We start from the raw sequence: 54,960 nt of genomic DNA on the forward strand, positions 1-54,960 counted from the left end.
CCTGCTCTTAAAAGTCAGTGGAAACTGGTCAGAAAAGAGCACGAAAGTAGAGGCCGGAGCGACCGCTGCTGCTGAAAGGGCTATCCGCAGCGCTGAGGCGTGACGGCGGGCCAGAAGTCCACGCCGGGAAGCGTGGACAGTTCGGGGCCGGCCAGGGAGGGCCGATCCCCGAACGGTTCGTCGGCACGACGTCAAAGCCGAAGGTACCGCGTGAGCGGCGCGAGGACGGCCCGGCAGCAGCAGAGGTGCTCAGGCCCGCACTGTGGCTCGCTCGCCCAGAAAAAAAGCTGCCACGTTTGACCGTGACGGCCTTTGCGTCTTTCCGATCTGACCCAGTACCCTGAGCAGGCTCGATCCAGCAGCAATCCAAAGCCAGAATTTCCCAACCATAAAAAAACCCACCTTTCGGTGGGTTCTTTTTTTAACCTGAGAACAGCCGCGAATTAGTTAGTCGCTTTGTTTTTCAGATCTTCAGCACCCTGCTTGGTTTTATCCCAGCCTTTCTCAGTGCCTTCTTTGGTTTTGTGCCAGCCTTTCTGCGTACCTTCGGTGATTTTACTGCCGGTGGTATCGCTTTTGCCTTCAGCGGCGTGCTCAGACTTCAGCTTCAGCTCTTTGCCTTCGTTCTGGGTCTGATGCAGTTTTTCCTTCGCGGTATCGGCGCCTTTATGCGCTTCCGCAACGGTGTTATCTGTAGTGGTAGCAGCAAATACCGGCGAGGCCAGCAAAATAGCAGACAGTGCAATAATTGATTTCTTCATAATTCCCTCTGTATGAATCGTTGCCGTGTAGGTTTTAATCCTGGCATAGTGTTCCCAGGAAAGATTTAAGAATAAACCAGGAATGAAAAAGGGCCAGTTTTCACCAGAAAAAGCCGCCGGCTGTAGCTTTTTCGTCCATTACCAAAGTGCGAGTTGCGGATTTTCATCCGGTTTCGGCTGGCTTCGGCTGACGCGAGCAGGCGGTGCAGGCTGCTGCATCTGATGAGTGATCCACTGCAGCAACACCGTCACTATATAGGCCTGCTGCTCCGCGCTCAGCGGCTGGTGCTGTCCGATGTTGTGCCACTTACTCAGACAGCCACGACAGCAGGTTGCGGTGGCGTGCTGAGCGATAAACACCGGGTGGCCGCGCATCGGCGTCTGCTTGCCATCATTTTCTGGCTGCGCAGGCGCCAGCCGCTGTGCCACAAACTCAGCGGCGTGCTGGCGCAATACCGGCTCGCCTTTGCTGCTCGCATAATCATATTCCGCGCGTCCCAGACGAAAGCGCTGACGGAACGGCGAGCGTGACAGCCGGGTAAACAGGTCGTCAGAAACCTTCATGCTGATTGCCAGTCACTCATATTTACGTCCCGCCAGATAGCGTACGCCCTGCGACCCGAACGCCTCACGATGGAGTTCATTTGGCTGCAGATGAAATGTCTCACCGGGATGATAGGTGGTATCGCCTTGTTCGGTACTGATGGTGATGTCACCACTCAGAATCAGTGCCAGTGCTTCAAAGGGATGTACATGATTATCAAGCTGGGCGGCGGCTGCACGCTCAATCAACAGAGGCTCGTCAAAACCCTGTTCGGCTAACAATTTTCTGAATTCGTGTTCTGTCATCGCAACTCCTCAGTGTGGATCTGACCCTTAGCAGTGTAGACGATCTTTATCGCCGCTTATGGCACTCAACAGGTTACGTAAAGTAGCGCAAGCAGGGTTGTTCACCGGTCAGGCCAGTGCTGTACTTGCCGTCTCGTTACAGCCATTTTGACATCGGGATAACGCAAAAGTATGTCTCAACAGGAGAAAACTGCCCTGCTGCTGATTAATCAGCGCTCGCGCAAAGGACGCGCCGAGGCCAGCCGCGCACAGTCGCTGCTGGCTCAGGCCGGGTTCACCCTGCTGCAACCGGCCGGAGATGATACCCGCAGCTACAGCGAATTAATCGCGGCGTATGCCCATCGCGTTGATGCGGTGATCGTCGGCGGTGGCGACGGCACGCTTAATGCGGCCGCGCCGGGACTGATGCAGACCGGCCTGCCGCTGGGCATTTTACCACTGGGCACCGCCAACGATTTTGCCCGCACGCTGGGCATTCCTGCCAGCCTGGAGTCCGCGATAAAGATTATCGCTGACGGGCAGCTGCGCGCAGTGGACCTGGGTGAAGTGAATCAGCACCTGTTTCTGAACGTCTCCAGCATCGGCTTTTCGGTGGAACTGGCGCGCAACCTCACGGCGGAATCGAAAAAACGCTGGGGAGTGGGCGGTTATGCCCTGGCGGCTTTGCGGGTGCTGCGGCAGAGCCGTCCCTTCAGCGCTACGCTGGTGCATCAGGGCCATCGGACGCCGATCAAAACGGTTCAGGTGTCGGTGGGCAATGGACGCTTTTATGGGGGCGGCATGACGGTGGAACAGCGTGCCGCTCCGGACGATGGGTTACTGGATGTCTACAGTCTGGAGCTGCAGCATAGCTGGCAGCTCATTGCGCTGCTGCCCTTTCTGCGGCGCGGCACTCACGGTCGCTGGCGTAACGTGCGGGCATTCAGCGCCACGGAGCTGACGATTGAGACGCGCCGTCCCCATTACATCAATGCAGATGGTGAGATTATCGGTCAGACACCCGCGCATTTTCGCCTGATCGCCAGTGCACTGCGGGTTTATGCACCGGGCGACAGCGCAGCAAAATAGCCCGACGGTGGGCGTGGTAACCGATCGCGGTGATAAACTAGTGCTGGGTGCTCTTTTTTTCAGCGTAGTCGATGTGTTCGGAAAGATTGGCGACCAGCTTTTTCGCCATGTCGAGGGTCAGACCCAGAAACAGGGTCTCCTGCGGGCCCTTTTCACGCGGGGCATTGGGATCGATATAACCGAATTTCACTACCAGTGCCTGATGAGTGTTCAGGGGACCAATATGCCAGCCGGTAACCGGGTAGAAGGTAAATCGCGTAAATTCATTCATTTAATCCTGACTGTAAAAGCATAACGCTGATTGATAGTCAGGCCAGCTCTGATGATAAAGCATGAGTGGAATACTCAGTCTGAACGAAATCGACAGGATTACAAGGGAAGCGGCATAACAAGCGCAGCGTGACGCAATGAGGATCTGTAATGCATTCAGGGCCTGCTGCAGCAAGGGGATGAGGATATTTCAGGCGTGTGTAACCTGCGCGGCTCCGGCACGGGCGCTCTCCTGTCAGGCCAGGGCGAACGCCCCTCAGGACTGTTTATCGGCTCGGGGAATAATCGAGATATGGCCGTTAACCTCCAGCACCGCATATTTAATCTGATCAAATCGCTCCAGCCCCTGCCCGGAGCGCGCCGCTTCCAGCACATCATCAGGACTGATGCCGGTCATCTTCATGCGGTCAGTCAGCAGATTACCATTCTCGACCAGGATCACCGGGCCGCCATCGATCACCTGCTCCACCACCGGAAAGCGACTTTTCAGTTTGCCCAGCACAATATCAATCGCTACCAGCGTGATAATAGTCAGCGCCGCGCCGGTAACAGAAAAATCGTCGCCCAGCAGCGCCTGCTGAGTTGCTTCACTGATGATCAATAGCAGAATCAGATCGAAAGAGGTCATCTGCAACAGAGTGCGTCTGCCGGCAATTTTGAACACGACCATCAGCACCAGGTAGATCGCTGCGGCACGTAATACCGTTTCCATAAAGCGCCTCTGTCAGGGATAAATCCATTGGGTAAAACGGGCCGGAGCATGGCCGTCACCATGAATAGTGACGTGAATGCGCCCCGCATTGCGCGGCTGCAGGCCAAGCCAGATCGCGTGATCCGGTCCGGTGTTGCGGGCCGAAAAGGTCAGCCGCAGATCGCTGCCAATCGTCACCGCCTCCAGCGGTTGAGGCTGCAGCGTCTGGATTTGCAGGTTATCCAGGGCGCCACCGCCAATCGTAACGGTAAAGCGATCGGTTACCGGTGCGTTGTAGCGAATGCGCATATCCATATTGCTCTCAACCCGGCCAAACCGTTCATACTCCACCTGGATGGTCCCGTCCGGCGAGCGGGCGCTGCCATTACTCAGCACGCCTTTGGAAAAGAGTCCGCACGCACCCAGAATCACCAGCGCAATCAGGACGTATTCACCGATACGCTGAATCAGCCATTCACGGCGTACCCAGCGGAGGTTTTCCTGAATCGGTACTGCCTGGCCGCTGCTATCCTCTTTTTTCACCGTGACCTCACACACTGTTGGCTCAGGAACAAAAACTGCACGCTGCGTTAAGCATAGCCAGACAGTATCGGTTCACTATCTGGCGGGTCGTGACCTTTTCAGCGGGACAATCTGGCACCGCATCCTGCCGTTTACAGCCAGCCGGAGCGACGCAGTTTGGCCCACAACCCGCCGCAGGCCAGCAGCGTCAGCCCCACCGCCAGCGGATAGCCATACAGCGACTTCAGCTCCGGCATATGCTCGAAGTTCATGCCATACATACTGAAGACCACGGTCGGGATCACCAGGATCGCACCCCAGCCTGCCAGCTTTTTCACCACTTCATTCTGCTGCACCGTCACCAGAGCCAGATTGACCTGCATGGCGCTGGTCAGCATTTCGCGCATATCTTCCGCGTCGGTGACGACATGGCGGGCGTGATCCTGCACGTCGCGGATATAGGCGCGCAGCGGACGCGGGATCAGATCTTCATGCAGGTGGATCAGCTGATTGCAGATCTCCTCCACGGGCAGCGCCGCATTACGCAGTTTAAGCAAATGACGCCGCACGGTGTAGACCGACTGCACCGACTTGCGATCAAATTCACTGGTGAAGAGATCGTTCTCCATCTGTCCGACCCGTTCATTCAGCGAGGTAGAGAGCTCGGCATAGCGATCAACAATAAAATCGAGCAGGCAGTAGAGCGGATAAGCGGGACCAAACTTCAGCAGCGCCGGGTTTTCAGCCGCCCGCTGCCGCACCGGGGTGTAGCTTTCAGAGGCGCCGTGACGGATGCTGATCAGGAAGTTTTTTCCGACAAAAAGATGCGTTTCGCCCAGTTCGCAGCTGTCATCCTTAGCGCACACCGTTTTCACCACGATAAACAGCGATTCGCCATAATGTTCGATTTTAGGTCGCTGATGGGCATTGAGTGCATCCTCAACCGCCAGTTCATGAAGTCCGAACTCCTCTTTAATCTTCGCCATAAACTCAGCGTCTGGCTGCCACAACCCGAGCCAGATAAACGCCTCCGGCTCTTTGATCACTTCACTGATATCATCGACTTCAACCTCTTCGCCCGCGCATCCCGGACGATACACCCTGCTGCTTACGATCATCTTCTGCTTTCCCGTTGTGACAATACATGCAGCTTAGCCAATCCCGCGCCTGTAACCGGATAAAAACCGTAAGGATTTGCTGCGACGCTGTTCGATCAGCGGCTTACCACTTCAGCCCTAATCCGGTGGAGAAAATGCCTTCGTTCAGGGTATCGGGTATGCCGCTGACCAGATTACGGTGATAGCCAACGTGCAGTGTTGACCACGAAGTCAGGCTGTAGCGCAGGCCGACTTCGGCATCCAGCATAAATACGCCGTCATCATCCAGCGAATGGCCAACATCGCCATTGCTGTAAAGCGTGACCGATTTGCCCAGCAGATAGCGCTGATAGTTCCAGCGCAGCGAGCCGCCAAAGTGCCGCTCTTCCCGGTCATCGCTGTAGCCATACTCAAAGGCACCACCCAGCACCGAGAGTGAGAACGCGCTGAGTTCGGTATCCCACAACTGATAACCCGGACCGGTGCCGATTAGCGCCTGACGTGACAGATTTTCCACCCAGTCGCGCTTGTAGGTGGCGCGGGTCTGCCAGAAGAACTGCTCCCTGACCAGATAGTCAAAGGCGTAGCGCAGGCTGTAGTTATCGGTATTGATGCTCTCGTTTTCCTGCTCGCGATTGTAGGTCGCGCCGATATCATGACGCCATTTTCCCTGGTTCAGTTTGGTGTTGAGCGCGAAGCTGTAGTCGTCAGTTTTGGTCGAGGCTTTTTTGACTTTCACGCCCGCATCGATGTTGCCGGTCCAGGCAAGCTGATCGCTGCGGACTTTGGCTTTCATAAACTCATCAATGCGTCGCAGCGAAACCTGCTGCTCCTGCTCGTTGCGTTCCACCCAGACATAGCCGGGATCGGATGAGGAGAGCCGCACCTGATAATGTTCGCCGGTCTTTTTGTTTTCGAGATTTACCGGATTCTCGCTGGCGAGCGTACTGACCGCACTCCAGTCCAGCGTGACGGTACCGGCGTAGTGTGTCTCTATCCCCAGCTTGCCGTCGCTGAGATAACGAATCGTGCCGGTCAGCCGATCGCCATTATTCAGCCAGACGGTATCGGCAGTGGCCTGCTGTGCCCATCCGGCGCAGCAACTGATGACCAGCAGCGGGATAAACGAGGTGGCGCAACGCATAGCTTTCCCTGTAAAGGCGTCGTCTTGCACGGGCGACGCGTCACCGCAAATTCTGACCTGACAATTAAGCCGATTCTGCGACGATATGCAATGCGCCGCCTGGGTCAGGAGAGATCGTGCAGTGCTTTGCCGAGCGGTGGAGTAATAGCGAAGTCCGTAAAACTCATCGCCAGCCCTTCACGTTCAGGCGAGCAACCCATCACTCCGACAAACCGCCGTACCTGACCGGGCCACGGGCAGAGCCGTAACAACGGCCAGCTCACGCCGTCGGTAGAGTACTGAATTCTTAAGGCCGCGTTTTCCAGGGTGGCGCGCAGCCAGAACTGGCGCGCATCGCCGGGAAACACACCGGTAGACCAGTCGGAAAACTCGCGCGTCACCACGCTGCCAATTGCGGGCTGGTCATCGTTAAACTCAATGCCCGCTTTAACCCAGTGCGTTTCGTTATCCTGAATAAACAGCCCGGCCTGATCGTAGAGCTGACTGAAATCCGCCCTTACCTGCACCTGAACGGTAAAGTCGTGTTCCACCCAGAAGCCGAAAGCGTGGCCGCTGTGCCGTTCGAATCCGTACCAGGTACGCTGCCAGAAATCGCTGTTCAGCGCGGTTTCGAACCTCAGCGTATCGCCATCCAGACTGTGTACCGGCGGCTGATTAATCCAGACGCCACCTTCAGTGGTAATTGAACTGACTGCTGTCATAGGCACTCCTTTGGGTAAGTTAAACCGCCCGCGTGCTGGCCGATCTGCGGCGTGGCGATTGACCTGATTATCATAGCGTTGATTGGTGAACAGGCGGCAGACGATTGCGGCAAATCTGATGGTGTCGATGTGGCAGGCAGTGAGGTCAGCAGACCCGTGGCTGCAGATACTCCGACTCTGTTTGCGGTTTCGCTTATATGCCCTTTATTCTCCTGCCGGCAATAAATAACAGCGACCAGGTCCAGTTCACTGAACTATTTCATTTTGTTAATCCCCTGGCGAAAACAGCATTTAACAACCAGGCTTGTTTTGTCTGAGGGCAACTGAACTCATTAAATATAAGGATTAAGCCACCATGGTAGATAAATCAGAGATTTTAGATCACGCGCAGGTTGTTGATGTGAATGGCGAACATGTCGGGATTGTCGACCACTTCGAAGGCGACGACAAAATTAAGCTGGCGAAAAGCGATCCTGAAGCGGGCGGCAAACACCACATTATTCCATTCAGCTGGGTAAAAGAGGTTGATGATAATAAAGTCATCCTTTCTAAAGCCAAAGCGGATGTTGAGAGTGAGTGGCAGTCTGCATAAAACATTAGCCGTGGCGCCCGCCACGGCTTATTTCATTTATTCTGTTAAATAACTCTTGCGTCCTTCCCTGCCCATCCTTCATTTATTACTGCTTTATATTTCACACCGTCTGAAACGTCTTCAGCAATATCTGTCAGATTTTTACTTTCCATGACGCGGTGCTCCCTGTTTTTATGCCCGGTGGCGGGTGGTCGTAAGCGGAGGGTTTGGAGCGGTCATCATGGCATTGCGGCGGGAGGGGAAAAAACCACCAGAATGGCGCAGCACTTTGCCGGATCTCTGTCGGTATCCGGCGGGCATAAGAAACGGCGGGTGAAGTAAAACCTGAGATCCTCACCCGCTGCGGGTTATTCCTGTTTTGCTGCGCGATCCCGCAGCACTTCACCCACCACCGGAACCGCTGAAAAGGCATTTGGCCAGCCAGCATAGAACGCGGCCTGAGTGATAATCTCGCCCGCTTCTTCAGCCGTCAATCCGTTGTCCATCGCCCGGTTGAGATGGTAGCTAATTTGCGCACTTTGTCCTGAAGCAATCAGCGCGCTGACCGTCACCAGACTTCTGTCTCGAGGCTGTAGCGCTGGCCGCTGCCACAGATTGAGAAACAGCGGATCGGCGGTGAATCTGACCAGCCCGGGCGAGATCGGCCCCACATTTTTCTCTACCGTTGCAGAACGCTGCTGTTCGGCTGCCTGATTTAGTGGCAGCAGTGCCGGAGAGGCTTTGGCCAGTTGATCGGCACCAATGCCTCGCGCCTGAAACACATTTTTGGTCACCGCAATTGCGGACATCGCATTGGGCCAGCCGGAATAGAACGCCAGGTGAGTGATAATTTCGGAGACTTCGGCAGGCGTCACGCCACTATCGAGCGCCACACCGGCGTAATGTTGTAACTCAGCAGGCTGGTTGCGGGCGATGAGAATGGCAAGCGTGACGATACTGCGGTCACGGATCGAAAGTGCGTCGCGTTTCCAGAGATCATCGGTTATCGCTTCACGTCCGAAACGAGCCAGTGCGGGAGAGACGGACTCAATGTCGGCAACCGAAAGGCTGGATGGATTGACGTTCAACATAGTTTCACCTCTTTTGGGTTCAGCAGCGGCCAGGTCGGCCAGCATCATGGAGATCGCGGCGGCGGCAATCACTTTTTTCATCCTCTGATCAGCTCCCTGGTAAAGGTCAGTTAACAAAAGAGTTAAGAGCGCCACGGTTTTTCAGCAGAGCTGGCAACACGGGGATCGCCTCTTTGCGGTCGGTCATCTCAGCTGTCAGCCGGATATAGTCGCGAAAATGGGGCGTTTCGCGGTGCTGCTGATAGGCGGCGTCACTCGCGTAGATTTCATAGAAGAACCAGCGATATCTGTTTTTCGCATCGGTCGCGGCATACATCGCCAGTACGCCCGGTTCCACCTTCAGTGATTCCGCCATTTCAGGCAGCACAATATCGCGGAATGCCTGCTGATCGGCCGGTTTCACGTCAACAATCACCAGGTTATTAATGGTTTCTTTATTCTGTACGAAGGGTTTATCACCCAGAAACTGTGGCACCAGCATGGTGCTCTTTTTCTGGCTGATAAGATCAGGTGCGTGCTGAATAAAGGACCGGTACGGCTCTGAACTGAGATGTTGCTGGTATGCCTCTTCACTCGCATAAATTTCAATCATATAAGCCTGATGAGCATTTTCTTTATGTTTCAGTGAATACATCGCCAGCGTACCTGGTTGCTCTGCCAGCGAACGGGTAATATTATCTCTGGCAACTTCATCGTACTGTCCGTTTTTCCCGGCCTTAATTTCCATTTCATGCAGATTAATGACACGATTTGTGGGTTCTGTTAAAGCGGCTGCCGATGCCGGGCCGGCCATCAGCAGAGTCAGAGTCAGAGCGGTAATATTGTTCACGGTCTGCCTTAATTATCGGATGAGGTGATTTGCGATTCATTCGGTGTATTAACCGGCGCGATATCTGTTTCATCTGGCTATTAAGCCGTTGTGAGTTCCGTATTGAGCTGAGCAATGAGTCGCGACGCGTGTTGCTTTGCTGCAGCAATTTGCTGCGTGATAATAGTTTCATTACGACTGGCATAGCTTATCCCGCAGGTATAAACCGGTTTCTGCATCTCCAGATTGCAGAGCCGGGCGGTGGTTTCAAACTGAATCAGATAATCCTCCAGCTGATGACCAAAGACGCCATCTGCCGCGTATAACGCCTGCGGTGCGCCAGTGGTGAAGGAGAGGATCAGTTTTTTACCGCCGAGTCTGGCCGTCGATCCGTGCGCAAACCCATGAACAAATACGTCATCCAGCCATAACTTCATGAGCCCTGGCAGCGAATACCATGAGAAGGGAAATTGCCAGACGATAATATCTGCCTTCAGCAGTGCATCCTGTTCGGCGCTGACATTGATGTTGTTGTCCGGATAAAGTGCATCCAGACGACGGATTTCAGCATCAGGCAGCGCAGAAGCGACTTCATTAAGAATGGTAGCATTACCGACCGAATGGCTCAGGTCAGGATGACCGGAAATAATTAATATATTTTTCATTTTCAGTTTTTAATCATCTTTTTTTAACAGATGGCAAGGCGTTGGCGATGCCATCACGCGCTGGGTACTTTTTGCCGTCCGGCACCGTTTAATCAAATCCACTCGCTACGGCTTCCGCCTTTCCTGCAGCCAGCGCTTCACGCGGCGTTTTTACTGCGCCGCCTGCCTGACACCTGTCGGATGACTGGTGACAACACACGGTAGCGGTTTGCGACTGATCATTGGGTGGCGCCCTCTTGCTGAGGCTTATACTCTGCAGCGAACAGGCTTTCCCAGTTGGTGAATGCACCTAACGGGATGCAGTCAAAACTCAGCAGACCGGCTTTTGCCAGCGGAAAGTCAGCCAGCAGGCTTTGGGCCTGTTCCACCGAGTCGCATTCAAGGAAGATCGCAACGCCGGGTCGATCCTGTCGGTAGTAAATATCGCGTAGCGCACCGGATTTATACAGACTCCAGGCATGGAAAGCTTCGGCAGCCAGATGAGGGTGATACTTTTCCAGCGTGGCATCGGGGGCGGGTTTATCCAGACACAAAATTCGCATAGCAATCTCCTGAGATTCACGGCCAGGGGGAACTGATAAGGAGTATATGCTCGCGATTTAGTGAAGATTAGGCCACTATTGACTCAAAGATATTTAGCCTGCGGCTAATAATAAGCAGCCCGATTGTGTCAGGATTATCCCGTGAACAACGCCATCTATAACCAGATACGCATCTTCCAGAGCATCGCCCGCGAAGGGAATATTTCATCGGCAGCGCGCAAACTGGAGATTACACCCCCCTCTGTCAGTAAGGCGCTGAAGCTGCTTGAAGCGCACATCGGTCATCCGCTATTTGTACGAACCACGCGCCGGATTGAGCTGACCGATGCCGGACAGCAGCTGCTGGAACAAACCTCAGCAGCGGTAGCCTCGCTGGAAAAATCGCTGGAAAGCATCCGCGACCAGAATCAGGAACCGTCGGGACTGGTCAGAATCACCCTTTCGCGCTTTGCCTATCTGCTGGTGCTGAAACCTGCGATGGCCGCTTTCTGCCAGCAATATCCCGGTATTCAGCTGGAAATTTCGGTATACGATGGCACCGTGAACATCATTGATGAACGTTTTGATCTGGGGATCCGGTTTGGTGACATTCTGGAAGGTGGCGTGGTGGCGCGCCCGCTGATGAAGCCGTTTCGCGAAGGTTTGTATGCCTCTTCTGCCTACCTGGCAGCGTTCGGCATTCCAGAGTGTCCGTCTGACCTGCATCAGCACCGGCTTATCGGTTACCGGTTTATCACCAATAATCGTATTCTGCCGCTGATTCTGGATCATCATGGCGAACAGCTGACCGTTGAGATGCCGGGTCAGTTGATGAGTAATGATATTGAGGTGATGGCTGATGGCATTCGCAACGGGCTGGGTATCGGGCGACTGTTTGAACCGGTTCATAATTTACAGCCGGATAAAAAGGCATTTATTCCGGTGATGGAGCGTTACTGGAAAACTTATCCGCCGGTTTATCTCTATTATCCTAAAAGCGCGGGTAAAACGAAAAGAGTAAAAACGTTAATCGAGTTTCTGCTTAAGCACACTGCGGGTTAAGCGCATGTTACTAATTGCGGACTTAATGTATGCGGCTAATGAAAGATATTTATGACGAGATATCGCCTGTGACTTTTCTTGTATTCCGAACAATGAATGCTTTCAGTTAATTGCATTTTTTTGAGATCGTTATCGTAAAACTCGCTGTTTATCAGATGATTAAAGTCACTGATTTACATCGATTTTCAGCTGGACTTTTCCTGCAATAGTTGATTATATGTACAGGTATTTAGCGCGATACAGAGGTGTTGGAGCACTCCTGTATCGCTAATCACAATCACTATTGAAAAGGAATAGAGATCATGACTGAGTCAGAGTGTAATGCAGTTGGTTTAAATTCAGAAGCCCCTTCCGTTTCCCAACGCAAATTAACGGTGAGTTACGCCAGCCGGTATCCCAGTTACGCGCGTATTCCGTCGATTATCATGAAAGGCCAGTGGCTGGCTGCCGCCGGATTTACCACTGGCACCGAAGTAGAAGTAAAAGTCACGGCGGGCCGTATTGTGCTGACCGTGAAACCACCAGAGCCGGTCGATGAGCAGCTGGTTAACGCGTTAGCGCAGCTGAATAAGCTGCCTGCAAGAAAACAGAAGCAGGTTCTGGCTTTGTCGAGTGTGGTTGCGGGTTAGTGGCGTTGAGGTAAAAGGATGCCGCTTCTGATTGGGGAGCGGCAGATCAGTATTGCTGGCAATAATTATCCGCGTTTTTAAGTTTAAATTAACTTTTGCCAAGCCAGCGTAGCGCTCCCCTGTTTTAATCGCCTTTTATAATGAGAAGACAGATAATCTATAGATTGGAATGATTTCTGAAGAATTATTAAATTTTTATTATCAGATTGTTATCGCAAAATACAGATTATCGATGTACACACTATGCTTTTGTAAGAATCGCACTACTCTAAATGAGTAAAAAAAACAAAGCAGGCAATTAAAAATGGACAAAAAATTAACACTTACATTCTCTGGTAAGCATATCTTTTAGTTTTATGAGATCTTTAGCTGAGAAAATATTTGAAGAAAATTTTGCTCAAATTTGTTTATCAGATTCCTCCTGAAGGATGTTTCTATGCGTACGAAGATACCATCCTGACCAACCTTTTTATATAATCTAATCCGCCATCAGTGTTTATCTACCCTGGATGAACATTTTTTAAACTTGCTGAATATCCTACAGCGACAGAAATTAATCGGCGAATGCAAACATCAGAACTGTCAATAAACAGGTTTTGACTTTACGAACCTCCAGACAAAGCCATAAATAGGTGCCATATCCAAACCACCGCATAATCAAAGTACAGCTATTAAATACGTTCGTACGAACGAAAGCAAACTATTGAGGTATTATGACGTCAGTAAGAAAACAAAGAGTATGTGGATGCTAAACAGAAGATAGGATTGGGTGCCCTAAAGGATTTACTCCTGTTAGAAAGCATATTGATCTAAAAAATTCTTTATTTGAATTTGTTGCATGCTCCTGAGGCACCCCTTACTAAAATTGTCACCACTCCTTAAAATCTTCAATTTGTAATCTCTAAAAACTCCAGCTATTTTAGGATCTGATTAACCATGTCTGGTGAGAACGACGTTTATATAAAGGTATTGTTATGGACAACTATTGGGACACGAAAAGACTCTCAAACTACTTTCTAACGATGGCAAATTTGGAAGCTAATCAGTTAGTTAATGTAGCAACCTCTCTCTCTCACTTTCATCTTAAAGATGCTCTTTTAAGAGTGAAATTTCAGGATGAAGTGCGTGGATTCGCTCGACTACAGCTCCATACGATTCGCAATTCGACTTCGGATGATCAGTGTCAGGAGTGTATCCAGAATCTGAAGCAGGAAAGCCAGTATCTTAAGATTCAGGACCGAATGCTCAGAACCGGTGAAGCTGTCGTATCGTCTTCGGTGCAGTTTTACCATGACCATGAAAAGGTCATTGGATATGTAATCAATGGCATCGGCGTGGTGTTGAGTGGCTTACAAATCGTGGCTGGGGTCGGTCTGATTGTGGGTTCTGTCACCACGGGTAATATTTTAGGTGTTGTAGCGGGGTCCACCCTTGTGATGAATGGAGTGGGATCAGGGATTGAGAGCATAGGTAGACTTAGCGGTGTGGCTCATCCATCTAACCCAATAAGAGATAAATATGAAGATGTTGCAGATTTCTTTGGCTTTGATAAGCGACTGGGATTGCTAGCCTATCAGGTTGTTGATTTGACCACTTCATACTATGGCATTTTCAAGCTGACTTTGAAGCCAGAGGCCTGGAGGCTATACAAATATCTGCCAACTGACTATTACCGCAAAGTACAGGTTATGAGTAAACCAGCACTTGCTTTAAAAGGCGCTGGAGCAGCCTATAAGGGGAGTGGAATAGGTATCAACCTTTATCAAATGCAAAATAGCTCCTCTCAAAACTAACTTCTGGTTTTTCTGACAAATTTGTAGGATTTCCATGCCAGTCTCATAGGCGTAACAAAATAGACCACAAGGAATGCAAACGTCAGAACAACAATATATGGAATGGCATTTGAAGCATCTGCATTGAAAATGCCATCCAGTCCAATAAGCATCAAAACAATAAGAGCAATAACTCCGCCCCAGAAGCGTTTACTTAGATCAATCACGAGGCTCTGAAGTGTATCTTTTTTTGACTCGTCTTTTTTTATAATACTTTTGAGTTTACCGATCTCTTTAGCAGAGAAGCCATTATTAAAGAGTTCTTTCTCAAATTCGTTCATCTGATTCATCCTGAATGACGTTGCGATACGAGCGAAATATAGCACAGTGAACCCGGCCCATGCTAACCCACCTCTTTACGTAGCCGACACCGGTACCGCCCGATGAAATTGTCTAGGCTACTGTCATTGCTGTGGTGTAACCCGTTAATCCCGCGATGGCTGCCCTCCTTAAGTGCTCTATCAATGCGCCTGTTACAGCTGACGAATAAGCGGCCAGCAATGCAGCTGCTGAAAGCCGGTTGGTGTGGCCAACGCAGCTCTGGCTGTACCCTGATGAGATGCGATCCCAAAGGTAAGGGATAGAGGTGATGCACCTAATGAACACGATGTATGTATAAATCCACACTAACTGGCGGGATTAAGCCCAGGTTATGATCTGATTTCAATGGCTACCCAAGGTCACAATAGCCGGTTAATTAAACAGAAAAGCCAGCGCGAGATGAAGCAGCGTGGATATAACAATTAACCCTCCTCAATCTCTTCAGATAAGGTTAAAAATGAAAGCAATTACAATCGCAGCGACCACTTTATTACTCACAGCCTGTGTACCCCATAATGACAGACAACACGCTGTGGGCATGGCTAACCCAGCCTCTGTGCATTGTGAAAAGAGGGGCGGCAAGCTGGACATAGTTAAGGGCCCGGATGGTGAATCAGGTTACTGTACTCTGCCAGGCGGAGAGCGCATCGAGGAGTGGGCACTGTACAGAAGGGATAACCAATAGACTCGTTAGTCGGAAGGCATATCAGGGCAGCGATCAAGGAGCCGTAAAAATGGGACGTGGCTTTATGAAAGGAGGATTACCAGCATACGGCCGCATTGATGTTCCTGATTTCACAAAGTGTGTAGTGCGATGAAAATACTGATATTTATTATAATCTTCTCCGCAACCTGGTTTCTCATACCTGAAAGCATCATCAGATCCCTGGTAGAAGGCCACATTAGCGGTGATGGTGAAGGCGCTATGGATAGTTTCGAATTCACAATGATTGCGCTTAAGGCGGTGCTTTCTGCTCTGCTGGCCTTTATCGGTGTCTGGCTATATCGCAAAGCTAACCAACGATAACGAAGCGACATTCAAGAAGATGTTCATCGACGGCCAACAGAAGGACCTCAGGGGCTTAGCCTGAGCATTCATTCGCGCAAGGTTGGTGTAGTTGTCAGACAAAGCGGCTAAGCCGTTTTGAGAAATGGTAATTACTTTATCCATTTCTTCAGCTTTGATTCGTCGAAGTTAGTGCCTGTGTAGACGCGGCCGGAAAGCAATGTTGCAATAACCGCACCAAAAATCAGCTTCTTCATATCCCTATACCCAAAATAATAGACGGGATAAATCCTCGCATGGAGTAGTCGAAAAAAAGTGGAAAATGATCAATTTTGCTAAAAGTCATAGCGCGCCTGCCGATAAGCCAGAGAACGCAAATCACGGAGAAATCACAATGGAACACCCAAACCCACTCGCAGCGATGACGTTCATAATCTGGTTTTTTATGTTTATTCCATGCTTTCGTATGGCTCAAAAGGCGGGATTCGGATGGAAAATGGCTCTGTTACTATCATTCCCCGGCTTGCATTTCTTTACACTCTATATCTTCGCTTATAAGAAGTGGCCCAATCTGCCCAATGCTTGAGACCTGATAGCAAAAAAACCACCTGAGTGGGCTATGCCATTATGCACTTTATGAATTTATGGAAAGGCACTAGCGATTCTTTGTTGCAACAACTTCATTAGTCTTTTCATAAATTCTGGCTCTTCGAGCCCAATACTCCCTGAGTGCTCCCCCAGACTAACAAGAATCTCATCATCGCCACCTAAAAGGTGTGCAGCAAAAATGGTATAGCTACCTGAAGATTATAACCATCATGCGAAATATGGATTACCCATTCAAATTTTAATTCCTTTCAAACACTTCTCGCTGCTCAGCCCTAAATGTCTCCAATCAGAGGGTTGAGGTTCTACTGAGCCAGTTGAATGCCTTTTACTTGAATGCCCATAGCTTTCTACGGGCAATAAAAAAACCGCAAGTTAGAGGTTTAAGATTGGGTAAACGATGAGGTTGTTTTTCCTAAGCAAAGGTTGAACTGCGAACGAGACCTAAAACCAAAATGCTGGCATTGTGCGGATTTCATTGTACCAATGGTTAACTGCGGGGATTTCCTGTAAGAACCAGAAGCCGATCCCAATCATCATGATGCTAATTCCAAAATGAAGAATAGTGCTGATCCAATATTCAATAGGTTTGGCATCCTTGTAGATGAATTCCTTGCGACTCGTTCCCTTAAAGGTTTTGGTATAGATTCCCCGATGCATGTAAATGAAAGACTCAGCCAGCGTTATTAGACCAACTATAAAGGCGGCACATACTGTGAACCAATACTGAAATCCCATTATTTTTCATCCCAGCCAATTTTTTAGGTTCATTATTACACAGCTATATAAGATTCCAGTAAGGGTGGCGTAATATTTCGCCACTCACTCAAAAGTGTCTGCATAGTGAATGCCTGAATAACCTCATCCATGCAGCCCTTATGCAATCGCTGCTGCGTGCAGCAGCAAATGAATGGGGCTGGATAAAGACAGCGCCGGTTATCAAAACAAAGAAGCCTGTCAGCTAGCGCATCCGCTGTTAACGCGAGAGGAAGCGAACCGGCTGATTGATTGCATGCCGGAAAGCATAAAACCAGTGGTCATATTTGCGCTGGCTACCGGCCTTCGCCTTTCAAACATTCTGGATCTGGAATGGACGCAGGTTGATATGCAAAGGAAGGTCGCCTGGATTAATTCGGAGAACGCCAAAGCGGGCAAGGCTATTGGCGTGGCTCTGAATGATACGACATGCAAAGTGCTGAAGGGGCAGATAGATAAGCAGTCACGTTAGGTGTTCGTACAAACCAAGGCGAAGCATCGCAGCGATGGAACGCTGGCACCGGCAGGCAGGAAAATGCGCAGTGATGATAACACGGCGTGGAATATCGGTCTAAAAGCGCCAGGCATAGAAGACTTCCGCTTTCATGACTTACGGCATACGTGGGCGAGCTGGTTAATCCAGTCTGGTGTTCCGCTTTCCGCGCTGCAGGAAATGGGTGGATAGGAAAATATTGAAATGGTGCGTCGGTATGCTCACCTCGCACCTAACCACCTGACCGAACATGCGCGCAAAATTGACTCACTTTTGGGTGAGAGCGACACAAATACGACACAAGAAGATAATCAGGTAGGATTGAAGCTGGCGTAAACCGATGATTTTATTTGGTACGCCCTACAGGATTCGAACCTGTGACCTACGGCTTAGAAGGCCGGTGCTCTATCCAACTGAGCTAAGGGCGCATGGAGATGGCACGGATTATACGTCGGGAAGCGGGTACGTCAACGTTTTTGCCGTTTCTCCGCAGCGAAGTGCTGCGGTAATGACCAATTGGCGTCAGTGACGCCTGCGCCATTCGCTGAGCGACACGAGTTTACTGTTGTCGGTAAATTCTCCTTCCAGCTCAATCCCTTGTGTTGTGAAACGCGCATTGAATTGCTCACGAAGTGCATGCAGCGCCTGGATGTCCGGTTCCAGCTGGCGCAGAAAGCCCAGCGCGAGCAGCAGCTGCTGGCGGCTAATAAGCGGTGGAAAACCGGCTCGACTGAGAATCGCATGCCAGCGCTGGCTATTCTCCTCACTGCCGTCAACAATGAACACCTGCCAGATCAGCAGTACCGCTGCGCCATTATGCAGGTGCGTTTCATTATCCTTGCTGAGATAGTCGGTAAACTCTTTCGCCGCCTCTTTCCCCATCATAGAGATCATTGATTCCACCTGTACCGGTGGCAGCTGCAGCCGTTTGCTGAGCCGCTGAGCGGCGTGGCGTGAGCCAGCGGTGAGCAGCTGAAATCCAGCGACAAACACCACCGCCAGAGTAGCAAGCATTATCCAAATCATTACATCGTCCCCGGATTGTCCTGCAGATATCATACGCATGCAGGCTGGCACTCGTCGCGACGAAAAAGCCGGAAAGCACATACGCGGCTGAAACTGTAACTGACAGCGCGCCGCGCTTCTGACAAAATAGTCCCCTTCCCCGATTCAACACAACACAGTGGATTTCCTCTCTGATGGCAGCAAAAATTATTGACGGTAAAACGATTGCGCAGCAGGTGCGCGTTGAGGTTGCGGAAAAAGTGAAGCAGCGTCTGGCCGCCGGAAAACGCGCGCCGGGTCTGGCAGTGGTTCTGGTGGGTGAAAACCCGGCATCACAGATCTACGTGGCCAGCAAACGCCGTGCCTGTGAAGAGGTCGGTTTCCACTCCCGCTCTTACGATCTGCCTGCCACGACCCGCGAAGCTGAGCTGCTGGAGCTGATTGATGCGCTCAATCAGGACGACGAAATCGATGGCATCCTGGTGCAGCTGCCACTGCCAGCCGGCATTGATAATGTCAAAGTGCTGGAGCGCATCACGCCTGATAAAGATGTCGATGGATTCCACCCTTATAATGTCGGTCGCCTGTGTCAGCGTGCGCCAACCCTGCGTCCCTGCACGCCACGCGGTATCGTGACGCTGCTGGAGCGCTACAACATTGACACCTACGGCCTGAATGCCGTGGTGGTTGGCGCATCCAACATTGTTGGTCGTCCGATGAGCATGGAACTGCTGCTGGCGGGCTGCACCACGACCGTCACCCATCGCTTTACCAAAGATCTGCGCCATCACGTTGAGCATGCCGATCTGCTGGTCGTTGCAGTGGGTAAGCCCGGGTTTATTCCGGGTGACTGGATCAAACCGGGCGCCATCGTCATCGACGTGGGCATTAACCGGCTGGAGAGCGGCAAAGTGGTGGGCGATGTTGATTTTGACAGTGCATCCGAGCGCGCCTCCTACATTACCCCGGTGCCGGGCGGTGTGGGCCCAATGACAGTAGCAACACTGATTCAAAACACGCTGCAGGCGTGCGAAGAGTTTCATGATAAAGAGGTGGTTTAAATGACAAGTTTTTCACTGGGTAAATTCCCGCACGTCGATCTGTGTGACCTGCTGAAACTGGAAGGCTGGGTTCAGAGCGGCGCACAGGCGAAAGTCGTGATTGCCGAGGGTGAAGTGAAGGTCAACGGTGCGGTAGAAACCCGCAAGCGCTGCAAAATCGTAGCCGGTCAGACCGTGGAATTCGCGGGTTTCCGCATTACTGTGGTCGAGTAATTTCCGGGCGTCCCTGCGGGGACGCTGTTACACTCGCTCATCCCCCTTCACGCACGTCTCCCCTTCCCGCTGTTCCAGTGCAATATGATTCACCGCCGTATGCTGCGCTATCAACGTCGCGAGCCGGGGTGAATGGCTGGTGATCCAGAGCTGACTGAACTCGCTGGCTTCGGCGATTAAGCGCGCCAGCGCAGGCAACAGATCTTCATGCAGGCTGTTTTCCGGCTCATTCAGTGCCATAAAGGCGGGCGGACGCGGGCTGAGCAGTGCGACAACCAGACAGAGAAACCGCAGCGTGCCATCAGAAAACTCGGCGCTCTCCAGCGGACGCAGAATGCCCTGACGCGACATCAGCATCTGGAAACGGCCATTCTGCACATCGACATCAAACTGGCTGTCGGGAAACGCCTGTTCCATCACCTCAGACAGGAGTTCGGAATGACCGCGCTCCACAATGGTCGCCCAGGCCGCCGCCAGATTGCTGCCATCATGGCTCAGCACCGGCGCACGCACGCCAATCTGCGGTACCCGTATCGGTGAGCCAGGCCAGACCGCAAACTCATGGTAAAAGCGCCACTGCTGCAGACGTTCGCGCAACTGCGAAAGCTCCGGATAGCGATGCGGTTCGCCAAGCTGACCAAACAGCGACTCTTCGGGATGCAGCACCGCCGGATAGGCGACGCGCTCGCCCTCAACGTTGTGCAGAAAGGCGGTCTGATTTTCGCGCTGCATAATACAGGCGGAAGGACGGCGCTGCTGACCGCTCAGCCAGAGTCGCTCCTGCTTCACCAGCGGATCGAGATTAAACAGGCTGGTCACCAGCGGCTCGGGAAAGCCAATCTCCAGCTGGTAATCCATGTCATCCATCACCACGGCCAGCTCCAGCCGCTTTGGATCGTGTCGGCGATCGCCCCGGCGTAAGCCGCCCGCCCACATCGCTTTCTGAATGCCGCCTTCTTCAGCCAGCGCCAGTGCCAGGCGACCGCTGGCCGCCTCATGCAGCAGCCGCACCGCTTTGTAGAGGTTGGATTTACCGCAGCCGTTAGGACCGCTCACCACATTCAGCTGCTGCAGCGACAGCGTCAGGTTACGTATCGAGCGGAAGCCGCGGATCTGAATCTGTTCAATCGCCATAATAAAAAAGGGCGATTGCTCGCCCTCTCCGGTTTATTTTCGACGCCAGCTGGAGCCCTGCGGCCCATCCTCGACGATGACACCCAGCGCGTTAAGCTTGTCGCGCGCGATGTCCGCTTCCGCCCAGGCTTTGGCGGCGCGCGCATCGGCACGGGCTTTAACCCAGTGCTCAATCTCGGCAACCTCTTCGTCATTGACCTGCGCGCCGCTTTGCAGGAACAACTCAGGGTCCTGCTGCAGAATGCCCAGCACGTTGGCCATCTCGCGCAGCTTCGACGCCAGCCCGTGCGCTGAAGCGCCATCTTCACTTTTCAGGCGGTTCACTTCTCGCGCCATGTCGAACAGCACCGAATAGGCTTCCGGAGTGTTGAAATCATCATCCATCGCGCTGCGGAACCGCGCTTCGAACGCTTCGCCGCCGTGGGCAGGCACGCTGCTGTCGGTGTGACGCAGTGCCGTATAGAGACGCTCCAGCGCCGCACGCGCCTGATTCAGGTTATCTTCGCCGTAGTTAAGCTGGCTGCGATAGTGACCGGACATCAGGAAGTAACGCACCGTCTCCGCATCATAATGTTGCAGCACGTCACGCACGGTGAAGAAGTTACCGAGCGATTTGGACATCTTCTCGCGGTCAACCATCACCATGCCGGAGTGCATCCAGTAGTTGACGTAAGGACCGTCATGGGCGCAGCTCGACTGAGCGATTTCGTTTTCATGGTGCGGGAACATCAGATCGGAGCCGCCGCCGTGGATATCGAAATGGGTGCCCAGCTGTTTGCAGTTCATTGCCGAGCACTCGATGTGCCAGCCGGGACGACCGTTGCCCCACGGCGATGACCAGGCTGGCTCATCCGCTTTGGACATTTTCCACAGCACGAAGTCCATCGGGTTGCGCTTCACGTCGGCGACTTCAACACGCGCGCCCGCCTGCAACTGCTCCAGATCCTGACGCGACAGCGCGCCGTAATCGGTGTCGCTGAGCACATCGAACATCACGTCGCCATTGTCCGCCACATAAGCGTGACCGCGAGCGATCAGTGTTTCCACCAGCTCGATAATCTCAGCGATGTGACGGGTAGCGCGCGGCTCCTCATCGGGCGGCAGAATCCCCAGCGCGGCGAAGTCATTGTGCATCTCGCCAATCATGCGGTTAGTCAGAGTTTCGATGCTCTCGCCGTTTTCGTTGGCGCGCCTGATGATTTTGTCATCAATATCGGTGATGTTACGTACATAATTAAGCTGATAACCGAGGTAACGCAGGTAGCGCGCCACCACGTCAAACGCCACGAACGTCCGCCCATGACCAATGTGACAGAGGTCATACACCGTGATGCCGCAAACATACATCCCGATTTTACCGGCATGAATGGGTTTGAATTCCTCTTTCTGTCGACTCAGGGTGTTATAAATCTTAAGCATTGAACGGTTCCGTTTTCGCGTGTGGTTGGCACTTTTAAGTATCCAGACATTGTGCCGTATTTTTATCGCTCGCGCGACGCAAAGCAAGCCAACTGCGCCGCGCTGCTGACGCGTCATTGGAAATTATGATATAAGAACGGTCGACAAAAAGGGGGACGCCCATCGACAGAGCGACCTCAGCAACTGATGACAACCTTTACAGGACGACAAAAATGGTAACTTTCCAGACGAACCATGGCGATATCGTAATCAAAACTTTCGATGATAAAGCGCCGGCAACCGTAAAGAACTTCCTGGATTACTGCCGTGAAGGTTTTTACGACAACACCATTTTCCACCGCGTAATCAACGGCTTTATGATTCAGGGCGGCGGCTTCGAGCCGGGCATGAAGCAGAAAGAAACTAAAGACGAAATTCAGAACGAAGCCAGCAATGGCCTGAAAAACACCAAAGGTACGCTGGCAATGGCACGTACCTCTGCGCCGCACTCTGCGACCGCACAGTTTTTCATCAACGTAGCTGACAACGACTTCCTGAACTTCCGTGACGAAAGCGTTCAGGGCTGGGGCTACTGCGTGTTCGCTGAAGTGGTTGAAGGTATGGATGTGGTCGAGAAGATCAAAGCGGTCTCTACCGGCCGCAGCGGCATGCACCAGGATGTGCCAAAAGACGACGTCGTTATCCAGAAAGTGACCGTCAGCGAGTAATGTCGCGCACGCTGTTTATCGCAGATCTCCATCTGTGTCAGGAAGAACCGGCGATTACCGCCGGTTTTCTGCATTTTTTACAGCGCGAAGCGCCCCACTGCGACGCGCTCTATATTCTCGGCGATCTGTTTGAAGCCTGGATTGGCGACGACGATCCCAATCCGCTGCATCAGCAGGTTGCCCGCGCCCTGCGCGCCCTGCCGGTTCCGGTTTACTTTATCCATGGCAATCGCGACTTCCTGATTGGCCGACGCTTCGCGCAGGCTTGCGGCATGACGCTGCTGCCGGAAGAGCAGGTGCTGACGCTCTACGGCCATCGGTTGCTGATCATGCACGGCGATACGCTCTGTACCGACGATGCGGGTTACCTGCGTTTTCGGGCCAAAGTGCATAATCCCTGGATCCAGCGGCTGTTTCTCGCGTTGCCGTTGTGGATACGTAAACGTATTGCCGCCCGGATGCGCGCCGACAGTAAACAGGCCAACCAGCATAAATCCCAGACCATCATGGATGTGAATCAGGAAGCGGTCGTCGCCACTATGCTGCGCCAGCAGGTGCCGCTGTTAATTCACGGCCACACTCATCGCCCGGCGATTCATACGCTGAGCCTGCAGGGTGAAACGGCGCAACGCGCGGTGCTGGGTGCCTGGCACAGCCGGGGTTCCATGATCCAGCTCGACGCCAGTGGCATTCAGCTTATCCATTTCGACTTTTAATCTGCGGTTAAATCCACGACCTTAAGCCCGACGCAACCGTTTTCCTTGCGTGCTTCTCATGCTATTCTCGGTGCCCTTCAAAACCTGTCCGCCCGGCCAGGTCTGTTTGTTCATTCACAGGAGTTGACCCCATGTCATCCAACGCCCCGGCCCGCATCGCCATTGTTATGGGTTCCAGAAGTGACTGGGCCACCATGCAGTTCGCCGCTGAAATCCTCTCCAGCCTGGACGTCCCTTTTGATGTTGAAGTGGTCTCTGCGCACCGCACCCCGGATAAACTGTTCAGCTTCGCCGAAACGGCAGCCGACAAGGGTCTTCAGGTGATTATTGCTGGCGCAGGTGGCGCGGCACATCTGCCGGGTATGCTGGCGGCAAAAACGCTGGTGCCGGTGCTGGGTGTGCCGGTGCAGAGCGCAGCACTGAGCGGCGTCGATAGCCTCTATTCGATTGTGCAGATGCCGCGCGGTATTCCGGTTGGTACGCTGGCGATTGGCAAGGCGGGCGCAGCCAATGCCGCGCTGCTGGCGGCGCAGATTCTGGCGCTGCATGACAGTGCGCTGGCGTTACGCCTGACCACCTGGCGTCAGAGCCAGACCGATGAGGTGCTGAACCATCCCGATCCGCGGGTGGATGCATGAAGCCGGTTTGCGTACTGGGCAACGGCCAGTTAGGTCGTATGCTGCGTCAGGCGGGTGAACCCCTGGGCATCGCGGTGTATCCGGTGGGCTTAGACGCCGATCCCACCGCGCTCCCTATCGCCGACAGCGTGATCACCGCCGAAATCGAACGGTGGCCGGAGACGGCGCTGACGCGTGAACTGGCCAGCCATCCGGCCTTTGTTAACCGCGATATCTTTCCGCGTCTGGCGGATCGTCTGACGCAGAAACAGCTGCTGGATCAGCTGGGACTGGCCACCGCGCCGTGGCAGTTGCTGGCGGATAAAAGCGAATGGCCAGCGGTGTTCGACTCGCTGGGCGAATTAGCGATTGTGAAAAGCCGCACCGGCGGTTACGACGGCCGGGGTCAGTGGCGTCTGCGTGCCGATGAGACTCACACCCTGCCGGAGGCGTGCTACGGCGAATGCATCGTTGAGCAGGGCATCAACTTTTCCGGTGAAGTCTCACTGGTGGGGGCGCGCGGTCACGATGGCCAGGTGGTGTTCTATCCGCTGACGCATAACCTGCATCAGGATGGCATTCTGCGCACCAGCGTCGCGCTGCCGCAGGCGGATCAGGCACAGCAGCAGCAGGCTGAAGCGATGCTGAGCGCGATCATGCAGGAACTGAACTACGTCGGCGTAATGGCGATGGAGTGTTTCGTTACGCCAGACGGATTGCTGATCAATGAGCTGGCGCCGCGCGTCCATAACAGTGGGCACTGGACGCAGAACGGTGCGTCGATCAGCCAGTTTGAGCTGCATCTGCGCGCCATTCTTGGTCTGGCATTACCACAGCCGGTGGTGTTTGCGCCGTCGGCGATGGTCAATCTGATTGGCACTGACGTGAATCTCAGCTGGCTGCAGCAGCCGCTGGTGCATCTGCACTGGTATGACAAAGAAGTGCGTCCGGGTCGTAAAGTGGGCCATCTGAACCTGACCGACAGTGATACAGAGCGGCTCAGGGCTGCCCTTAATGCGCTGGTGACGCAGCTACCGGAAGCGTACGCCAGCGGCATCGCCTGGGCGGTTGAAAAACTGTAATCCCCGCACCGCCTGATAATGCCTTTATCAGGCGGCTCAGAAGGTTAATGTGATGGACGTATACGCCGGTGAGCCAGGGTCGACACCGGTTAGACAGATTCAGACGCCGGTAACGGGTGCGATCGGGATCAAGGTCAAAGGCGGCCTGGTGCCGCCTTATTCCAGCCCTGCCTTACGCCGCATCAAACTTCCTGAACAGCGCCTTCCCTTTCAGTAATCGGATCCCCAGCCAGCCACCGCACAGCGATAACAGCAGTGCGCCACACAACGGCAGCGCCAGCCACAGGGTCCAGTCAGGCTGCCACGGGAAGTCGAAAATCTTAGTCTGTAATCCCCACAGTGCCGCTTCTGCCCCCATCGCCGCCGCCACGCCGGAGACCACGCCGAGCAATGCAAACTCACACCACAGCGTCGTGCGCAGCAGGCGTTTACCGGCACCCAGCGTGCGATAGACCACCAGCTCCTGACGCCGCTGGCGCATACCGACCTGAATCTGCGCCAGCAGCAGCAACACGCCGCAGGCGGTCACCAGCACCACCATGATCTCCAGCGCCTGGCTGACCTGCGCCAGCACCTGGCCGATCTGCCGCATTATGCTGCCGATATCCAGCAGACTTAGCGCCGGAAAAGCACGGTTAAGCTGCGCCAGCAGAACAGGATTCGCCTCCATGCGGAAGCTGGTGAGCCAGGTCTGCGGCTGGCTGTCGAGCGCGCCCGGCGGGAAGATAAAGAAGAAGTTCGGCTTCAGGCTTTCCCAGTCCACTTTACGCAAACTGGTAATGCGCGCGCTGAAGGTCTGCGTATCGCCGTCGAACGTCAGGGTATCGCCGAGCTTCAGCCCCAGCCGATCGGCCAGCTCCACTTCCATCGACACTTCACCCGCTTTGGGTGGCCAGTTGCCTGCCACCAGCGGATTATGATCCGGGCGATCGGCCAGTTCCGTCAGGTTGAGCTCACGGTTCAGGGCATTATCCAGCTTCGGATCGGCCGGTTTGCCGTTGAGTTCACTGAGCCGCACCCGCGCAATCGGGTAAAAGGTCCCGGGCGTGATCTGATGCGACTGCAGGAAATCACGCACCTGCGGCACCTGATCTGCCGTCATGTTCAGCAGGAAGAAGTTCGGGCTATCCGCCGGTAACTGCTGCTGCCAGCGATCCAGCAGATCGCCACGCATTACCAGCAGCAGCGCCAGCAGCATGAACGACAGCGAAAAGGCCGCAAGCTGGCTCAGCGTCATGCCGGGCTGGCGCAGCAGCCGGTTGATCGCCAGTCGTAACGCCAGGTTGCGCACTACCAGCCGACGCAGCAGCAGCAGGGTTCCCCAGCCGAGTAGTGCCAGCAATCCCGCCAGCACCACCACACCCGCCAGCAGCGCCCAGAGCATTTTACTGCCGCCAACCAGCAGCGCTAACAGCGTCACCACAACAGCAATCATCACCGGAATATAGATCTTCAGCGGCCAGAGGTTCGCCACCGCATCGCGCCGCAACACCCGCAGCGGCTGCGTCGCCAGCAGCAGACGATAGGAACGCAGACCCACCAGCAGCGAAATCACAAACAGCGATCCCACCGCCCAGATCCATGGCCAGACGCTGGCCGCCGGTAAGCTGGCAGGCAGCACGGGTTTCAGCATCGCCATCAGGATCGCTTCAACGCCCTGCCCCACCAGGCCACCGGCAATCGCCGCCAGCAGCAGAACCGCCAGCCACTGACCGATGATCAGCCGCTGCAACGCGCCGTGCGTCGCACCCAGGGTTTTCAGCACCGCCACCAGATCGTAGCGGCTGCGGCAATAGTGGCTCATGGCGACCGCCACGGCCGCAATCGCCAGCATCAGCGTCAGCAAGGCCGAGAGCAGCAGGAACTGCTGCGCGCGCTGCATCGAACGGCCCAGTGCATCTTCCGAGTTCTCCACGCTGATCCAGCGCTGGTCCGCCTTCAGCTGCGGTTCAATCCAGCGGTCATAGCTGGCCAGCTGATCGGGATTACCGGTAAACTTATAGCGCCAGGTGATGCGACTGCCTGGCTGAATCGCACCGGTTTTGGCGGCATCCGCCAGATTGATCAGCAGACGCGGCGCCATCTCAAACGGGTTAAAGCCGCCATCCGGCTCCTGGATCACCTCGCCGCTGATGCGCAGCTGGGTGTCACCCACTTCCAGCGTGTCGCCCACTTTCAGGTTCAGCAGCGCCATCAGGCGCGGTGCGGCCAGCGCGGTACCCGCCTGCGGCCTCAGCCCCGGCGGCTGCGTCTGCAGCGTGCCAAACATCGGGTAGCGATCGTCCACCGCTTTTACTGAGGCAAGCTGCGGTGACTGATCGGCAAAGGTCATGGTCATAAAGGTCAGCTGACGGCTCACCGTCAGACCGGTTTCAGCCGCTTTTGCCAGCCAGGCTTCTGGCGCTGCATCACTGCTGCGCAGCGTACGGTCGCCGGCCATAAAATCACGGCTCTGCTGATTCAGCCCTTTTTCCATGCGATCGCTGATCGACCCCAGCGCCAGCACGCAGGCCACCGCCAGCGTCAGCGCAAGCCAGACAATCAGCAGCGAGGGCGAACGCCACTCGCGCCAGAACCAGCGCCAGATCATTGCTCCTCCCACAATTTACCGTCGCGCAGCCGCAGGCGACGATCGCAGCGCGCCGCCAGTTGCTCGTCATGCGTCACCAGAATCAGCGTGGTGGCGAAATCGCGGTTAAGGGAAAACAGCAGATCGGCAATGCGGTCACCGGTTTTACGATCGAGATTACCGGTAGGCTCATCGGCAAACAGCAGACCAGGACGGCCACTGAAGGCGCGGGCCAGCGCCACGCGCTGCTGCTCGCCGCCTGAAAGCTGGGCGGGCAGATGATGCAGACGTTCACCCAGTCCGAGCAGCGTCAGAAGCTCTCTCGCCTGTTCACGGCTCTGGCGATCGCTGTCGCCGCGCAGCAGCGATGGCAGCTGCACATTCTCCTGGGCATTCAGGGTTGGCACCAGCATAAATGACTGGAATACAAAGCCGACCTGCCGGGCACGCAGGGCCGCACGCTGCTCTTCGTTCATCTGGTGCAGCGGCTGCCCCAGCAGATGGACTTCGCCACTGCTGCCATCGTCCAGCCCGGCCAGAATTCCGAGCAGGGTTGACTTGCCGGAGCCGGACTCGCCAATCAGCGCAATGGTCTCAGCTGGTTTGACAACCAACTCAACTCCGGTAAGGATGGTTAACTGATGCTCTCCCTGACCGACGGACTTAGTAAGATGATGAACTTCAACAATGTTTTCCGCTGGCATTATCCCTTCCTGTTATTGATTCTTCTGCTGGTGTCGCGTCTTGCTGCTGCAGATACGCTGATGGTGCTGGGCGACAGCCTGAGTGCGGGCTATCGCATGTCTGCCACTGCGGCCTGGCCCAGCCTGCTTGATAAGCAGTGGCAGCAAAAACCTAAAGTAATCAACGCCAGTATCAGCGGTGATACGGCTGCACAGGGGCTGGCGCGCCTGCCCGCACTATTAAAACAGCATCAGCCGCAATGGGTGTTAATCGAATTGGGCGGTAACGATGGTTTGCGCGGTTTCCCGCCCGACGCTATCGCGCAGAATCTGAGTAAAGTTATCGACGATGTTAAAGCCGCCAATGCGAAGCCGCTGCTGATGCAGATTCGTCTGCCTGCCAACTATGGCCGCCGCTACACCGAAGCGTTCAGCGGCATCTATCCCGGATTAGCGCAGCAGCATAACATTCCTCTGGTGCCCTTTTTCATGGAACAGGTTTATCTGAAACCCGAGTGGATGCAGCAGGATGGCATTCATCCTAATCCTGATGCCCAGCCTTTTATCGCCCAGTTAATGGCAAAAGACCTGGCCCCCTTAGTTAAGCAGCCGTAGCGCGCAGGGATGCGCAAAAAGGGTAAAGAAATGCAAAAGCACTAAATAACGGCAAGGTGGCGACGGAGATTTTCGACCGCTTTGCCATCTCTAAGTGTCCAGGCTTACTCTCTAAACAATATCAATGCGAAAAGATAATTCCGCCGTTCCTTAAAATTCACTTTAATGCATCTTAAATTAGCATTTTAACAGTCGCATATAAGTTGGCGTTACCCTCTCCAACTGGTTAATATTTCTGCACGGAATTTTAGCTGCAAAGGAATGTATATGCCCTATCACCGCTATCACGACCCCCGCATATTTCGCCTGACTTCATCTGTCGGCGCTTGTGGAACCAACAATCCCAATGAAGTTAAATCAATTCAACGCATGATAAATGATGCTGGCTATCAGTTCGCAACGGGTCGCAGGCTCCCAACAAATGGACAATGCGATACTGCCACCACTGAAGCTATACGCTGGTATCAGCGGTTGCTGAATCTCTCGCCGAGTGGATTGGTTCAGCCAACCGACACATGGTTTATCAGGGCAATAAGTGAAGCAACCACACCTGGCTGGCGGCCTTCTAATACCTCTGGCCCCTTACGAGTCAGCCAGGGACAAATTACTTTTGACGCCGAAGGCACCGACTATATAACCGCCGTGGAGCCCTTCAAACAGCGCCGCTATCCCAATTTTTCACGCATTCTTCAATGGCCGCCCACGAGTTTTTCGGGGGTTACACTTGGTCGAGGCTATGATATGGGCAGTAGATCTGCTGGTGAAATCTACTCCACACTAAGGCAAGCTGGGATTGAAGAATATAAAGCCGTTTTGTGCTCTAAAGCAGCTGGCCTGAAAGGGCGGCACGCAGAACAGTTTGTTAAGGTTTATGGTCCGTTGGTCGGCGAGATAAACCACACTCAACAAATCCGACTTTTTGAAATTGCGTACAGGGTTAAACGGAACGAAGCCCTTAACCTTTATCGGCGAATAGCACAATCCATGCCTTCCGCCCCAGCATGGGAACAGTTAGACCCCAAAATTCGAGATGTCGTAACCGATATTTTCTATCAGGGTGTTCACAATGCCAGGGCACTGTTTCAGGCCGCAATTGAAGGTAAGCCCGCATTAATAGCCCATATTAAAAGTAGTCCTACATACATGACCTACGAAAACCACAGAAACAGAATAAGGTATCTACAGTGAAAAAAGTCTTAATTCTAATGGTTGCTCTTATTGCACCTGCTATGGCGCAGGCTGAATTATCATCAGGGCCAGAACGTAACGCCTGCTTCAAACAGAATGAAGACATACCAACTGCATATAACTGTCTGTCTGCCAAAAGAGACAACAGCAATAAAGCGCTGGATGCGCTAATAGCGGATACAGTTAAGAGAATCAAAGCCAACAATGTCGGCCCTTTTAATGGAAAAGAGTCCAGCAAAGAAACGTCCGGAGACGTTTACTCTCGGCGCTTTCTGGATGCGCAAAAAAAATGGAAGGATTACCGGACTCAACTTTGCCTGTCTGTAGCTACAGAGCTTAACGAGGACGCATACGACTACCAGTCATATATCGACCAGTGCCAAATTAATCTGAACAAAAACCATTCTGCTGAAATCACACAAATGGGACTGCCACCCGTCAATTAAGCACACTGGTCTCACTGCTCAGACGTAAAATCTGAAATCGGGCATTTTTTGCGGGGCTGTATAGCCCCGTTTACCGCCCGTTCTGTCAGCCGGTGCGGGCGACAAACTGTCAATCCACAACATAAAATCATTAACGAACATAACTTAACTTATTGATTATTAAATCTTATTCAAGGGCGTGAATTTGTGCAAAAAACCATTCTGATTACAGGTTGTTCGAGCGGTATTGGCCTGGTTGCCGCTCACGATTTACTGGCGCGGGGTTACCGGGTGATCGCCGCCTGCCGTAAAGCAGAGGATGTCGCCCGCATGGAAACACTGGGCTTTACCGGGCTGCAACTGGATCTCGACGATCCGCAAAGTGTGGATCAGGCCGCCGACACAGTGCTCGCGCTCTGCGATAACCGTCTGACGGCGCTGTTTAACAACGCCGGATTTGGTCTCTATGGCCCGCTGCACACCCTCTCCCGCCAGCAGCTGGAACAGCAGTTTTCCAGCAACTTTTTCGGCGTCCATCAGCTGACACTGCGTCTGTTACCGGCATTGCAGGCCAGCGGCGACGGCCGCATTATTAATACCAGCTCGGTGCTGGGGCTGATCTCCACACCAGGCCGGGGTGCCTATGCCGCCAGTAAATATGCGCTGGAAGCCTGGAGCGATGCATTGCGGCTTGAAGTGCGCAGCCGCGGCATCCGGGTCAGCCTGATTGAACCGGGTCCGATTCAGACCCGTTTTACCGACAATGTGACGCAGGGCGAACAGCATAACCCGGTGCGTAACCCCGGCATCGCGGCACGTTTTACTCTGCCACCAGAAGCCATTCTGCCTAAACTTCGTCATGCACTCGAGAGTAAACATCCGCGTTTACGCTATCCGGTGACACTGGTCGCACACATAATGAGCCTGCTGAAACGGTTACTGCCCGGCTGGATGCTGGATCGCATTTTGCGCAGCCATTAATCAGCCATGCGCAATAGCGCTTGAAGCCGGGCCAGTTGGCCCCATATTCTTAGAACACTTTTTGCAAAGAGACTTATCCATGTCACCACAAGCTTCTATCATCGACATCAACGAATCTAACCTGCAGCAGACCCTTGAGCAGTCGATGCAGCTGCCGGTGCTGTTCTACTTCTGGTCTGAGCGCAGCCAGCACTGTCAGGAGCTGACGCCCGTGCTGGAGCGCCTGGCGCAGGAGTACGCGGGTCAGTTTATTCTCGCAAAACTGGATTGCGACAAAGAGCAAAGGGTGGCGTCGCAGTTTGGTCTGCGTTCAATCCCGACCGTCTATCTGTTCCAGGATGGTCAGCCGGTTGATGGCTTCCAGGGACCGCAGCCGGAAGAAGCGATCCGCGCCCTGCTGGAAAAAGTCCTGCCGCGCGAAGAAGAGCTGAAAGCGCAGCAGGCGATGGCGCTGATGCAGGAAGGTAAACCGCTGGAGGCGCTGCCGTTGTTAAAAGATGCGTGGCAGCTGAGCAATCAGTCCAGCGAGATCGGTTTCCTGCTGGCTGACGTACTGATTACCCTGAACCGCAGCGATGAAGCGGAAGCGGTGCTGAAAGTGGTGCCATTGCAGGATCAGGATACCCGCTATCAGAGCCTGATGGCGCAGATCGATCTGCTGAAACAGGCAGCGGATACGCCGGAGATTCAGCAGCTGCAATCCCAGCTGGAGGCTGACCCGACTAACGCCGGGCTGGCTGCTAAACTCTCGTTACAGCTCCATCAGGTGGGTCGTAATGAAGAAGCACTGGAACTGCTGTTCAGCTTCCTGAAATCCGATCTCAATGCCGCTGATGGCCAGGCGCGTAAAATGCTGCAGGAGATTCTGGCGGCGCTGGGTACCGGCGATGCACTTGCCGCGCGTTATCGCCGTCAGCTCTATTCCCTGCTCTACTAAGCGGCAGCACCCCGGGCCGAAGCGACTCGGCCCGTTAATCTGACAACGCGGAGGTTGTATGATAACTGTAATTCCTGCCCTGATTATTCTGGCGCTGGTGGCGGTCTGGGCCACCGTCAAGATCGTGCCACAAGGTTTTCAATGGACGGTTGAGCGCTTTGGCCGTTATACCCGCACCCTGCAGCCAGGATTAAGCCTGGTGGTGCCGTTCATGGATCGTGTGGGTCGTAAGATCAACATGATGGAACAGGTACTCGATATTCCCTCGCAGGAGATCATCTCCAAAGACAATGCCAACGTCACCATCGATGCAGTCTGCTTTATTCAGGTCGTTGACCCGGCGCGTGCCGCGTATGAAGTCAGCAATCTTGAGCAGGCGATTCTTAACCTCACCATGACCAATATGCGTACCGTGCTTGGCAGCATGGAGCTGGACGAAATGCTGTCACAGCGCGACAGCATCAACACCCGCCTGCTGCATATCGTGGATGAAGCGACCAATCCGTGGGGCGTCAAGATCACCCGCATCGAGATCCGCGATGTGCGTCCGCCGCAGGAGCTGATTGGCGCGATGAATGCGCAGATGAAAGCGGAGCGAACTAAACGCGCCGATATTCTGACAGCCGAAGGGGTGCGACAGGCGGCGATCCTGCGCGCTGAAGGGGATAAGCAGTCGCAAATCCTCAAAGCAGAAGGTGAACGGACCTCGGCGTTCCTGCAGGCAGAAGCGCGCGAACGTCAGGCGGAAGCGGAAGCTAACGCCACTAAGATGGTCTCGGAAGCGATCGCATCAGGTGATATTCAGGCCATTAACTACTTTGTGGCGCAGAAATATACCGATGCGCTGCAAAAAATCGGTGAAGCTAATAACAGCAAAGTGGTGATGATGCCGCTGGAGGCAAGCAGTCTGCTGGGTTCGATTGCGGGCATCGGTGAACTGCTGAAGGAATCACGCACTGAGTCGAAACGCTGATGCTGGTCGATATTATCGCGCATCCGCACTGGTTCTGGCTGACGCTGGGTGGGTTACTGCTGGCGGCTGAGATGCTGGGCACCAGCGGTTACCTGCTCTGGAGCGGGCTGGCGGCGGTCATCGTCGGCCTCATTGAGTGGTTTGTGCCGGTAAGCTGGACGGCGCAGGGCTCTCTGTTTGCCGTGCTGACGCTGATCTGCGTCTTTTTATGGTATCGCTGGATGCGCCACCGTGAAGCGCGTCAGAAACCCAATGCCCTGAACCAGCGCGGCAGTCAGATGATCGGGTTGCAGCTGACGCTGGATACCGCGCTGCATAACCGCACCGGCCATGTGCGGATCGGGGACAGCAGCTGGCGGGTCGAGGCGGAGCAGGATCTGCCTGCGGGCACAGCAGTGGTCGTAACCGGCATTGAAGGGATTACGCTGCGTATTCAGCCACGCTGACCGCAGCACCCGGCCAGATTGTTGATAATCGGACATTCGGCGCCGTCATCGCCGGGACAGGCCTCTGCCAGCGCCAGCAGGCGAGCCCGCATGACGTGCAGCTCTTCAATATGCGCCGCAATTTCATCCGCTTTCTGCAGAGTACGGGCTTTTACATCGGCACTGTGGCGCGACGGATTGTTAAACAGCGCCACCAGCTCACGACACTCATCCAGCGTGAAGCCAACCTGTCGCGCCTGACGTAACAGGTTCAGCTCCTCAAGATGGTGTCCGTTGTAGCTGCGGTAGCCATTTTCACTGCGCAACGGCGGCGTCACCACCCCCTTCTCTTCGTAAAAACGTATCGCCTTGCTGGTCAGCCCGGTCTTTTTTGCCACATCGCTGATGTTCATTTTCGTCCCCTTGACCTTCCCCTTGATGGAAGGTTTATGCTTAAGCATGAATCGAAAATGACCAATCGGTCAAATGGGATTACAGAAGGAGTTGATTATGTCACACACTATCTCTCTGGCACTGGACGGCTTGTCCTGCGGCCACTGTGTCAAACGTGTCAAAGAGGCACTGGAACAACGCGATGATGTTGACCAGGCCGACGTGACCCAACAGGAAGCGCAGGTTTCCGGTCACGCAGATGCGGCCGCGCTGATCGCCACCGTGGAGCAGGCGGGTTATCACGCGACGCTGAAAACCGCGGACGCTTCCCCAAAGTCTGAACCGTTGACAGCATCAGAGCCGCCGCCGGAGGCGCTGACAACGGAGACTGCTTCCCGTCCGGCAGGAACAACCCTCCCCACCCATATGCTGCTGATTGAGGGCATGACCTGCGCCAGTTGCGTGAGCCGGGTGGAAAAAGCGCTGCAGCAGATCGCAGGCGTCAGCCAGGCGCGCGTTAATCTCGGCGAACGCAGTGCGCTGGTGCTGGGCGACGCTGATCCGCAGCAGCTGGTAGCGGCCGTCGATGCCGCGGGTTATGGCGCGCAGGTGGTGGATGACGAGCAGGAGCGACGTGAGAAGCAGCAGCTCAGCGCCCGCAGCGCGATGCGGCGTTTCAGCTGGCAGGCTGCTGTCGCCTTAGCATTTGGCGTGCCGCTGATGATCTGGGGCATGGTGGGCGACAACATGATGCTCACCGACCACAACCACGGCGTCTGGCTGACGCTGGGCATCGTGACTCTGCTGATCATGATCGTCACCGGCAGCCATTTTTATCGCAGTGCCTGGCGCAGTTTACGCAATGGCAGCGCCACCATGGATACGCTGGTGGCACTCGGCACAGGCGCCGCCTGGATTTACTCCTTTAGCGTGGTGTTGTGGCCCGACTTTTTCCCGCCGCAGGCGCGCCATCTCTATTTCGAAGCCAGCGTCATGATCCTGGGCCTGATCAATCTGGGGCATGCCCTGGAGCAGCGGGCGCGCCAGCGATCTTCTAAAGCGCTGGAAAGATTGCTGGATCTGACGCCAGCCCAGGCGCGGCAGGTTGATCAACAGGGCGACAGGCTGATTCCGGTCAGCGAAGTGCAGCCCGGCATGACGCTGCGCCTGGTCACCGGCGATCGGGTGCCGGTTGATGGCGAAATCACCACGGGTGAAGCCTGGTTTGATGAAGCGATGCTGACCGGCGAAGCGGTGCCGCAAAGCAAGACCCCGGGCGCAGCCATCTTTGCCGGCACCCTGGTGCAGGATGGCTCGGTAGAATTTATCGCCCGGGCGACGGGTAATCACACCACCCTGTCGCGCATTATCCGGCTGGTGCGTCAGGCGCAGAGCAGTAAACCGGATGTGGGCCGTCTGGCGGATCGCATCTCCGCCGTTTTTGTCCCGGTGGTGGTGTTGATCGCACTGCTCAGCGGCGCAGTATGGTATCTGTTCGGACCGCAGCCACAAATTGCCTATATGCTGGTGATCGCGACAACCGTGCTGATTATCGCCTGTCCTTGTGCGCTGGGCCTGGCGACGCCGATGTCGATTATTGCCGGTGTTGGCCGCGCCGCCGAGCTGGGGGTGCTGGTGCGCGACGCCGATGCCTTGCAGCGCGCCAGCCAAATCGACACGCTGGTGTTTGATAAAACCGGCACACTCACTGCCGGCAAGCCGCAGGTCAGTGACGTGCAGGTCTGGGGTGATGCCACCCGTGAATCAGTATTAGCGACCGCGGCTGCGCTGGAGTTCGCCTCGGGTCATCCACTGGCGAAAGCGATTGTCGCCGAAGCGAAACTGACCCAGCCGCCTCTGTTAGCGCAATTTCGTACAATACGCGGCAAAGGGGTCAGCGGTAGTCTGGATGGCAGAACGCTGCTGCTGGGTAATGCCGCGCTGATGCAGGATAACGGCGTCGATTACCAGGCGGCGGAAGCAGAGATTGCGCGGCTGACGCAACAGGGTGCAACGCCGGTGTTACTGGCTGAGCAGGGCCAGCTAACCGGGCTTATCGCGCTGCGCGATCAGCTTCGACCGGAAAGCGGCGCAGCTCTGAAGCGACTGCATCAGCAGGGTTATCGCCTGATTATGCTGACCGGCGATCATGAAAATACCGCGCGCGCCATTGCTGCCGAGGTCGGTATTGATGAAGTGATTGCGGGCGTGATGCCGGAAGGCAAAGCGGCTGCAATTGAACACTTACAGCAGCAGGGCCGTCGCGTCGCGATGGTAGGCGATGGCATCAATGACGCGCCCGCACTGGCGCAGGCCGATGTGGGCATTGCCATGGGTGGCGGCAGCGATGTGGCGGTGGAAACCGCGGGCATTACGTTGATGCGTGCCGACCTGAACAGCGTGGCAGACGCGTTAGCGCTCTCTTCCGCGACCCTGCGCAATATCCGGCAGAATCTGTTTGGGGCATTTATCTATAACAGCATCGGCATTCCGGTGGCAGCGGGTGTGCTCTATCCGCTGACCGGTACCCTGCTCAGCCCGATTGTGGCGGGTGCAGCGATGGCGCTCTCCTCCATTACCGTGGTCAGCAATGCTAACCGCCTGCTGCGTTACCGGCCACCACGCGAGTGATCGCCGTTTCAGCGCTGTTTTTCACGCGCTGAAGTCGCTAGCATGGGGTTTTGAATCGCAAAGGACCGGGAATGACAGGCAACATCTGGCGCTCACTGCGCGGCTTTATCAGCCAACTTTTTCCCGCCAGTTACCGCTGGCCTGCGATGGATGTCCGGCTTGGCGATCGTCAGCTGCATCTGGTCGGCAGCATCCACATGGGGACGCGCGACATGCAGCCGTTGCCCGCCCGTCTGCTGCGTCAGTTGCAGCAGGCGGATGCACTGATTGTGGAAGCGGATATTACGCAGGGTGGTTCACCCTTTGATCACCACGGCGATCGTTCTGCGCTTTCCACCCGGCTGGATAGTCACGCGATGCAAACGCTCACCGCACTCTGTCAGGAGATGAGCCTCAATCTGAGCCTGTTTGATAATCTGCCCGCCTGGCAGGTGGCGCTGATGTTACAGGCGCAGCAGGCACAAAGGCTGGGATTGCGACCTGACTACGGCATCGATTATCAGCTGTTGCAGGCCGCGAAAGGTCTGAACAAACCGGTGATTGAACTGGAAGGCGCAGAGGCGCAGATCGCCCTGCTGACTGCGCTGCCGGATGACGGCATGGCGTTGTTGCAGGATACGCTGCTGCACTGGCACACCAATGCGCGTCTGCTGCAGATGATGGTGAGCTGGTGGCTCGATACGCCGCCACGCCAGCCGGAAATCACCCTGCCCGCCACCTTCAGCCAGGCGCTGAATGATACGTTGATCGGTCAGCGAAATGCGCAGTGGTGTGACCGGCTTCAGGGATTATCAGCAGGAAACTATGTGGTAGCGGTCGGTGCTCTGCATCTCTACGGCGAAGATAACCTGCCTGAGATGCTGAAGAAGCCCTGAAAAAAAGAGAGCCGATAATATTATCGGCCCGTCAAAGAGGAATTTGTTTATGATTTTGGTTATCGCTCAGCAATCAGATTGCTGGCGCGCGGCTAATTTTCACTCAAAGAACAAAGTTTCGCCACCTTTTTCCACGATTCTGCGTAATAAGATTATTCTTAGTAAGGAACCTGTATGACGCCCGCGGTAAAATTGCTGGAAAAACAAAAAGTCAGCTTCACCCTGCATCCCTATGAGCATGACAGCAGCGAAACCCATTTTGGTGACGAAGCGGTACGTAAACTCAATCTGGATGCGCGCCAGGTCTATAAGACGCTGCTGGTGGCGCTGAATGGCGAGGCGAAACAGCTGGCAGTGGCGATTACGCCGGTTTCGACGCAACTGGATCTGAAGAAAGTGGCAAAAGCGCTGGGCGCGAAGAAAGCGGATATGGCCGACCCACAGCTGGCGCAGCGGGTCACTGGCTATCTGGTGGGCGGCATCAGTCCGCTGGGCCAGAAAAAACGGCTGCCTACGGTGATCGACCACTCAGCCAGCGCGTTTGACGCCATGTTTATCTCAGGCGGCAAGCGTGGACTGGATATCGAACTGGCTCCCCGGGATCTTTCACGACTGCTGGACGCTCCTTTTGCGGATATCGCCCGCCACGACTAAACCCGTGGCTGGGCGCAGAGCTGATCGATCATCCAGCGACCCGCCGGACCGGGTGGCGTACGGCGTGACCAGACCACCTCAATGGCGATATGCTGCGGCCAGCCCGGCATCGACAACTCTTTCAGAACGCCATGACCAAACTGTTTCACCAGCCAGCGCGGCAGAATCGTCCAGCCAAATCCCTGCTCCGCCATCTCCAGCAGTAACAGATAGGTCGGTGCCGACCAGATGCGGCCCATTGGCGCGGGTTCAGATGCTTCAACCCAGGTATTTAACCGCAGGTGACGAACCCCTTCCAGCTCGCTTTCGCTCAGGGTCTTAAGCTGGGCCAGCGGATGATCGCGATGTAAAAAGACCGCCATCTGCGCTTCAACCTGCAGTCGCGCCACGGCAATATCCACCGGCAGATTGGGCTGTGCCCGCACCACGCCCAGATGTACCCGTCCGGCCTGCAACAGATCCAGCACATCACCATCCTCGGCAATCATGACCTCCAGTTCAATCTCCGGATAACGGGCATCAAATTGCCTGAGCAGATGCTCGTGATGATCGGTTTGCCAGAAGTCTGACATGGCAAAACTGAGCCGGGGTTCAACGCCCTGCGACAACCGTATTGCCAGCGCATCCAGCCGCTCGCTGGCCGCCAGGATCTGCTGAACCTGAGGAATAACGCGGCGTCCCTGCTCGGTGAGAACCGGCTGACGCCCTGCCCGTTCAAACAGCGCAAAGCCAAGGTCGTCTTCAAGACTGGCTACCGCCGCGCTGATGGTGGACTGACTTTTACCCAGCGCGCGCGCAGCGGCAGAGAAAGAACCGCTCGCCACAGTCTGCATAAAAGCCTCAAGGGATTCCGGGGAGTAACGCATCTGAACCATCGCTTTTTTCGATAGGTGTTCATTTTATCTTAGCATTCCGACGTGTGAAAATGCGCCGCATTATTGAAGGAGAACTCACAATGCGTACCCGCTCACTTAAAGAACGTATTCTTCATGCTGTCTGCTTTGAAACACTGGCGATTCTCACCGTTTCGCCGCTGGCGGCATGGGCAATGAATAAACCGCTGTTTCAGATGGGATCGCTGGCGATTATGCTCTCTACGGTCGCGATGCTATGGAACATGATTTACAACAGCGGATTTGATCGCCTCTATGCGCCAGGCCAGAAACGTGGCCCGGGCGTGCGTGTATTACATGCGCTGGGGTTTGAAGGTGGATTTATCCTGATTGGTCTGCCCATTGCCGCCTGGATGCTGGATATATCTCTGGGTCAGGCTTTCCTGGTCGAAGTGGCCTTTTTCCTCTTCTTCCTGCCCTACACCATGGCCTACAACTGGGTGTGGGACAAACTGCGCGAGCGCTGGATCAGACGTCACGCCTGCCGGGCGTAAGAAAAACGGGAGGCGCAAGCGCCTCCCGGTCAGTTCAATGCGTGGCGGCTGTTTCGTTCCCCCACGGCCAGATCCACGCCAGGATCATTTTTGGATAGTTACGCTTCCGCGCTTTTTCCGCAGCTTCATCCCGCGCCCGGATCTGCTCATCGGTCAGATGCACAATCTGCCCTTTCGGCTGATAGTCGCTGGCTTTGACCGGCGAGTGCGTCTTGATCCAGTCACGCAACACCTGCGCATCGACTGCCCCGCTGTTGAGATAACCCGCATGACTATCCAGACGCGGATAACCGTCGCCCCCAGCCGCATTGAAGCTGTTGGTTGCCATGCGATAATGCTGCGCATCCTGCAGCGGTTTACCGTTAATGCTGACGTCGCTGACATGTTTACCGTCTGCGGTCAGGCTGATACCGGCAAACTGGGCGTAGCCGCCTGAGTCAGGCTGAATATTAGCGACCACATCCAGATATTTTTTGATCTCCGCCCCGGTCAGGCTGACCGAAACCACCTGATTGCCAAACGGCTGGACCTGCAGCAGGTCACGCCAGCTCAGCTTGCCCGATTTCAGCGAGGTGCGAATACCACCGCCGCTCATCACCGCAAAATCGGCTTTGGTGTGCGCCATCTGGGCGCGCAGAATCAGCTGGCCGAGATTCGTCTGCTCAAAGCGAACCTGCTCTTTTTCACCGCTGAAGCTGCCGTCGGCGCTGCCGACATTCACGGTTAACTTCGCCTCAGCCCGTTTCTGGAATGGCATCAGCAGTTTCATCATGGCGGTGTTTTTCGGGATCTCTTCCTGCCAGGTGAGCCAGGTTTCGCTGCCATCCGCGTTCTTTATCTGATGTTTAAGGTTGACCGGCACCAGCTGATAAGCCTCCAGCGTCACCTGCCCGTTACGGAAGGTGAAGTCACCACGTCCGACATATTTGCCCCATTTATCCGCCTGCATAATCCAGATCCCGTTCTGCTGATCGGGTTTGCAGGGCTGGCCCGGCTGATAATTTTTAACGCTGACGTTCTCTTTTTCCATGCAGACCGCATCATGCGAATGACCACCAACAATCAGATCGATGGTGCCGGCAGGCAGGCTGCGCGCCAGGGTGACGTCATCAATGCCATTGCTGCCATGCTTACCGTCGTCATAGTGACCAAGGTGGGTCAGCGCGACAATCACGTCCGGCTTCTCTGTGGCGCGCAGTTCGGCCACCGCCTTCTCCGCCTCCGCAATCGGATCGCGGAACTCGGTATCCGTCAGGCCCGCCGGATTGGCCAGTTTCGCCGTATCCGGGGTGATCAGCCCGACCACCGCAATTTTCAGCCCGAGACGATTGAATACCGCCCAGGGCTTAAACAGGCGCTGACCGGTACTTTTCTGATAAACGTTGGCGGCGAGCAGCGGGAATCGCGCCCACTTCTCCTGCTTGCGCAGGACCGCGATGGGCTTGTCGAACTCATGGTTGCCCAGCGCCATGGCATCATAGCCAATCAGGTTCATCGCGCGAAAATCGGGTTCAGCATCCAGCTCATCGGACTCCGGTACGCCCGTGTTCACATCACCGGCAGAGAGAATCAATGCGCCGCCGCCTCTGGACTGCACATCGTAGCGCATCGTATCCATTAAGGTTTTCTGCGCCGCCAGACCATATTCACCCTGCTCAGTAAACCAGAAATGACCATGCTCATCGTTGGTGTGCAGCAGGCTGAAACGATAGGTGCGATCGGCCTGGGCGGCCTGTGAAAACAGCGGCATCAGGGCCACCAGTAGTGCCACGCCCGCCCCTGTCCATTTAGATAACAACACTGTGATTCTCCTTAATTTGCCGTCTGGCCCGATTTTCTGCCGGTTTGCCCCACTGTGTCGCACATTCCCCCGGCGAACTCAAGGCCAACGCACATTCGCCTGTCTCTGTATGCCGCTCTTTTTATCTCCGGACCGCTTTTGCTGAGCATGACAATAGCCGTAAGGCCGTGCCAGCGTCAGGCTGGTTTCTTCCGGATAAGCCAGAACGGGTAGCCAGGCCTGATGTTAACCAGTTGTTTACCCCTGCAAAAGTGCCGCTGACGGGCTTTACCCTGTCTGTGCGCGCATTTAACCCTTATTTGTGTCATACCCACGGCATTTAGGGATGCTAATTTTTATTTACCCGGACCGCTTTAAACCGTCAAATCAGCCAATATTATGGATAATGAACAAAAACACCCTTTCGATTGTGCATTTGACTTTTTTTCCTGCTTTTTTAGGGTATTCCCGCAAATTGCTCAGCGAAAGAATAGATTTTGTTTTAAACTCATTTGTTACAAGCGGATACATTTGTATACAAGGAGACAGGCATGCATCACACCACACCGTTGATCACTACCATTGTCGGAGCACTGGTTCTGGCATTTCTCCTTGGGATGCTGGCAAACCGCCTGCGTATTTCGCCCCTGGTTGGCTACCTGATGGCAGGCGTGCTGGCTGGCCCTTTTACCCCCGGCTTTGTTGCCGATACCAATCTGGCTCCTGAACTGGCAGAACTCGGCGTTATCCTGCTGATGTTTGGTGTCGGCCTGCACTTCTCAATGAAAGATCTCATGTCGGTAAAGTCGATAGCCATTCCCGGTGCCATCGCACAGATCGCGGTCGCGACGTTACTGGGAATGGGCTTATCGTGGACAATGGGATGGTCGTGGATGACCGGCCTGGTGTTTGGTCTCTGCCTCTCTACCGCCAGTACCGTGGTGTTACTGCGCGCGCTTGAAGAGCGGCAACTGATCGATAGCCAGCGCGGGCAGATTGCGATTGGCTGGCTGATTGTTGAAGATCTGGTGATGGTGCTGACACTGGTGCTGCTGCCTGCGATTGCCGGCATGATGGAACAGGGCAACGCCAGTGCCGGACTGCTGGCCTGGGACCTGCTGTGGACCATCGGCAAAGTCGCCGCCTTTATGGTGCTGATGGTGGTGGTGGGACGGCGTGCCGTCCCCTGGATCCTCGCCCGCAGCGCCGCCACCGGCTCGCGTGAGCTGTTTACTCTGGCGGTATTAGCGCTGGCGCTGGGCATCGCCTTTGGTGCCGTTGAATTCTTTGATGTTTCGTTTGCGCTGGGCGCTTTCTTTGCCGGTATGGTGCTGAACGAGTCGGAACTGAGCCACCGCGCCGCGCGCGATACGCTGCCGCTGCGTGATGCCTTTGCCGTGCTGTTCTTTGTCTCGGTCGGCATGCTGTTTGACCCGTCGATTCTGGTGACGCAGCCGCTGGCAGTGCTGGGCGCGCTGGTGATTATTGTGGTGGGTAAATCGGTCGCCGCCTGGCTGCTGGTATCGCTGCTCGGCCATTCACGTCGTACGGCGTTGACCATTTCGGTCAGTCTGGCGCAGATTGGTGAATTCGCCTTTATTCTGGCCGGTCTGGGTATCTCGCTGGGCCTGCTGACTGACGAGGGCCGCAACCTGGTGCTGGCCGCCGCCATCCTGTCGATTATGCTTAATCCGATCCTGTTTACCCTGCTGGAGCGTTTCCTGGCGAAAACGGAGACGATGGAAGAGCAGACGCTGGAAGAGGCGATTGAAGAAGAGAAGCAGATCCCGGTGGATTTCTGCAATCACGCGGTGATTGTGGGTTACGGCCGGGTGGGCAGTCTGATTGGTCAGAAGCTGCTTGAGGCCAATGTTCCGCTGGTGGTGGTTGAAAACTCCCGCGCTCGTGTCGAGGCGCTGCGCGAGCGCGGCATCAAGGCGGTGCTGGGTAATGCTGCCCGCGCTGACACCATGGAACTGGCCCGACTCGACTGCGCCCGCTGGCTGTTACTGACTATTCCGAATGGCTATGAAGCGGGTGAAGTGGTCACCGCCGCGCGTGAAAAACATCAGAATATCGAGATTATCGCCCGCGCCCACTATGACGATGAAGTCGAGTACATCATGGAACGGGGTGCCACCCGTGTGGTGATGGGTGAACGTGAGATTGCCAGCAGTATGCTGCAAATACTGCAGGATGAGATGACCCAGGGCGAAGATTTACAGCCCTGCGATGTCGTGCGCTGATTCGTGTTAAGCAAAACCTGGCAGCCTACTGATCTATCAAAATCAGGGTGAATTTTACCGCAACGAATAAACTCAACACGCAGGGAACACGGACAGAAGAGCAAAGCGTCCCGCCGACCGGGACAAAAACGCCGGGAGCGTTTTTGAACAACGCAATGCGTTGGCCCGGCTACGGGCGCACCTCAGGGATGAGGTGCGTACTAAAAACGCCGGGAGCGTTTTTGAACAACGCAAAGCGTTGGCCCGGGATGGCTTAAGCGACTTTCCGATCTGACCGTATTCCCTTAGCAGGCTCGATCTCATCGCTAACCGAGCCAGACGTTGTCAGTCATCTAAGGCCCTTCTGTTCAGAAGGGCTTTTTTATGCGCGGCAGCTGCCAGCTTTACCGATCCCAGTAAGACTCTTCCAGACTGTCTTCCCGCTCCGGCAGACCGCGGGTCAGACGCGGCGAATGCTGATTCAGCACCTGGTAGCTGACGCGGTTAGCATATTTACATACCTGCGCCAGCGATGAGTAGGTCAGATAAGGACGCGCATGTTTGCTGGAGTTCGGCACATTCAGGCTGTGATAGTTGTTGGCGGTGATGTCATGCAGTAACGCCGCCAGCGCACCATCTCCGGCGCCGTTGGTGTTCATGATCTTTTCCGGTCCGCCCATATAAGGCGCGATGTGCGAGAAAATGCGCAGCGGCTGCTGGCAATCCTGCTGCCGCATCACCCGGCTGAACTCATACTGGTTGAATTCAGCAATCGCGCCAGGCAGCAGCGGATGGTTGGTTTTGCGTTTGAACTCTTCTTCGGTGTAACCCGCCATATAGAGCCCAATCGGGCCAGCAGTACACAGCACCAGATCGACCCAGTCCAGCGCCATATTGGCGGCGAGCAGCGGATCGCTTTCGCCGGTCAGCGCCAGCGCTTCCTCTTCATTCATCGCCACGATGCTGACATGCTCGCGCAGGAAATCGCGCCAGAACTGAGGGTTGTCGCCAATCACATGTTTGGTGCCCAGCGTCAGCACCACCGGCACGTTGTGGCGTTTGGCATACTCAATCGCCCGTAACGTTGCCTGTGGCATCGGTTCACCTTCGGCACAGCGCACCAGATAGGAGGTCAGTACCATCGCAGAGGCTCCGGCGATCACCTCTTCCGGTACGTTATCCGGATGCAGCTGGTTCATCTGGCCGGGGCTGATAGCAAAGGTTCGCTCGCCATGTTCGCCAATCAGCGTAAAGCAGCGTCCAATGGCGCCATCCACGCCCTGCAGATAGTTAAGATCGACCCGGCTTGAGGTGTTACAGAGATAGCGATAGGCGTAGCCGCCAATCTGGATGTTATTGCACATGACGCCCAGCAGCACGGAGCGGTCATCGGCCAGCACCGAGAAATTATGCAGCGTGTTACCGATGGTGCCACCAGCAAACTGATGGGTGATCAGCGCTTCCTGCATCAGCTCGTTGTACAACGCTTCCGCGACGGCATTATCGATAACCAGCGAGTGCCCGGCACTCAGGCCATAACGTGCAAGAAAAGCGTCATCGACTTTGGCTTCGATATCTACCAGCGTCTGGTCGATACCCACCACCCAGCTGCCTGCATCAACATCGTGTTGGGCGGGCTGTAACAGGGGATCGCGTGCGCTGACAGGAAAGTAGTGTTTGGATTTGCGTTTGCCGGGAAATTTCATCGGGAGGTGCCGTCTGGAAAAACAGGCGGAGAATGATATCACACTCTCCGCCTGCGCTTTAACGGCGTGCGTCGACCAGTTGCACCATCATGTCGATATGCGCCTCATCGGCGTTCAGCGCAGGGATATACTCAAACTTCTCACCCCCGGCATGCATAAAGATTTCGCAGTTTTCACCACTGATCTCTTCCAGCGTCTCCAGGCAGTCTGACGAGAAGCCCGGGCTCATCACCTGAACATGTTTGATCCCTTTAGCGGGCAGGCTTTCCATGGTTTTATCGGTGTAGGGCATCAGCCACGGCTCACGACCAAAACGCGACTGGAAGGTCATCATATACTGATCGTCACGCAGGCCCAGCGCTTTGACCAGGGCCGCCGTGGTATCCGCACAGCGCTGCGGGTAGTCATCGCCTTCGTTAGCAAAACGCTGCGGAATGCCGTGGAACGACAACACCAGCAGATCGGGCTGACCGTGCCGCTCAAAGGATCGCTCCACCGTCGCTTTCAGCGCGGCGATATAGGCCGGATGTTCGGCGTAGTCGCGGATAAACTGCACATCAGGCAGCGAGCGGTAATCTTTGAATACCGCGGTCAGGCCATCCCACACTGCCGCCACGGTGGAGCAGGAGAATTGCGGATAGAGCGGCAGCACAATCAGGCGGGTCACGCCCTGCGCCATTAGCTTATCAACCGCGCTTTTCAGGCTTGGATTACCGTAGCTCATGCCCACCTCGACGGGCATATCGACCCGTGCCGCCAGCGCATCGCGCTGACGCATGCTGTAAACCAGCAGCGGTGAACCGCCTTCCATCCAGACCGATGAGTAGAGCTTAGAGACGCGCGGCGAGCGAAACGGCAGAATAACGGCATTGAGAACCGGCCACCAGAGCCAGCGCGGCGCATCGACCACGCGCGGATCGCTTAAAAACTGTTTCAGATAGCGTTTAACTGCAGGTGTGGTGGGCGCGTCTGGCGTACCTAAATTAACCAATAACACGCCGGGCTTATCTTGCCTCATTTGAGTTCCTTGATAACAACGGGGATGCGTGAAAACGGGAAAATTGTAGCGGAATTAGTGGGAGGTAAAAGCGATTACTGCAAAAGGGGCCAGTAATACCGGCCCCTGTGAACTTAGCCCAGGATCTTAGCCAGCTCGGCACTGACTTCGGTCACCTTACGGGTGCCGTCGATTTTGTGATAGGCAGTGTTGCCCGCTTCCGCTTCTTTGCTGTAGTAAGCAATCAGCGGCGCGGTCATCTGATGATATTCCACCAGGCGCTTACGCACGGTCTCTTCCTGATCGTCTTTACGCATGGTCAGCTCTTCGCCGGTCACATCATCTTTGCCTTCCACTTTCGGTGGATTAAAAGTGACGTGATAAACGCGGCCTGATGGCGTGTGAACGCGACGGCCCACGATACGCTCAACGATCAGTTCATCCGGTACGGCGAACTCCAGCACGTGATCAACGGTGATCCCGGCCTCTTTCATTGCATCTGCCTGAGGAATGGTGCGCGGGAAACCGTCCAGCAGGAAACCGTTTTTGCAGTCTTCCTGGGTGATACGCTCTTTGACCAGCGCAATCACCAGCTCATCGGTCACCAGTTTGCCAGCATCCATGATGGCTTTCGCCTGGTTGCCCAGCTCGCTGCCTGCTTTTACTGCTGCACGCAACATGTCGCCGGTGGAGATTTGCGGAATGCCATACTTCTCCATGATGAATTGGGCCTGAGTCCCCTTACCTGCGCCCGGAGCTCCGAGCAGAATAATACGCATTGCGTAAATCCCCTTGCGAATCGCATTGATCTATCTTAGAAGCGAAAGAACATACCATTATGACCCGCTCATCACAAGGAAGGGCGCGGATCGCGCAGGGCGACCTGAGTCGCTTTTTGGCCCTGCCCCCTACCCGCCTGGCCTGCCGGACGCTTTTTCAGATTTACCGCCTGAGCCGAGCAGGAATTGCAGTCGTCGGCTCAGATGATGGGTCATATTCACGCTTTTTTTGCCGCTGCCGCGCACGTTAGCATTCAGCAGCAGCCGCGCCTGCTGCGGCCATTTCACCACATCTTCCGCATCTGACAGCGATGTGATCACGGAGGCCGGGACATTAAAGCTGGCAAACGGCAAACCGGGCTGATGGCAGGAGTTCAGCGGCAGCGGGTCTGACAGGGAGAGCGCATTGACGGTGGCGGCATTGTAAGGCCGCCAGTGCGGATCGTCGAAGCGGCGCAGTGCCTCATGCGTGGCGGTCAGGGTCAGCCCCTGTTCGAAAAGCCGCAGTTCGCTGCGCACCAGCGTACTGAAGTCATGTGTCCGCAACGCCACCAGCACCAGATCGCTGCAGATCTCGGCGTGGCGATCCAGTCGGGTGACAAACAGATGGGCTTCGTCGATCAGTTTCTGATGCAGTACGCTGGCAAAACTCTCGCTCGCCTCCGTCACGCCCTGGTTCTGGCAATCCCGCAGCGGACGCACGCGGCCATTGGGCAATTCGACATGCGGTACCAGCATGATGCTGCCCGCGATCAGCGGAACTGCTGGCAGGATGTTGAGTTCGGTTACCGGAAAGTGCGAGGCGTAACGGTGCTGATTGCGCGCCTGCTCCTGCCGCAGAAAGAGCTGAGAAAGAAGGACCTGCGCCACATGCAGCGAGGGCGCGAAGAAGAGATCGAACTGCTCCAGCCGGTAAAAACGTGAGAGCGCCAGGCGTAACCGATGGCGCGCCTCTGCTGAAGTTTCAGAGGATAAAGAGCGGTGTGCCATGGTTGTCTCGCTTCGGGGAGTGTGCGGCGTGAACGCAGGTTAAGCGAGGCGGAATACCCTGAAAAATCACAGATATAAGGCTGAGTCAACCCGCCATAATTTGCCCTACAGAGTAGGTCAATGCGGCTGGACTTTAAAATGATATAAATTGACAATCCCTGTTAGATTTTTGCACAGGGGAAGAGGATGAACAGACTGCCGCCACTGAGAGCGCTGCACTATTTTCACCAGGCAGCCTTACACAGCAGTTTTAGCGTGGCGGCTGAACATCTGCATGTTACGCACAGCGCCATCAGCCATCAGATTCGCCAGCTGGAGAGCTGGATGGGCAAACCACTTTTTATCCGCAGCCATGGCCGCGTGAAACTGACCTCACACGGTGAACGTCTGCTGCTGAGCTGTCAGCAGGCGTTCAGTGAGTTGCGCAGCAGCTGCGAAAGCATTCGTACCGGGCTGCTTCAGCAGATTCGGGTCTCCTGCGCCCCCAGCTTTTTGTCGCAATGGCTGATTCCCCGTATCGCCAGTTTTTATCAACGCTATCCGGAGATTGAGGTTCACTTCCAGCCGCTGACGCAGATCTCGCAACTGCGCAGCGAACATGTGGATGTGTTGATCCTCAGTCACGGCGAGCCCCCTGAATCTGACATAGACGCCACGCTGGTCAGCGAGGATGAGATTGGACCGCTCTGCGCACCTCACTTTGCCTCGCAACTGCGGGTCGGCGAGGATCTGGCCGCGATGCCCCTGCTGCATGCGGATACCCGGCTGCACGCCTGGTCAGAGTGGGCGGACAAAGCTGGGGTCAGCGGCCGCTTTAACGGCGGAAAGCATTTTGAGAGTCTGACACTGGGGATTCAGGCTGCACGAAGTGGTCTTGGCGTCCTGATGGCACCGCGTTTGCTGGTACGCAAAGAGCTGGAGGATGGCACGCTGCTTGCGCCGCTTGGCTTTGTACGCGTCGAGCGGGCCACATGGATGATGACAAAACAGAGCCGTCGGCACGATACGGAGATCAGCCTGTTTCGCGACTGGCTGCAGGATGCCGCAAAACCATAAAAAAAGCCGGTGAGGGTCACCGGCTTCAGACAGCTGACAAATTTACTGCTTTTTAACCCTGAAATCCCGCTCACAATCAGCGCTGACTGATTCAGACAGACGGCATCAGAGTCAATGCGATGGGAGCATACGCCTGGAGCAAAGCATCGCGGGCCATGGATGGCCCGCGCTGAGCCCGCCAGGGATGGCGGCTTTTTGCGTCTTTGCGGAAGGCGTATGCTCCCTGAGCCAGCATCGTAGCTGCAACTTCAGGCCGGTGAAAACCACCGGCCTGTTGCCATTATGCGGTCAGCAACTGGTTCATGCGGCGGATAAACTGGTTAGGATCGTCCAGCGTACCGCGCTCGGCCAGCAAGGCCTGATCCAGCAGCAGCTCAATCCACTCACCGAAGCGTGCTTCATCCTGCGTATCCGCAACACGTTTCACCAGCGGATGATCCGGGTTGATTTCGAACAGGTACTTCACTTCCGGCACTTCCTGTCCGGCCGCGGCAAACAGCTTCGCCATCTGCGTGGTCATCTCGTTTGCGTCGGTGGTGACAATCGCCGGAGTATCGGTCAGGCGATGCGTCAGACGCACCTCTTTCACACGTTCGCCCAGCAGAGTTTTCACCCGCTCAACAAAAGGCTCCAGCGCTTTTTCCGCCTCTTTCTGCTCTTCGGTCTCTTCATCCGCCAGCTTGCTCAGCGATTCATCCGCTTTGCTGACTGACTGGAAGGTTTTACCATCGAACTCAGTGAGATAGCTCATCATCCATTCGTCGATGCGATCGGAGAGCAGCAGCACCTCAATGCCTTTTTTGCGGAACAGTTCCAGATGCGGGCTGCTCTTCGCGGCGGCATAGCTGTCAGCGGTGATGTAGTAAATCTTCTCCTGACCTTCCACCATGCGGCTGACGTAATCTTCCAGCGAAATGGTCTGTGCCGAACCTTCGCTCTGGGTGGTGGCGAAACGCAGCAACTTAGCGATCGTCTCCTGGTTAGCGTGATCTTCCGCCGGGCCCTCTTTCAGCACCAGACCAAACTCATTCCAGAAGGTCTGATATTTCTCGTTGTCATCTTTCGCCAGTTTTTCCAGCATCTGCAGGGTCCGCTTCGTCAGCGCAGCGCGCAGGCTCTGGGTCACGCGGCTATCCTGCAGGATCTCACGGGAAACGTTCAGCGGCAGATCGTTGGAGTCAATCAGGCCACGCACAAAGCGCAGATAGTTCGGCATAAACTGCTCAGCGTCATCCATGATAAAGACGCGCTGTACGTAGAGTTTCAGGCCATGTTTCTGATCGCGGTTCCACATATCGAATGGCGCACGCGCCGGAATGTAGAGCAGGCTGGTATATTCCTGCTTACCTTCCACCCGATTGTGGCTCCAGGCGACCGGATCGCTGTAATCGTGGGCGATATGCTTGTAGAACTCGTTGTACTCTTCGTCGCTGATCTCAGATTTGTTGCGGGTCCACAGCGCCTGGGCTTTGTTAATCTTCTCCCAGTGTGTCCCTTCGCCTTCTTCATCTTTGCTTTCGATCTCAACCGGCAGCGCGATGTGATCGGAATATTTGCTGATGATGTTGCGCACGCGCCATGCATCCAGGAACTCATCCTCGCCTTCGCGCAGATGCAGGGTGATCTCGGTACCGCGATCGGCTTTCTCAATCTCAGCCAGGGTATATTCGCCCTCGCCTGCGGATTCCCAGAACACGCCTTCTTCGGCTGACGCGCCCGCGGCACGGGTGCGCACCGTGACTTTATCCGCCACGATGAATGCAGAATAGAAACCGACACCGAACTGACCGATCAACTGGCTATCTTTCGCCTGATCGGAGCCCAGGGATTCAAGGAAGGATTTGGTGCCTGACTTGGCGATAGTCCCGAGGTTCTCAATGACCTCATCGCGACGCATACCAATACCGTTGTCGCTGAGCGTAATGGTACGGTTGTCCTTATCAACAGAGAGACGAACATGCAGCTCGCCATCACCTTCATACAGGCTGGAATCTGACAGGGCACGGAAGCGCAGTTTGTCTGCCGCATCCGAGGCGTTGGAGATCAGCTCACGCAGGAAAATTTCTTTGTTTGAATAGAGAGAATGGATCATCAGGTGCAGAAGTTGTTTTACTTCCGACTGAAAGCCACGGGTCTCTTGTCCTTTCATGGTCATTGCTACCTCAACAAAACAGGTTGAACAAACGTTGAGGTTGATGTGGGGGTGACAAGGAGATTTTCAAGCCGGTGTCTGTCACAACACCGGCAAGTGATTAAAATTTAAACTTCTGGCGGCCCGCCAGTGAATGGGACAGCGTGGTGCCATCAACCATCTCCAGCTCACCGCCCACCGGCACGCCGTGCGCGATACGGCTGGCGTCGACGCCATACTGACCACAGAGTTCCGCGATGTAGTTCGCGGTCGCCTCGCCTTCCACCGTTGGGTTGGTGGCGAGGATCACTTCCTGCAGGGTTTCACTCTCCAGTCGCTGCTCCAGACGGTCCAGGCCAATATCAGCCGGACCGATGCCGTCGAGCGGCGAGAGATGTCCCATCAGCACAAAGTAGCGACCGCCAAACTGGCCGGTTTGCTCAATGGCGTGAATATCCGCCGGGCTTTCCACCACGCAGATTTGACCATTCTGCTGACGCCGTGGATTGGCGCAGATGGTGCAAATTTCCTGCTCGGTGAATGTCCGGCAATCGGCGCAGTGTCCGATCTCCGACATCGCCCGGGTCAGCGCCTGCGCCAGCCGCATGCCACCGCTGCGATCGCGCTGCAGCAGCTGAAACGCCATGCGCTGCGCCGACTTCGGCCCAACGCCGGGCAGACAGCGCAGCGACTCCATCAAAGATTCAAGCAGTGGACTGGTTTGCATCAGAACGGCATCTTAAAGCCTGGTGGCAGCTGCATGCCTGAAGAGACAGAAGCCATCTTCTCTTTCTGGGTTTCATCAATGCGACGTGCCGCATCGTTGAACGCGGCTGCAATCAGATCTTCCAGCATATCTTTGTCATCTTCCAGCAGGCTGGGATCGACTTCCACGCGACGGCAGTTGTGCGCGCCGTTAATGGTGACTTTTACCAGGCCAGCACCAGACTCACCGGTCACTTCAATCGCGGCAATCTCTTCCTGAACCTTGGCCATTTTGTCCTGCATCTGCTGGGCCTGTTTCATCAGGTTGCCCAATCCGCCTTTACCACCAAACATAGTTTTCTCTCTCAGCTGAGGCTACAACGCTATCGTTAAGATAGCAGCAGCGTGTTCAAACAGGTCGGATACTCTCCTCATCCAGATCGGCATCAAAAAAGCGCTGCAGCGTCTGGATGTGGGTATCACAGGTGATCGACTGACGCGCCTGCGCCAGTTTCTCTTCGTAAATGGCCTGACGCCATTCAAGTGGCGTCAACACCGATGAATTATCGTCTTCAACTACCGAGAGTTCAACTCTCTGCCCGGCATGCTGACTCAGCGCATCGCTTAATACCTGCTGCGCCGACGGTGAATTAAGGTGACGCTGGCTGCTACGCAAATGCAGGCAGACCCCAGTTTCGGTGGTCTCTTTCCAGGCATTTAACGCCAGCTGCTGCACCAGTTTCGGCAGCGGCAGGATCGCAATCTCTGCGGCCCAGGGATCGCGCTGCTGCGCTTCTTCGGCCAGACGCGCCGCCAGCTCAGGGGTTTTCTCATGCTCCAGCGCAGAACGCAAGGCCTTTGGCGTCGCCACCGGCTCCGCCACTTCCACCGGCTGATTAACCGCTTTCCAGCGGTACGCTTCCTCTTTTACCGGGGCGGCAGGCTCGCGATCGCGGATACGCTGCTGACTGCGCTCGGTGACCGAGGCCAGCCGCTCCAGCGCGGAGTTGGCCGGCCGCGCACCTGGCGCTGCCGGCTCACGCTTTTTTGGCTTGTTCGCTCCCTGACGCAACAACTGAGTGCGCGCCTGCAGGAGCTGACTGGTGGAACTGGAGAGTGCGGTATCAGGTGTGGCATCTGGCGACGGCGAATGCTGCGGTGCAGCATCGGGCGCGGCCATCTGCGGCTGAGCGGCAACCTGCTGCTGCGTCTGCTCCGGCATCTGCTGTTGAGTCTGCTGCGCGACGGGCGACGCGGTGTGCGACGGCGGCGCAGCGGCAGGTGACGGTGAGGCTGGCTGTGCTGCCGGTTGCCGTGCTAACGACGATGGGCCGGATGCTGCCGGTGACGTCTGCGCAGGGGCGACAGGCGCCGTCTGCTGAGTTAATGCGGGACGCGCAATGGGTTCAGCCACGGCAGCTTTAGGATGAAACGCCAGTGCACGCAGCAGCGTCATCTCCACACCCATGCGACGATCGGGCGCAATCGGCAGATCCTTGCGGCCCATCAACAGGGTCTGATAATAGAGTTGCAGATCGGCGGGCGGCACCACCCGCGCCAGTTCACGCAAGCGAAGTGCGTTACTCTCATCATCGTCATTAAGCGAGGTCGGCAGCAGTTGCACCATCGCAATCTGGTGCAGCAGGCGCAGCATTTCTACCAGCAGCGCTTCCCATTCCACACCCCGTGACGCGGCCTGGCTCAACAGGCTCATCACCTGCTGACCGTCACCGTCGACCAGCGCTTCCAGCAGCCCCAGCGGCTGTTCATCGTCCAGCGTGCCGAGCATGACGCTGACCGTACTGCTGGTCACCGCGCCCTGCCCCATGGCAATGGCCTGGTCGGTAAGGCTCAGCGCATCGCGCATACTGCCATCGGCAGCCCGCGCCAGCAGCTGCAGCGCCCGGGTTTCACTCTCAATCTGTTCCTGCTTCAGAACATGCTCAAGCTGCTGACGGATTTGATCCACATCCAGCGCTTTGAGGTGGAACTGCAGGCAGCGCGAGAGAATGGTCACCGGCAGTTTCTGCGGATCGGTGGTCGCCAGCAGGAATTTAACGTGTGAAGGGGGCTCTTCCAGCGTCTTTAACAGCGCATTGAAGCTGTGACGCGACAACATATGCACTTCATCGATCAGATAGACTTTGAAGCGGCCACGCGCCGGGGCGTACTGCACATTGTCGAGCAGATCGCGGGTATCTTCAACTTTGGTACGCGATGCGGCGTCAATCTCAATCAGATCGACAAAGCGGCCCTGCTCAATTTCACGGCAGTTATCACACTGACCACAGGGGGTGGCAGTGATACCGGTTTCGCAGTTAAGGCCTTTGGCCAACAGACGCGCAATAGTGGTTTTCCCTACTCCGCGGGTGCCGGAGAAGAGATAAGCATGATGGATGCGTCCCAGAGACAATCCATTCGCCAGCGCCGTCAGAAC

At 55.2% G+C, this 54,960-nt stretch carries 57 protein-coding genes, 1 tRNA gene, 1 pseudogene and 1 other annotated feature (1 of these 60 only partly in view); of the genes and pseudogenes, 27 read left to right on the plus strand and 32 right to left on the minus strand.

Going from position 1 to position 54,960, the window contains the following annotated elements:
• Positions 1-443 precede the first annotated feature (443 nt).
• From AFL22_RS20845 to AFL22_RS20855, 3 genes are all read right to left on the minus strand, one after another.
• The gene (locus AFL22_RS20845) at positions 444-761 is read right to left on the minus strand and encodes a hypothetical protein (RefSeq protein WP_010259015.1); all 318 of its coding nucleotides are present in this window, start codon (positions 759-761) and stop codon (positions 444-446) included.
• Between the two features lie 138 nt (positions 762-899).
• On the minus strand, positions 900-1,325 hold the full coding sequence (locus tag AFL22_RS20850; protein ID WP_022626067.1) for a DUF4186 domain-containing protein: 426 nt from the start codon (positions 1,323-1,325) through the stop codon (positions 900-902).
• Positions 1,326-1,337: 12 nt separating this feature from the next.
• Complete coding sequence (locus tag AFL22_RS20855) at positions 1,338-1,610, minus strand: AraC family ligand binding domain-containing protein (protein ID WP_010259018.1); 273 nt, start codon at positions 1,608-1,610, stop codon at positions 1,338-1,340.
• Positions 1,611-1,781: 171 nt separating this feature from the next.
• Between AFL22_RS20855 and AFL22_RS20860 the strand changes: the two genes are divergently transcribed.
• Entirely contained in the window at positions 1,782-2,678 is an 897-nt protein-coding gene (locus tag AFL22_RS20860) for a lipid kinase (RefSeq protein ID WP_010259020.1), read from the plus strand.
• A gap of 37 nt (positions 2,679-2,715) precedes the next feature.
• Here AFL22_RS20860 and AFL22_RS20865 read toward each other — a convergent pair whose 3' ends face one another.
• From AFL22_RS20865 to AFL22_RS20890, 6 genes are all read right to left on the minus strand, one after another.
• Positions 2,716-2,949, minus strand: a complete 234-nt coding sequence (locus AFL22_RS20865; protein WP_033785445.1) for a hypothetical protein — start codon at positions 2,947-2,949, stop codon at positions 2,716-2,718.
• 255 nt (positions 2,950-3,204) lie between these two features.
• Positions 3,205-3,660 (minus strand): YetF domain-containing protein, encoded by a 456-nt coding sequence (locus AFL22_RS20870; RefSeq protein ID WP_052272104.1) that lies wholly within the window; start codon positions 3,658-3,660, stop codon positions 3,205-3,207.
• A gap of 12 nt (positions 3,661-3,672) precedes the next feature.
• Positions 3,673-4,182 (minus strand): hypothetical protein, encoded by a 510-nt coding sequence (locus tag AFL22_RS20875; protein WP_223565618.1) that lies wholly within the window; start codon positions 4,180-4,182, stop codon positions 3,673-3,675.
• A 131-nt stretch (positions 4,183-4,313) separates the two neighbouring features.
• Positions 4,314-5,279: a magnesium and cobalt transport protein CorA gene (locus AFL22_RS20880; RefSeq protein WP_010259025.1), complete on the minus strand. Its 966-nt coding sequence runs from the start codon at positions 5,277-5,279 to the stop codon at positions 4,314-4,316.
• Positions 5,280-5,382: 103 nt separating this feature from the next.
• The gene (locus tag AFL22_RS20885; RefSeq protein WP_052272105.1) at positions 5,383-6,402 is read right to left on the minus strand and encodes a DUF481 domain-containing protein; all 1,020 of its coding nucleotides are present in this window, start codon (positions 6,400-6,402) and stop codon (positions 5,383-5,385) included.
• A 104-nt stretch (positions 6,403-6,506) separates the two neighbouring features.
• Complete coding sequence (locus AFL22_RS20890) at positions 6,507-7,103, minus strand: DUF1349 domain-containing protein (RefSeq protein ID WP_052272106.1); 597 nt, start codon at positions 7,101-7,103, stop codon at positions 6,507-6,509.
• Positions 7,104-7,458: 355 nt separating this feature from the next.
• Here AFL22_RS20890 and AFL22_RS20895 point away from each other — a divergent pair, with 355 nt between their 5' ends.
• Complete coding sequence (locus AFL22_RS20895) at positions 7,459-7,695, plus strand: DUF2171 domain-containing protein (protein WP_003854080.1); 237 nt, start codon at positions 7,459-7,461, stop codon at positions 7,693-7,695.
• A gap of 347 nt (positions 7,696-8,042) precedes the next feature.
• On the opposite strand, the gene AFL22_RS20900 is transcribed toward AFL22_RS20895, so the two are convergent.
• From AFL22_RS20900 to AFL22_RS20915, 4 genes are all read right to left on the minus strand, one after another.
• Complete coding sequence (locus AFL22_RS20900) at positions 8,043-8,846, minus strand: carboxymuconolactone decarboxylase family protein (RefSeq protein WP_052272107.1); 804 nt, start codon at positions 8,844-8,846, stop codon at positions 8,043-8,045.
• 25 nt (positions 8,847-8,871) lie between these two features.
• On the minus strand, positions 8,872-9,594 hold the full coding sequence (locus AFL22_RS20905; RefSeq protein ID WP_052272108.1) for an antibiotic biosynthesis monooxygenase: 723 nt from the start codon (positions 9,592-9,594) through the stop codon (positions 8,872-8,874).
• An 80-nt stretch (positions 9,595-9,674) separates the two neighbouring features.
• Entirely contained in the window at positions 9,675-10,238 is a 564-nt protein-coding gene (locus AFL22_RS20910; RefSeq protein WP_052272109.1) for an NAD(P)H-dependent oxidoreductase, read from the minus strand.
• 218 nt (positions 10,239-10,456) lie between these two features.
• On the minus strand, positions 10,457-10,780 hold the full coding sequence (locus AFL22_RS20915) for a hypothetical protein (RefSeq protein WP_022626074.1): 324 nt from the start codon (positions 10,778-10,780) through the stop codon (positions 10,457-10,459).
• A gap of 141 nt (positions 10,781-10,921) precedes the next feature.
• On the opposite strand from AFL22_RS20915, the gene AFL22_RS20920 reads away from it, so the two are divergent.
• The 3 genes from AFL22_RS20920 to AFL22_RS20930 all read left to right on the plus strand — a co-directional run bounded on the left by AFL22_RS20920 (position 10,922) and on the right by AFL22_RS20930 (position 14,243).
• On the plus strand, positions 10,922-11,821 hold the full coding sequence (locus AFL22_RS20920; protein WP_052272110.1) for a LysR family transcriptional regulator: 900 nt from the start codon (positions 10,922-10,924) through the stop codon (positions 11,819-11,821).
• A 302-nt stretch (positions 11,822-12,123) separates the two neighbouring features.
• The gene (locus tag AFL22_RS20925; protein ID WP_052272111.1) at positions 12,124-12,450 is read left to right on the plus strand and encodes a SymE family type I addiction module toxin; all 327 of its coding nucleotides are present in this window, start codon (positions 12,124-12,126) and stop codon (positions 12,448-12,450) included.
• A 974-nt stretch (positions 12,451-13,424) separates the two neighbouring features.
• Complete coding sequence (locus AFL22_RS20930; protein WP_052272112.1) at positions 13,425-14,243, plus strand: DUF4225 domain-containing protein; 819 nt, start codon at positions 13,425-13,427, stop codon at positions 14,241-14,243.
• Here the strand turns inward: AFL22_RS20930 and AFL22_RS20935 are convergent.
• Positions 14,240-14,563 (minus strand): hypothetical protein, encoded by a 324-nt coding sequence (locus AFL22_RS20935; RefSeq protein WP_052272113.1) that lies wholly within the window; start codon positions 14,561-14,563, stop codon positions 14,240-14,242. The two genes, AFL22_RS20930 and AFL22_RS20935, sit on opposite strands and share 4 nt — an antisense overlap.
• 497 nt (positions 14,564-15,060) lie before the next feature.
• Between AFL22_RS20935 and AFL22_RS23645 the strand changes: the two genes are divergently transcribed.
• Positions 15,061-15,288 carry a DUF333 domain-containing protein gene (locus AFL22_RS23645; protein ID WP_071997996.1) on the plus strand — a complete coding sequence of 76 codons (228 nt, stop codon included), beginning with the start codon at positions 15,061-15,063 and terminating at the stop codon, positions 15,286-15,288.
• A gap of 129 nt (positions 15,289-15,417) precedes the next feature.
• Positions 15,418-15,630, plus strand: a complete 213-nt coding sequence (locus AFL22_RS20940; RefSeq protein WP_052272114.1) for a hypothetical protein — start codon at positions 15,418-15,420, stop codon at positions 15,628-15,630.
• Between the two features lie 1,029 nt (positions 15,631-16,659).
• Here the strand turns inward: AFL22_RS20940 and AFL22_RS20950 are convergent.
• Positions 16,660-16,953: a DUF2542 family protein gene (locus AFL22_RS20950; protein ID WP_033766659.1), complete on the minus strand. Its 294-nt coding sequence runs from the start codon at positions 16,951-16,953 to the stop codon at positions 16,660-16,662.
• A 140-nt stretch (positions 16,954-17,093) separates the two neighbouring features.
• Between AFL22_RS20950 and AFL22_RS24320 the strand changes: the two are divergent.
• A pseudogene (locus AFL22_RS24320) lies at positions 17,094-17,800 on the plus strand (site-specific integrase); the annotation flags it as partial.
• Between the two features lie 15 nt (positions 17,801-17,815).
• Here AFL22_RS24320 and AFL22_RS20960 read toward each other — a convergent pair.
• Both AFL22_RS20960 and AFL22_RS20965 read right to left on the minus strand, forming a co-directional pair.
• Positions 17,816-17,892, minus strand: a tRNA-Arg gene (locus AFL22_RS20960).
• 94 nt (positions 17,893-17,986) lie between these two features.
• Positions 17,987-18,490 carry a DUF1198 family protein gene (locus AFL22_RS20965; RefSeq protein WP_052272115.1) on the minus strand — a complete coding sequence of 168 codons (504 nt, stop codon included), beginning with the start codon at positions 18,488-18,490 and terminating at the stop codon, positions 17,987-17,989.
• Between the two features lie 173 nt (positions 18,491-18,663).
• Here AFL22_RS20965 and folD point away from each other — a divergent pair, with 173 nt between their 5' ends.
• Positions 18,664-19,530, plus strand: a complete 867-nt coding sequence (folD, locus tag AFL22_RS20970; protein WP_010671240.1) for a bifunctional methylenetetrahydrofolate dehydrogenase/methenyltetrahydrofolate cyclohydrolase FolD — start codon at positions 18,664-18,666, stop codon at positions 19,528-19,530.
• The gene (gene ybcJ / locus AFL22_RS20975; protein ID WP_003849455.1) at positions 19,531-19,743 is read left to right on the plus strand and encodes a ribosome-associated protein YbcJ; all 213 of its coding nucleotides are present in this window, start codon (positions 19,531-19,533) and stop codon (positions 19,741-19,743) included.
• Between the two features lie 27 nt (positions 19,744-19,770).
• On the opposite strand, the gene AFL22_RS20980 is transcribed toward ybcJ, so the two are convergent.
• Entirely contained in the window at positions 19,771-20,877 is a 1,107-nt protein-coding gene (locus AFL22_RS20980) for an AAA family ATPase (protein ID WP_052272116.1), read from the minus strand.
• Positions 20,878-20,910: 33 nt separating this feature from the next.
• Positions 20,911-22,296 carry a cysteine--tRNA ligase gene (cysS, locus tag AFL22_RS20985; protein WP_010259051.1) on the minus strand — a complete coding sequence of 462 codons (1,386 nt, stop codon included), beginning with the start codon at positions 22,294-22,296 and terminating at the stop codon, positions 20,911-20,913.
• A gap of 212 nt (positions 22,297-22,508) precedes the next feature.
• On the opposite strand from cysS, the gene ppiB reads away from it, so the two are divergent.
• The 4 genes from ppiB to purK all read left to right on the plus strand — a co-directional run bounded on the left by ppiB (position 22,509) and on the right by purK (position 25,418).
• Positions 22,509-23,003 carry a peptidylprolyl isomerase B gene (ppiB, locus tag AFL22_RS20990; protein WP_033756818.1) on the plus strand — a complete coding sequence of 165 codons (495 nt, stop codon included), beginning with the start codon at positions 22,509-22,511 and terminating at the stop codon, positions 23,001-23,003.
• A complete protein-coding gene (gene lpxH / locus AFL22_RS20995) occupies positions 23,003-23,719 on the plus strand; it encodes a UDP-2,3-diacylglucosamine diphosphatase (protein ID WP_033766656.1) in 717 nt (238 codons plus the stop codon). The genes ppiB and lpxH overlap by 1 nt, the downstream gene beginning before the upstream one ends.
• Positions 23,720-23,850: 131 nt before the next feature.
• Positions 23,851-24,357, plus strand: a complete 507-nt coding sequence (gene purE, locus AFL22_RS21000; protein WP_010259054.1) for a 5-(carboxyamino)imidazole ribonucleotide mutase — start codon at positions 23,851-23,853, stop codon at positions 24,355-24,357.
• Complete coding sequence (gene purK / locus AFL22_RS21005) at positions 24,354-25,418, plus strand: 5-(carboxyamino)imidazole ribonucleotide synthase (RefSeq protein WP_052272117.1); 1,065 nt, start codon at positions 24,354-24,356, stop codon at positions 25,416-25,418. Before purE ends, purK begins: the two co-directional genes overlap by 4 nt.
• Before the next feature lie 172 nt (positions 25,419-25,590).
• Here purK and ybbP read toward each other — a convergent pair whose 3' ends face one another.
• Both ybbP and ybbA read right to left on the minus strand, forming a co-directional pair.
• Positions 25,591-28,008 carry a putative ABC transporter permease subunit YbbP gene (ybbP, locus tag AFL22_RS21010; RefSeq protein ID WP_052272118.1) on the minus strand — a complete coding sequence of 806 codons (2,418 nt, stop codon included), beginning with the start codon at positions 28,006-28,008 and terminating at the stop codon, positions 25,591-25,593.
• Positions 28,005-28,691 carry a putative ABC transporter ATP-binding protein YbbA gene (gene ybbA / locus AFL22_RS21015; protein WP_010259059.1) on the minus strand — a complete coding sequence of 229 codons (687 nt, stop codon included), beginning with the start codon at positions 28,689-28,691 and terminating at the stop codon, positions 28,005-28,007. The genes ybbP and ybbA overlap by 4 nt, the downstream gene beginning before the upstream one ends.
• Here ybbA and tesA point away from each other — a divergent pair.
• From tesA to AFL22_RS21050, 7 genes are all read left to right on the plus strand, one after another.
• Positions 28,659-29,285, plus strand: a complete 627-nt coding sequence (gene tesA / locus AFL22_RS21020) for a multifunctional acyl-CoA thioesterase I/protease I/lysophospholipase L1 (protein ID WP_010671236.1) — start codon at positions 28,659-28,661, stop codon at positions 29,283-29,285. The two genes, ybbA and tesA, sit on opposite strands and share 33 nt — an antisense overlap.
• Positions 29,286-29,552: 267 nt before the next feature.
• Entirely contained in the window at positions 29,553-30,473 is a 921-nt protein-coding gene (locus AFL22_RS21025; RefSeq protein WP_052272119.1) for a peptidoglycan-binding protein, read from the plus strand.
• Complete coding sequence (locus AFL22_RS21030; protein ID WP_022626094.1) at positions 30,470-30,919, plus strand: lysozyme inhibitor LprI family protein; 450 nt, start codon at positions 30,470-30,472, stop codon at positions 30,917-30,919. Before AFL22_RS21025 ends, AFL22_RS21030 begins: the two co-directional genes overlap by 4 nt.
• A 186-nt stretch (positions 30,920-31,105) precedes the next feature.
• Entirely contained in the window at positions 31,106-31,879 is a 774-nt protein-coding gene (locus AFL22_RS21035; RefSeq protein ID WP_022626095.1) for an SDR family oxidoreductase, read from the plus strand.
• A 79-nt stretch (positions 31,880-31,958) separates the two neighbouring features.
• Entirely contained in the window at positions 31,959-32,816 is an 858-nt protein-coding gene (locus AFL22_RS21040) for a co-chaperone YbbN (RefSeq protein ID WP_022626096.1), read from the plus strand.
• Between the two features lie 58 nt (positions 32,817-32,874).
• Positions 32,875-33,789 carry an SPFH domain-containing protein gene (locus AFL22_RS21045; RefSeq protein WP_010259065.1) on the plus strand — a complete coding sequence of 305 codons (915 nt, stop codon included), beginning with the start codon at positions 32,875-32,877 and terminating at the stop codon, positions 33,787-33,789.
• The gene (locus AFL22_RS21050) at positions 33,789-34,235 is read left to right on the plus strand and encodes an NfeD family protein (RefSeq protein ID WP_010671234.1); all 447 of its coding nucleotides are present in this window, start codon (positions 33,789-33,791) and stop codon (positions 34,233-34,235) included. Before AFL22_RS21045 ends, AFL22_RS21050 begins: the two co-directional genes overlap by 1 nt.
• Here AFL22_RS21050 and cueR read toward each other — a convergent pair.
• Positions 34,223-34,627 (minus strand): Cu(I)-responsive transcriptional regulator, encoded by a 405-nt coding sequence (gene cueR, locus AFL22_RS21055; RefSeq protein ID WP_010259067.1) that lies wholly within the window; start codon positions 34,625-34,627, stop codon positions 34,223-34,225. The two genes, AFL22_RS21050 and cueR, sit on opposite strands and share 13 nt — an antisense overlap.
• Before the next feature lie 97 nt (positions 34,628-34,724).
• Here cueR and copA point away from each other — a divergent pair, with 97 nt between their 5' ends.
• The 3 genes from copA (at position 34,725) to ybaK (ending at position 38,767) form a co-directional block, all read left to right on the plus strand.
• Positions 34,725-37,238 (plus strand): copper-exporting P-type ATPase CopA, encoded by a 2,514-nt coding sequence (gene copA / locus AFL22_RS21060; RefSeq protein ID WP_052272120.1) that lies wholly within the window; start codon positions 34,725-34,727, stop codon positions 37,236-37,238.
• Positions 37,239-37,309: 71 nt separating this feature from the next.
• Positions 37,310-38,113: a TraB/GumN family protein gene (locus AFL22_RS21065; protein WP_052272121.1), complete on the plus strand. Its 804-nt coding sequence runs from the start codon at positions 37,310-37,312 to the stop codon at positions 38,111-38,113.
• Positions 38,114-38,287: 174 nt separating this feature from the next.
• The gene (gene ybaK, locus AFL22_RS21070; protein WP_010259070.1) at positions 38,288-38,767 is read left to right on the plus strand and encodes a Cys-tRNA(Pro)/Cys-tRNA(Cys) deacylase YbaK; all 480 of its coding nucleotides are present in this window, start codon (positions 38,288-38,290) and stop codon (positions 38,765-38,767) included.
• Here ybaK and AFL22_RS21075 read toward each other — a convergent pair.
• Positions 38,764-39,633, minus strand: coding sequence for a LysR family transcriptional regulator (locus tag AFL22_RS21075; RefSeq protein ID WP_010671230.1), 870 nt, complete (start codon positions 39,631-39,633; stop codon positions 38,764-38,766). The genes ybaK and AFL22_RS21075 overlap by 4 nt on opposite strands.
• A gap of 89 nt (positions 39,634-39,722) precedes the next feature.
• Here AFL22_RS21075 and AFL22_RS21080 point away from each other — a divergent pair, with 89 nt between their 5' ends.
• Positions 39,723-40,154 carry a multidrug/biocide efflux PACE transporter gene (locus AFL22_RS21080; RefSeq protein ID WP_010671229.1) on the plus strand — a complete coding sequence of 144 codons (432 nt, stop codon included), beginning with the start codon at positions 39,723-39,725 and terminating at the stop codon, positions 40,152-40,154.
• Positions 40,155-40,188: 34 nt separating this feature from the next.
• Here AFL22_RS21080 and ushA read toward each other — a convergent pair whose 3' ends face one another.
• Entirely contained in the window at positions 40,189-41,955 is a 1,767-nt protein-coding gene (gene ushA, locus AFL22_RS21085) for a bifunctional UDP-sugar hydrolase/5'-nucleotidase UshA (protein WP_052272122.1), read from the minus strand.
• A 530-nt stretch (positions 41,956-42,485) separates the two neighbouring features.
• Between ushA and ybaL the strand changes: the two genes are divergently transcribed.
• On the plus strand, positions 42,486-44,180 hold the full coding sequence (ybaL, locus tag AFL22_RS21090) for a YbaL family putative K(+) efflux transporter (RefSeq protein WP_052272123.1): 1,695 nt from the start codon (positions 42,486-42,488) through the stop codon (positions 44,178-44,180).
• A gap of 383 nt (positions 44,181-44,563) precedes the next feature.
• Here ybaL and AFL22_RS21095 read toward each other — a convergent pair whose 3' ends face one another.
• The 4 genes from AFL22_RS21095 to AFL22_RS21110 form a co-directional block, all read right to left on the minus strand.
• Positions 44,564-45,865, minus strand: a complete 1,302-nt coding sequence (locus AFL22_RS21095) for an inosine/guanosine kinase (RefSeq protein ID WP_052272124.1) — start codon at positions 45,863-45,865, stop codon at positions 44,564-44,566.
• Positions 45,866-45,923: 58 nt separating this feature from the next.
• On the minus strand, positions 45,924-46,883 hold the full coding sequence (gene hemH / locus AFL22_RS21100) for a ferrochelatase (protein ID WP_010671226.1): 960 nt from the start codon (positions 46,881-46,883) through the stop codon (positions 45,924-45,926).
• A gap of 113 nt (positions 46,884-46,996) precedes the next feature.
• Positions 46,997-47,641: an adenylate kinase gene (gene adk, locus AFL22_RS21105; protein ID WP_010671225.1), complete on the minus strand. Its 645-nt coding sequence runs from the start codon at positions 47,639-47,641 to the stop codon at positions 46,997-46,999.
• A 129-nt stretch (positions 47,642-47,770) separates the two neighbouring features.
• The gene (locus AFL22_RS21110) at positions 47,771-48,631 is read right to left on the minus strand and encodes a DUF6024 family protein (RefSeq protein WP_052272125.1); all 861 of its coding nucleotides are present in this window, start codon (positions 48,629-48,631) and stop codon (positions 47,771-47,773) included.
• A gap of 186 nt (positions 48,632-48,817) precedes the next feature.
• Here AFL22_RS21110 and AFL22_RS21115 point away from each other — a divergent pair, with 186 nt between their 5' ends.
• On the plus strand, positions 48,818-49,687 hold the full coding sequence (locus tag AFL22_RS21115) for a LysR substrate-binding domain-containing protein (RefSeq protein ID WP_010255931.1): 870 nt from the start codon (positions 48,818-48,820) through the stop codon (positions 49,685-49,687).
• A 280-nt stretch (positions 49,688-49,967) separates the two neighbouring features.
• Here AFL22_RS21115 and htpG read toward each other — a convergent pair whose 3' ends face one another.
• The 4 genes from htpG to dnaX form a co-directional block, all read right to left on the minus strand.
• A complete protein-coding gene (gene htpG, locus AFL22_RS21120) occupies positions 49,968-51,842 on the minus strand; it encodes a molecular chaperone HtpG (RefSeq protein WP_029519428.1) in 1,875 nt (624 codons plus the stop codon).
• Positions 51,843-51,939: 97 nt separating this feature from the next.
• Positions 51,940-52,545, minus strand: coding sequence for a recombination mediator RecR (gene recR / locus AFL22_RS21125; protein WP_003850420.1), 606 nt, complete (start codon positions 52,543-52,545; stop codon positions 51,940-51,942).
• The gene (locus AFL22_RS21130) at positions 52,545-52,877 is read right to left on the minus strand and encodes a YbaB/EbfC family nucleoid-associated protein (RefSeq protein ID WP_003850423.1); all 333 of its coding nucleotides are present in this window, start codon (positions 52,875-52,877) and stop codon (positions 52,545-52,547) included. Before AFL22_RS21130 ends, recR begins: the two co-directional genes overlap by 1 nt.
• Positions 52,878-52,932: 55 nt before the next feature.
• Positions 52,933-54,960: the 3' portion of a DNA polymerase III subunit gamma/tau gene (gene dnaX, locus AFL22_RS21135; RefSeq protein WP_052272126.1), read on the minus strand. It continues 69 nt past the right edge of the window; only the last 2,028 of its 2,097 coding nucleotides appear in the window; the start codon falls outside the window, past its right edge; it ends in the stop codon at positions 52,933-52,935.
• Positions 53,530-53,591, minus strand: a sequence feature (DnaX frameshifting element). Its footprint overlaps the gene before it by 62 nt.

Origin of the sequence: Pantoea sp. CFSAN033090 (assembly GCF_001264395.1) — a bacterium.
Taxonomy (GTDB): domain Bacteria; phylum Pseudomonadota; class Gammaproteobacteria; order Enterobacterales; family Enterobacteriaceae; genus Pantoea; species Pantoea agglomerans.

What these genes read in the sequence shown, in the direction of transcription:
- AFL22_RS20845 (WP_010259015.1), bottom strand. Translation starts at nt 761, where the DNA reads ATGAAGAAATCAATTATTGCACTGTCTGCTATTTTGCTGGCCTCGCCG.
- AFL22_RS20850 (WP_022626067.1), bottom strand. Translation starts at nt 1,325, where the DNA reads ATGAAGGTTTCTGACGACCTGTTTACCCGGCTGTCACGCTCGCCGTTC.
- AFL22_RS20855 (WP_010259018.1), bottom strand. Translation starts at nt 1,610, where the DNA reads ATGACAGAACACGAATTCAGAAAATTGTTAGCCGAACAGGGTTTTGAC.
- AFL22_RS20860 (WP_010259020.1), top strand. Translation starts at nt 1,782, where the DNA reads ATGTCTCAACAGGAGAAAACTGCCCTGCTGCTGATTAATCAGCGCTCG.
- AFL22_RS20865 (WP_033785445.1), bottom strand. Translation starts at nt 2,949, where the DNA reads ATGAATGAATTTACGCGATTTACCTTCTACCCGGTTACCGGCTGGCAT.
- AFL22_RS20870 (WP_052272104.1), bottom strand. Translation starts at nt 3,660, where the DNA reads ATGGAAACGGTATTACGTGCCGCAGCGATCTACCTGGTGCTGATGGTC.
- AFL22_RS20880 (WP_010259025.1), bottom strand. Translation starts at nt 5,279, where the DNA reads ATGATCGTAAGCAGCAGGGTGTATCGTCCGGGATGCGCGGGCGAAGAG.
- AFL22_RS20885 (WP_052272105.1), bottom strand. Translation starts at nt 6,402, where the DNA reads ATGCGTTGCGCCACCTCGTTTATCCCGCTGCTGGTCATCAGTTGCTGC.
- AFL22_RS20890 (WP_052272106.1), bottom strand. Translation starts at nt 7,103, where the DNA reads ATGACAGCAGTCAGTTCAATTACCACTGAAGGTGGCGTCTGGATTAAT.
- AFL22_RS20895 (WP_003854080.1), top strand. Translation starts at nt 7,459, where the DNA reads ATGGTAGATAAATCAGAGATTTTAGATCACGCGCAGGTTGTTGATGTG.
- AFL22_RS20900 (WP_052272107.1), bottom strand. Translation starts at nt 8,846, where the DNA reads ATGAAAAAAGTGATTGCCGCCGCCGCGATCTCCATGATGCTGGCCGAC.
- AFL22_RS20910 (WP_052272109.1), bottom strand. Translation starts at nt 10,238, where the DNA reads ATGAAAAATATATTAATTATTTCCGGTCATCCTGACCTGAGCCATTCG.
- AFL22_RS20915 (WP_022626074.1), bottom strand. Translation starts at nt 10,780, where the DNA reads ATGCGAATTTTGTGTCTGGATAAACCCGCCCCCGATGCCACGCTGGAA.
- AFL22_RS20925 (WP_052272111.1), top strand. Translation starts at nt 12,124, where the DNA reads ATGACTGAGTCAGAGTGTAATGCAGTTGGTTTAAATTCAGAAGCCCCT.
- AFL22_RS20930 (WP_052272112.1), top strand. Translation starts at nt 13,425, where the DNA reads ATGGACAACTATTGGGACACGAAAAGACTCTCAAACTACTTTCTAACG.
- AFL22_RS20935 (WP_052272113.1), bottom strand. Translation starts at nt 14,563, where the DNA reads ATGAACGAATTTGAGAAAGAACTCTTTAATAATGGCTTCTCTGCTAAA.
- AFL22_RS23645 (WP_071997996.1), top strand. Translation starts at nt 15,061, where the DNA reads ATGAAAGCAATTACAATCGCAGCGACCACTTTATTACTCACAGCCTGT.
- AFL22_RS20940 (WP_052272114.1), top strand. Translation starts at nt 15,418, where the DNA reads ATGAAAATACTGATATTTATTATAATCTTCTCCGCAACCTGGTTTCTC.
- AFL22_RS20950 (WP_033766659.1), bottom strand. Translation starts at nt 16,953, where the DNA reads ATGGGATTTCAGTATTGGTTCACAGTATGTGCCGCCTTTATAGTTGGT.
- AFL22_RS20965 (WP_052272115.1), bottom strand. Translation starts at nt 18,490, where the DNA reads ATGATTTGGATAATGCTTGCTACTCTGGCGGTGGTGTTTGTCGCTGGA.
- folD (WP_010671240.1), top strand. Translation starts at nt 18,664, where the DNA reads ATGGCAGCAAAAATTATTGACGGTAAAACGATTGCGCAGCAGGTGCGC.
- ybcJ (WP_003849455.1), top strand. Translation starts at nt 19,531, where the DNA reads ATGACAAGTTTTTCACTGGGTAAATTCCCGCACGTCGATCTGTGTGAC.
- AFL22_RS20980 (WP_052272116.1), bottom strand. Translation starts at nt 20,877, where the DNA reads ATGGCGATTGAACAGATTCAGATCCGCGGCTTCCGCTCGATACGTAAC.
- cysS (WP_010259051.1), bottom strand. Translation starts at nt 22,296, where the DNA reads ATGCTTAAGATTTATAACACCCTGAGTCGACAGAAAGAGGAATTCAAA.
- ppiB (WP_033756818.1), top strand. Translation starts at nt 22,509, where the DNA reads ATGGTAACTTTCCAGACGAACCATGGCGATATCGTAATCAAAACTTTC.
- lpxH (WP_033766656.1), top strand. Translation starts at nt 23,003, where the DNA reads ATGTCGCGCACGCTGTTTATCGCAGATCTCCATCTGTGTCAGGAAGAA.
- purE (WP_010259054.1), top strand. Translation starts at nt 23,851, where the DNA reads ATGTCATCCAACGCCCCGGCCCGCATCGCCATTGTTATGGGTTCCAGA.
- purK (WP_052272117.1), top strand. Translation starts at nt 24,354, where the DNA reads ATGAAGCCGGTTTGCGTACTGGGCAACGGCCAGTTAGGTCGTATGCTG.
- ybbP (WP_052272118.1), bottom strand. Translation starts at nt 28,008, where the DNA reads ATGATCTGGCGCTGGTTCTGGCGCGAGTGGCGTTCGCCCTCGCTGCTG.
- tesA (WP_010671236.1), top strand. Translation starts at nt 28,659, where the DNA reads ATGATGAACTTCAACAATGTTTTCCGCTGGCATTATCCCTTCCTGTTA.
- ybbA (WP_010259059.1), bottom strand. Translation starts at nt 28,691, where the DNA reads ATGCCAGCGGAAAACATTGTTGAAGTTCATCATCTTACTAAGTCCGTC.
- AFL22_RS21025 (WP_052272119.1), top strand. Translation starts at nt 29,553, where the DNA reads ATGCCCTATCACCGCTATCACGACCCCCGCATATTTCGCCTGACTTCA.
- AFL22_RS21040 (WP_022626096.1), top strand. Translation starts at nt 31,959, where the DNA reads ATGTCACCACAAGCTTCTATCATCGACATCAACGAATCTAACCTGCAG.
- AFL22_RS21045 (WP_010259065.1), top strand. Translation starts at nt 32,875, where the DNA reads ATGATAACTGTAATTCCTGCCCTGATTATTCTGGCGCTGGTGGCGGTC.
- AFL22_RS21050 (WP_010671234.1), top strand. Translation starts at nt 33,789, where the DNA reads ATGCTGGTCGATATTATCGCGCATCCGCACTGGTTCTGGCTGACGCTG.
- cueR (WP_010259067.1), bottom strand. Translation starts at nt 34,627, where the DNA reads ATGAACATCAGCGATGTGGCAAAAAAGACCGGGCTGACCAGCAAGGCG.
- copA (WP_052272120.1), top strand. Translation starts at nt 34,725, where the DNA reads ATGTCACACACTATCTCTCTGGCACTGGACGGCTTGTCCTGCGGCCAC.
- AFL22_RS21065 (WP_052272121.1), top strand. Translation starts at nt 37,310, where the DNA reads ATGACAGGCAACATCTGGCGCTCACTGCGCGGCTTTATCAGCCAACTT.
- ybaK (WP_010259070.1), top strand. Translation starts at nt 38,288, where the DNA reads ATGACGCCCGCGGTAAAATTGCTGGAAAAACAAAAAGTCAGCTTCACC.
- AFL22_RS21075 (WP_010671230.1), bottom strand. Translation starts at nt 39,633, where the DNA reads ATGCGTTACTCCCCGGAATCCCTTGAGGCTTTTATGCAGACTGTGGCG.
- AFL22_RS21080 (WP_010671229.1), top strand. Translation starts at nt 39,723, where the DNA reads ATGCGTACCCGCTCACTTAAAGAACGTATTCTTCATGCTGTCTGCTTT.
- ybaL (WP_052272123.1), top strand. Translation starts at nt 42,486, where the DNA reads ATGCATCACACCACACCGTTGATCACTACCATTGTCGGAGCACTGGTT.
- AFL22_RS21095 (WP_052272124.1), bottom strand. Translation starts at nt 45,865, where the DNA reads ATGAAATTTCCCGGCAAACGCAAATCCAAACACTACTTTCCTGTCAGC.
- hemH (WP_010671226.1), bottom strand. Translation starts at nt 46,883, where the DNA reads ATGAGGCAAGATAAGCCCGGCGTGTTATTGGTTAATTTAGGTACGCCA.
- adk (WP_010671225.1), bottom strand. Translation starts at nt 47,641, where the DNA reads ATGCGTATTATTCTGCTCGGAGCTCCGGGCGCAGGTAAGGGGACTCAG.
- AFL22_RS21110 (WP_052272125.1), bottom strand. Translation starts at nt 48,631, where the DNA reads ATGGCACACCGCTCTTTATCCTCTGAAACTTCAGCAGAGGCGCGCCAT.
- AFL22_RS21115 (WP_010255931.1), top strand. Translation starts at nt 48,818, where the DNA reads ATGAACAGACTGCCGCCACTGAGAGCGCTGCACTATTTTCACCAGGCA.
- htpG (WP_029519428.1), bottom strand. Translation starts at nt 51,842, where the DNA reads ATGACCATGAAAGGACAAGAGACCCGTGGCTTTCAGTCGGAAGTAAAA.
- recR (WP_003850420.1), bottom strand. Translation starts at nt 52,545, where the DNA reads ATGCAAACCAGTCCACTGCTTGAATCTTTGATGGAGTCGCTGCGCTGT.
- AFL22_RS21130 (WP_003850423.1), bottom strand. Translation starts at nt 52,877, where the DNA reads ATGTTTGGTGGTAAAGGCGGATTGGGCAACCTGATGAAACAGGCCCAG.